This is a genomic window from Ketobacter alkanivorans, from assembly GCF_002863865.1.
Classification (GTDB): domain Bacteria; phylum Pseudomonadota; class Gammaproteobacteria; order Pseudomonadales; family Ketobacteraceae; genus Ketobacter; species Ketobacter alkanivorans.
Window position 1 is genome coordinate 922,744 of the sequence record NZ_CP022684.1, and the last position, 57,671, is coordinate 980,414.

Genomic DNA, 57,671 nt, shown 5'->3' on the forward strand with positions numbered 1-57,671 from the left:
TCACCAAATCTCTGCATATCGAAGGCGAGCAAGATGACTTCGAAAGCTTCCACAGCAATGCCAGCGATCCCGACCAACAGACTTACATCACAGCATTATCACAGGCCATACAGCGCATGGGGCTGACACCGGATCAGGTGCGCACCGCAACCCTGTTCACCGTAAGGGATCGGAACGAAGTATTGAACCCGATCCGTGATCTGGTCACCAGAACCTTTGACGCTGAACACCCGGTGCGCAACATTGAAGTCCACTACAAAAGCTTCTTCAGTCGCAAAGCTGCCCTGATAACCGGCGAACTGCTGACCCACAACTACCGCCGCGAAAACGGCATCGGGCTGGTGGATTTCGAAGGCGATTATCAGGAACAATGGATTCCCTTCCGCCTTACCCTGCCCAAAGCGGCCCGCAATTCAGGCGCGGTTCCCATCGCTTTTTACGCCCATGGCCTTGGGGCCAACAAGGAAAGCGATCTACTCATGGGTGACCTGAACGCCGGGCTCGGTATCGCCACCTTCAGCGTAGATTTCCCGAATCATGGTGCCCGCGCCGAAGCCGATGGCGGCGGCGTATTCGAAAACCTGATCATCGACAAAGTAACCCGTGAAATCGGTATGATGACCCAGAACAACATCGACTTCGCCGCAGCCCACAAAGCACTGATCGGCATGTCGGATCTGGATGTAGTGGGAAGATGGCGCTGGGGCAGCTGCTGGCAGTGTGCTGACGGCATTGCCGATCTGGATACCCGTCGCGTGTTCATGCAAGGCACATCTCTGGGTGGCGTGCTGGGATCAGCCTACGCAGCATTGTCCCCGGATCTGGACGGCGCGGTGTTTCAAGTCAGCGGCGTCGGGGTAACCAGCATTCTGGCGGGCTCTTTACTGTGGGATCTGCGCTTCTCCCGCCTCGAACCACCCGCGGCAGACGGTGCCGAAGCACTGTTACTGAAAGGCGCCATCCAACAACTATTGGATTACGGTGACCCCATCAACTATATCGACCTGATGCGATTTCCCGATGACGGACGCCCCATCCGGCCGCTGTATGTTATGACCGGCTCCGGCGACAGCATCGTGCCCAACGACAGCTCCATCGCCTTGGCCAGAATCGCAGGCTTACCCTTGGTGGGCGAAGCGCTGTATGAGATGCCCGGCGTGGAGCAGCAAGAGACAGTAGATGAGCTTGGCTTTGGAATCAGCCAACTGCCGCCCCTCATGGCAGATCTGGAGTTCCTGATTGGCCCCCTGCTTACGGACGCCTCCGGCCATATGTCGTTCCTGTGGACCAGTTCGGCCCAACAAAACAAAGCCTGGATCAGGGAATTCATTCTGCAACAATAAACAACACCGGCAATTACATCGTCGCGCCGGACTTACGCAGTCCGGCGATCTCTTCCTCACTGAAGCCAGCACCCAGCAGCACCTCATCGGTATGGGCACCCAGCTGGACACCGGTGAAGTCATAGCGTGGCGGGGTTGCCGAGAATTTAACCGGAGACGCCAGTTGGCGCTGTGAACCACCCCCTGCGGTCGGCACATCCACCAGCAGCTCGCGCTCAACAATATGAGGATGCTCACAAGCCTCACTGAAACTGAGCACCGGCTCCACACAGGCATCCAGCGGACTGAATACTTCCACCCACTCAGCCAACGTGCGGGTTTTCATCACCGCGGCAATATCCTGCTTAAGCGGCCCCTGAATATCCGGGTTCAAAGCCAAGCCCTTGCTCGACCACTCAGGATGGCCGATGGCCTGGCAAAACTGGGCAAAAAACTGCGGTTCAAGGCCCGCAACCGATAACCAGCGGCCATCCGAGGTCTCGTAACAATCGTAAAAACTGCCACCGTTAAGCTGCGTCTCTTCCAGCCTGGGCTCCACACCACCCACCAACGCAGGCGGCGCGGTCAAAGCATGCATAGAGAACGCAGCATCGGTCATACTGATATCCAGATGCTGCCCTTCACCGGTTTGCTGGCGATGAATCACCGCTGCCAGAATCGCCATCACCGAATGATAAGAACCACCCGCCACATCTGCAATTTGCACATTAACCGGAGCCGGGCCACCGTCTTTACGCCCGTTATAACCAGCAACCCCGGCGATGGACAGGTAGTTCAGATCATGGCCTGCGCGCTGCTTATACGGGCCGGTCTGGCCGTAGCCGGTAATCGAACAAAAAATCAAGCCGGGATTGGCCTCTTTCAGCACCTCATACCCCACCCCCAATCGATCCATCACGCCGGGGCGAAATTGCTCCACCACAATGTCATAATCCTTCACCAGACGCTTCACCACGGCCACCGCATCGGGCCGCTTCAGATCCAAAGCCAGTGACTTCTTGGAGCGATTCAAAAAGCCATGACAAGCCGACACACCATCGTCCATCGGCGGCAGCATGCGCACCATATCCGGCCGTGTAGGCGACTCTATGCGCACCACCTCCGCGCCCCAATCAGCCAAAATCATCGCACCAAAAGGCCCTGGCAGCAGTGTAGTGAAGTCCAAAACCTTAAGTGAAGAAAGTGATCCGCTCATGTCATATCCAGTATTGTGTCTATTATTACTGTTAGATGTTTGAATAACATACTAGGTTGCACCCCACACCGAAGACATGACCAGATAGCTCAAAAACCCTGTCTATTTGAGACATTTGTTTGCCATATGTCCTCCGCTGGGGCAACATTCCCACGCACTAACCTGAACTTATTAGCAAAGATGAAAACCAATACTGTATCAGTTCATTACGTCAACGCGTGTCTGGAGCGTGCCAAGCAGGCAGGGCTTGATATACAGCCGTTCATTACCCGACTGGATGTATCACCGGAGATCCTGCAGGATCCGACCGCCCGCATTCCCAGTGAAGAGTACGTGCGACTTGCTATACACCTGGTGATGGCCACCAATGACGAATTCCTGCTGTTGGGCGGCATACCCCGTACCCGCCCTGGCACCTTCGCCCTCATGGCTCACGCCACTATGCCCGCAGGCAACCTGCAGCGCGGCATCCTGCGCTGCTTCCAGTTCTACAACCTGCTGGTGGATGACATCCACTTCAAACTCAGCAAACGTAACGACGAAGCCATTATCAGCCTGCGCTTCGACAACCCCGAACTGGATTGGGATCACCAGACAGCAGACAGCGTCCTGGTACTGCTGCATCGTTTCTTCAGCTGGCTTATCGGCCAACGGCTGGAGCTGACCCAAGTCTCCTTAAGCGGAGAGCCCCCGGTACACCGCCAGGAATACCAACGCCTGTTCCGTACCCGCATTCTGTTTAACCAGCCACTCAACGCCCTGCACTTTAAACAGAAGCACCTCGACAACCCCATTACCCAGAACGAATCGACCCTCAAAGAATTCCTGCGGGATGCCCCTTACAACCTGGTGGTGATCCCCGACAACGATGACAGCCTGACCGCCAAAATCAGAGCCATCATCGGCAATGACTTTCGTCATGAGTTTCCCGACTTCGAATCAGTTGCCCGCTCACTCAACAGCACACCACAAACCCTGCGTCGCCACCTGAAACATGAAGGCACCTCTTATCAGGAAATCAAAGACACCATGCGTCGGGACGCCGCCATCTACTACCTGAACCGCTCTCAGCTCACCATCAATGAAATCGCCGAATTGATGGGGTTCTCCGAACCCAGCACCTTTCACCGTGCGTTCAAAAAGTGGACAGGCCTCACTCCCGGAGCCTATCGCCAAAACAGCGACCAGGAGCTGCTCTAACAGAGCTATACTGAATCAATGCGTTATGTGAGGAAACATGCAAAAACAAACCATTGATGTTGTTATGGGGTTCGGGGGCGTCCACCCGGCGGAGAACGACAAGGCATTAAAATGGGGCGGCTATCTGGAAGCCCCCATGCTGGTGGTTGCGCTGTGGATACTGATGGACTGGTACCTGATCAGCCGCGGCTTAATGAGCCTGAGTGAACGTGAAGTCTTCGACTGGATAGTCTGGATTTTCTTTGTTGTTGAAACCGGCCTGCTCACACTGTTGAGCACAGACAAACTACGCCATCTCAAACGAAACTGGGCCAATGTAGCGATTATCTGCCTGGCGTTTCCACTCTTGTTTTCCGTCAACGAACAATTCGGTGTATTCAGGCTGATCCGCCTCTTCTTTCTGGTAGGATTCTTCAGTCACAACATTCGCATCGTCATGAACGTACTGACCCAGAATCATCTGGGAAAAACATTAATGATCAGCGCACTCTTCATAACCGGTGCAGGCATCCTCATAGCAGGCATTGATCCCGCCATAGACACACCGGCCCAAGGCATTTGGTGGGCCTGGGTAACGGTAACCACAGTCGGCTACGGCGACGTCGTTCCGGTCAGTCTCGAAGGCCGCATCTTCGCCTCACTGTTAATACTGATGGGTATATGTCTTGTCTCCCTGATCACAGCCAACGTCTCCGCCTATCTTCTGTCTAAATCTGCACAAAAAGAACTCCGCTACGAACAACGAGAGCTGCGTAAACTTTTGGATGTAGAAGAGCGGATCGAAGGACTGGAAAAGAAAATTGACGCAATTTTGGAGGAATTGCGCACAAACAAAAAATAGCGCACAAGCATGTAAGAAATCTCTCACATAATTTGCCCCCCTCCTGTCTCTATAATTGCGGCGCGCCTGAGAAGCTTATTGGCCATAGGATGTGCCGCTTCTTTGAGTAGTCAGGACAAGGATGTGTAATGAGAGCAGTCAATACGGCCGAGTGCCAATATTTTTCCAGCAAAGAAAGTGATCACGAATACTTAAGTTCACTGCTGGCTGGCGTGAACAAACGCTTCTTTCAAAATGCCGTAACAGCAACCGCGCTCTGGCAAGTACCCAAAGGCACCGTCTCTCTATTCATAGGTGAGCAAGGCAGAAAGCTCACCACAGAGGACAAGCTCTACAATGTATTTGAACAGGCCAAAACACAGATCCAATCAGGCCAGCTAACCGCAGCCATTGCCAATCTGGAAACCTGCGCCGCTGCGAACCACCCTGATTCGAAACTACTGCTAAGCCACCTGCTAAAACGCCGAGGCGACTCGCGCTGGCAACATTTTGCACAAGAGTACAACCGACATTGTGCCACCGTTCGCGCAGTACCTGCCGCCTGTTACTACGCAGACAGCGCCACCATCGCCATACATCCGCACCTGCAGGAACTCAACACTCCGCAATTTGTACTTAAGTACCTGTTGTACCATGAGTGCTGTCATCAACTGGTTCACTGCACAGACGAAACCCCACACCCTGAAGAATTCATGGAGTGGGAACATAAAGCCCCAAACCGTGACCGGGCGCTGAGCTGGCTGGAGAAACAGGGATTTCCCACACTTCGCACAACCCATGCTCCATAACTTACGAACACTGCGGTATGCGTTGCTGATTGCATTATGCGTTGTATCAGCAACAGCCAATAGCACCACATGCGATCAGCAACCCAGCGTTGCCTGTCTTGTGCAGCACATCAACACACAGATAGAAACACTGGAAACTCAAGGCAAGCAACTCAATCCGACAACCCGCACTCACTGGGCCTATGAATCGCATCAACTAAACAATAGCCCTACACCCAAGACTAACAACCTGATCGCAACGTTGATGCTAGAGGACGAATTTATTCAGAGCCTGCGCCAACGCAACAACAACTCATTACAACAACCACACTCACAACAGCTTGCAGAGCGCTTCCATGATCTACTGGCCCCCAACGCAAACAGCCTGTTGATCGAATACCTGACACTGCAACTGCAAGACGCACAAGCCGAAGCACTAAAACGTAAGCAACTTGAACACGTAATCGTAATTGGCACCACGCCAAACGCAACACTGCTCCAGATCGCACGCTCTGAAATACTCGGCGGCGCCCCCAACAAGGGCTTATCAACCCTCAACAACACCCAAATAGATGAATTCAGCGACATTCACCTGTTCACCGAAAAACACAACCTAATGGAATTGGGCACCGCAGCAAAAACGTTATTTTTAGACCCTGAATCGGCCACGAAAAACTGTAAACAGGACAGCCGCCACGCAATCAGCAGCGTGACGCATTACTTCAGTGAACCACATCAAACGCTACTGGAAGCATTATGGAATACACCAGACATTAACCTGGCCTGGAAAAACCAACTGAACGCAGCCATCCTGTATCAAAATGCCGGCAGCTGCTCGCTCTTCATCAATCTTCATGTGCATCACCTGATTCAATCTGCAACAAACTACCACGCAGAAACCGATTCAAACATACTGAACCTGATCTACCTGTTACGAGCTATCCGGCGCTACATCCTATAAGGCCGCCACACTGCGCAAGTTTTTGCACACACTTTCCAAGCGCACATCCATTAGAAAGACACCTGCACCACAAATTTTTCCTATGAAAATAAAATGAATTTTTCACTTTTGTGTATGGTTCTTGTAACTGCAACAAAAACCAAGCAGCCGCTCATTTTTAATCAAAACTTAATCACACTTTCGTGTAAGAAATTGCTCAATTTGATGCAATCCTATTGTCTTCAAAAAAACCCATTGCTAACCTAGCCGCCGTTCCAAGTCGACATTTCACTTGGGCAGGCAGAACCATGTAAGCGGGGGCTTATTCAATACAGGTTCTGACCTTTTTTCTATGGATGGGAGTTACTATGAACGAGAGCATTTCACGATTCCGCAATCTTGCAGAATGGCCTGAAGATGAATGGCACGCACTCAACATTCATTTATTTATCGCAGCTAACTTTAATCGCTACTGTTCCGGCCTTATCAAAAAAATTGGCTTGCAGTATTTGCCCAGTGACGCAACCGATTCAATGATGAGCCTGTTCTGCGACATTGCCTATCGTCCGCTGCAAACGGTTCACGAAAAAAACCTGGATGCAACAGGTAATCGACGCAATCAAATCATGCTGGGCACCCTGAAGATGATCACGAATACCCGGATGGTAGACGCGCTCATCAAAGAGTACCCATCCTACGTGGCACTGGAACAACTGGTGGAATTCCGGGATGAAGACAACAGCCTGGACGCTCCGTTTGCCCATGATGAATACCGCTCCGTGATACCCGACGTTCTGCTAAATGAGTCAGCATTTTTTGCTGCAGAAACCTGCGATGTCGATCTGGAAGAAGTCGATCTGGAAGAGGAAATGGAAAAGGATCGCATTACCGTCATGCTGGAAATGCTCCGCTCTTATCTAACCCCAGTACAATATCGGCACATTCGCTATGCCGTGTGCGAAGGTTTAACCTCACAAGAGATAGCACACCGAACGGGTCATTCTGTCACCAATGTGCGCATAATGCTGTTAAACGCACGTAAGAAAATGCTGGATCTGGTGCCCCCTCACCTCACCGAATCCATGCAAGAATTTTTACATAGAAAATAAGCGAACCTGACCGCGCGCATGCAAATATACAGGGAGCATGAACTTGCACCGGCTCTTTCCGATGAACTCCAACAGTCATCGGATTGTTCATTGTTTGCCATCATTGATGGTACCGGTGCACCAGATGCCCTATATCATTTTTTTCGCTATGCTCCAGAGGCAGACTACCATCCTCTGTTTCTGGGAACGGATCTCGAACATTGCCTGCCCCACTCGCCTTACCTTGCCCACATCTCCCTGAGCCAAGTGGAATACATGGAGCTGGCCAGCCAAACCAGGCAAGGGGTTCTATGGTTCACATCACCGCTCACTCTGCATCAGCAAATCGATTTCTGGAAATGCCGACTCTACGTTCACACAGATAATGTCGACACCCGCCTGTTTCGATACTGGAGTGGCCCCATCACCCACCGTTATCTGGCCGCGCTCAAACCCGAACAGCAACAGCAGTTCCTTCCTCCCGTTGCTTCAATTGCAACCCCGGATGCTGATTCACGCCAGTGGACGCTACGAACCATCCAACCAAGTAACAAGATCCATTTGCCCCTCCCTCTGGATACGTGGACGATACCCGAACACCATCTTGATATTTTTAATGATCGTTTTGAACAAATACAGATAAGCGAAATAGAAGCCGCGTTATGGTCCCGGATACCGGAAACATTGGATCAAACCTACCCTGCATTCATTCCACAACGGATTGCAGCAGGCATCAATCAAGCCCGGCAATTAGAACTGCATAGCGACTATGCGCTGGAAAAGTTTATAGAGTGTCAGTTTCGGTGGGGAAATGATTTCTGGAGACATCCAGACTTTGCGGAACTTTGGGAGGCGAGTAATACCGAGCAAGGCTTCCTCAACAGAATCGAAAACGCCATTTACTGAAAAGGCTTGGAAGGGCACGGGGGTAGTGTTCAGAATTCTGTGTCATTTCTTTATCATTAGACCAAAAGAGATGACCTATGACCAAACCTACTTTCGATATGGAAGCCGCCCTCAAAGCCCTGCGTGAAGGCCAAGACCTCACTGGCAAGGACGGCATCCTGACACCCCTGATCAAACAGCTCACTGAGGCCGCCATGAAGGCCGAGCTGGAAGAGCATCTGGCCAACGAGGAAGCCCCTAACCGTAAGAACGGCAAGTCTTCCAAGACCATAAAAGGCCCTACGGGCAGCTTTGAGCTGGATACCCCCAGAGACCGGTCTGGCACCTTCGAACCCCAGCTGGTCAAAAAGAACCAGACTCACCTCACCGATGAATTGGAACGCAAGATCCTGGCTCTGTTTGCCCTGGGTAACAGCTATCAGGACATCCGCGGCCATATTGCCGATCTCTACGGTGTCGAGCTTTCCAATGGTACCATCAATGCTGTCACCGACAAGCTTCTCCCAGAGCTTCAGGCATGGCGTGAGCGAGATCTGGAGGCTATCTATCCGATCGTCTGGCTGGATGCGATTCACTACAAGATCAAGGAAAACGGCCGCTATGTCAGCAAGGCTATCTACACCATTCTGGGCCTCAATATCGAAGGCAAGAAGGAGCTGCTGGGCCTGTATTTATCGGATCAGGAAGGTGCTCACCACTGGCTATCTGTGTTGACCGACCTGAACAACCGGGGCCTAAAAGATATTCTGATTGCCTGCGTGGATGGCCTGAAAGGCTTCCCTGAAGCCATTGAGACCATCTACCCCGACACCGAGATTCAGCACTGCATCATCCACCAGATCCGCAACTCCATGAAGTACGTTGCCTCCAAAAATCAGAAAGCCTTCATGAGTGACCTGAAGTGCGTTTACAAGGCTACCACCCTCAACGCCGCAGAAATTGCCTTGGACGACCTGGAAGCCAAATGGGGCGACAAATATCCAATGGTAATCCAGTCTTGGCGCAGTAAATGGCCGACGTTATCGACTTACTTTAAGTACCCGGATTACGTGCAGAAGGCGATCTACACGACAAACGCTGTCGAGGCTGTACACCGCCAGTTCCGCAAACTCACTAAGACGAAAGGCGGCTTCCCTAATGAAAACAGCTTACTGAAGCTGTTGTATGCCGGTATACTCAAAGCCACTGAGCGATGGACTCACCCGATACAGAACTGGAACCTGACGCTGTCACAGCTCACAATCCACTTCCCAGACCGGCTGGAGAAATACATCAGCTTATGACGCCGCTAGGCTGACACAGAATTTTGAACGCCCTCGGCACGGGCCCAACCAAGCCAACCTTGATTCAGCTGCCCATTTTAGACTGCAGGTAGTTCTTAATGCCGACCTTCTCAATCAGCTCCAGCTGGGTTTCCAGCCAATCTATGTGCTCTTCTTCAGATTCAAGAATATCCACGAACAGCTCTCTTGAAACGTAATCCTGCACTTTTTCACAATGGGCGATGGCCTCTTTCAAGTCCGGCACCGCATCCCATTCCACCTTAAGATCACACTCCAGCATTTCTTTAACATCTTCCCCTATCCGCAACTTACCCAGATGCTGATAGTTAGGAAGGCCTTCAAGCAGCAGAATTCTATCTGTCAGCTTGTCAGCATGCTTCATTTCATCGATGGATTCGTGATATTCGTGCTCTGCGAGCTCGTCAAGCCCCCAGTTTTTGTACATCTTGCTGTGCAGAAAATACTGATTGATAGCAACCAGTTCGTTACCCAAGACTTTGTTCAAGTATTCAATAACTTTTGCATCGCCCTTCATAATGATCTCCCTCTACATTCCCATCAACATACTGATTAACAGCAGTAATTGGTGTAAAGGTAAACCGATACAGGATCTATTGCAAAACTAAGTTTTATTGGGAAAGTGATTGCTGGCGAAGACAGCTTTTAGCATCGTTACCACACTTGCCACACTGAGATCCCACACCCGTGCGATCACGAAGCTCCTTATAGTCATTCACTCCTGACTTAACAGCTTGTTGGATATGTTTTTCGGTAACGGCCTTACAAATGCAGACATACATAATAGGTATCACCCTCAAAGTATGAGAGTAATAATATTGCGAATGACAATTATTGTCAATTAGGAAAAGATAGCATTCGACACGATATTACTTAGTATCGTCAGTAACAGGCGTTTGGCTCGCTGGCGCTTTCTCCTGCTCATCGTCCACTTCACTGACAAAATAGACGCCTGCGGAGCCGAATCTGGCGCGCCCTTCCTTGCACTCGTAATGCTCAAGCTTCTTTTTTATGTCATCCGGTGTAGCAAGAAGCTTATCGAGGGTTTTTTCGCCCGCTCTGATCTTTGTAAAGCGAGAAAAAAAAGACTTTTTCATAATAGGTTGTTGCTCGGGATTGAAGCTGCGAAAGTCCGCGTATTGTATCTATCTAGCTTATAAAATCGACAAATAAGACTTAAAAACCGGAAGTCTTAGACACTTTATTTACCCATCAGTGCCATTATGACCCCATGGTCCGAATCGTACAACCTTACCAAAACTGCGCCACCCGCCGGATGGGTGACGCAGGTATACAGTATGTAGCTATTTAAGTACCAGATAGAGCGCCGCATTGCCTCTGAGCAACCTCAACAGCAGCTGGTTTTTACTTTTGCTGACCGCGCTTTTCAGGTCATCCAGATCTTCTACCCTACGCTTGTTAACACTGGTTATCACATCTCCCTGACGCAACCCATAGGACTGAGCAGGAGAGCCCTGATCCAGCGCCTGAATCACAACACCTTTCGGTTCCTGATTATTGGCCAAGTGCGCCCCATCCAAAAACTTATGCAGGCTTTTCGAGGCCAGCAAGTTACCCTGAGACTCACCCACTTTGGCAGACAGGGTTTTCTCCTTGCCATCTCTGATGACTTTGATCTTCACTTTATCTCCGACACGGTGCACTCCAACCGCATTGCGCAACTGAGCGGCAGACTTCATGGGCTTCCCGTCAAACTCCACAATCACGTCGCCCTGCTCAATACCGGCATCCTCTGCTGCAGAGTCCTTCTGCACTTCGGAAACCACCACACCTTGCTGATCACCAAGCTCAAAGGCTTCCGCCAGATCCGGAGTAAGATCTTGGATGATCACGCCCAATTGGCCGCGCTTAACTTCGCCGTGTTCAAGAATCTGTTCAAGACTGTGGCGAGCCATATTGGTGGGAATAGCAAAACCAATACCCACATTACCTCCGGCCGGTGCAATAATTGCGGTATTGATTCCGACCAGTTCACCATTCAAATTCACCAGCGCCCCCCCTGAATTACCGGGGTTGATTGATGCATCAGTCTGGATGAAGTTTTCATAGCCCTCTATCCCCAAACCAGACCGACCGATCGCACTTACTACACCGGTGGTAACGGTCTGCCCCAGGCCAAAAGGATTACCAATAGCCACTACGAAATCCCCAACCCGGGTTCTCTCTGAGTCGGCCATTTTCACTTCACTTAAATCACTGCCATCTATATCCAGTATCGCAATATCCACATCGGGATCGGCCCCCACCAACTTAGCGTCAAAAGTCCGCCCGTCGTTCAACGAGACTTTTATTTCATCCGCCCCATCAATAACGTGAAAGTTGGTAATCACCGTACCCTCGGATGCATTCACAATTACCCCCGAGCCCGCACTCTGTGAGCGCCTCATTTGTGGTGATCTCTGATGGGGGCCAAAAAAGTGCCGAAAGAAAGGGTCATTCATCAACGGATTCGCTTCCTGACGAGTGGCGAAGGTTGATATGTTCACTACAGCAGGGTTCACCTTTTCTAGCATGGGTGCTAAAGAAGGCAGTTGTTTACCATCGCCATCCGCAATAGGCCATACGGCCATGGCAGGGGTGCCCACCACTGCCAATAAAACCAGTACCAAAATGCGTTGTGTTAACTGCATCGGAAACTCCTTGTGCAACAGTATTAAGTTCGAGGTTCCGAATTTCGACCCAGGCTGCGCAGGTTAGTTCCGGCTTGAAAAAGGCCAAATTTCGCCCAATTGAATCAGCCACCGAACCCCGGCATTGGCATAACGGTTTGATTCACTTGCCCGATACGGCCCTGTTCATCATACAAAGACGAAATCACCTGGCCCACTCCGGTTGTTTCCATAAGCGTGATGCACTCCAAGCCTATCCATTCTCCCACAGGCAGACGGGATAGTTGCAGAACGATGTCCGCGTTAATCGTACCAACCCCATCACCCAGGCTGAGCTGACCGACCCCATTGCCAAAATCAGAAACCAGTGCAGCCAACATGAATGGTGAGTTTTGCTCACCAGCAATGATGTCTGCTGGGAGTCTAATCCAGGCGCGGCCAGTCCCGGTTTCATTCAGTAATGATGCAGGACGCAAGCGCACCGTAGTATGCAACCCAAGGGGCATATCTTCAGATTTGGCAAACAATACGTCTCGAAAAGAGACTTCATCCAATTGATCCGGTGAGGGTAAACCGCCCTTTGGCTTTGGTGCATAGTCTGGCAAATTCAAAGGTGTACTTTTTATAAACAAGGCAGATGCCAGGGCCACCAGCGTGCCACCGGCAGACAAACTGGCTTCCAGCAGTAGAATTCGTTTGCCCTCCCGCAATGGCCGAACTTCAACTCGAAGCGGGGCATTCGGAACCGGTCGCAACAGATCAATGGAAAGCCGGGCTGGCTGCAAACCGCTGCTACCGGCCTCCTGCCCCAAACAGAACGCCAACAACCCCGCCGGAGCCCCACCATGCAACAAACTGGAATGCCAAGGGCTACCGGCCAACCCGGTGGGCACAAACTCATTACCAACCCTATTAAATAGCGCTTCTTTCACTTCCCACTCCTGCCCTGAAACGTTACAACAAATACAAAGCGACAAATTCCATTAAGGTGACGCACATAAACCCAAACAGCACTGGCCACAACCTTAAATCGCTTAAGCTGCCACTAACACGAGCAAAGCCAGCGAAGAAAGCCACCATTACGTGGATGAATAAGGTTAAGCCCAACAAGCCATTGCTATGCACATCAAAAAACAGAACGCCCCAGACCATGAAAGCCGGTACGACGCAAACAATCGCATCCCGCACGTTTCGCACATCTGCCAGGTTAGCCAGATAAATTACCGAAAGAGATGCGCTCAAGGCCGCAAAAAACATTGTACCGGGCACCGGTAACAACCAAACACCCAGCACGGCCAATACAGCACCCAGTGCGGCTTTAGAGCTGACATCCACCACGATGGATACGTTTTCGCTGAATGCAGACAGCAGCATGTTACGGCTAACAGCACAGTTATTCATTTCAAGGGTAGTTAAATCCCCTGCATGACCGATGGAACCAGTTGTAGTCGCCATAATGCGCCCTCCTCTAGGTTACGCTCAGTTATAGCCTGAATGTAGATTAGCGCTTGACGGATCGCTGCAAAAGTGGCATTTATGACAACATAAATGCTTTATTTGCCACCAAGGAGACCTCACAATGACTACAAAGCTGGCAATATTCGCATATGATGGATGTTTATCGACTTCTGTAACTGGCCCTACGGATGTATTCCATATTGCCAACATTCATCAGCGAGTAAGAAAAGAAGATCCAGGTAGCCCACTGTTTTCATGGAAAATTTATTCGCCCGATGGCAAGCCGGTGAACACCTCTACCGGAATAACCATCGCTGTAGACGGTCGTTATGAGCAGGCTGGCAATCCTGACATCTGCCTGATCCCGGGTATTGACCATGCATTTGGCTACGAGGTCACACAAAAAACCGAGGAAATGCGCGGCCTGTTAGGAAAGCTGATTAAAACCCATCATGCCAATGGTGCGGCAATAGCTTCTAACTGCAGTGGTTCGTTTCTGCTTGCTGACACAGGGCTGCTCGATGGCTTCGAGGCAACCACCAGCTGGTGGCTGGCGCATCACTTCACCCACTCCTTTCCAAAAGTTCACCTCAGGCTCGAAAAGATGGTGACCGAAGACAATAACGTGTTTTGCTCTGGAGCGGTTACCGCGTATATGCACTTGTGCATTCGTCTAATCGAGAAATTCGCTGGCCCCAACATCGCAAAATGTTGCGCCAAAACCGTGATGCTGCAAAATAAAGAATGCACGCAAGCACCCTACATCCCCGTGCCTCATCATTTTAAACAACAGGACGAACTGGTCAAAAACGCGGTTAGCTGGATGCTGGAAAACCTGGATCAGGAGTTCCATCTCGACTCTCTGGCAAGCCAGCTGGCAGTAAGCCCAAGAACATTCATCCGTCGCTTCAATCAGGCAACCGGTAAGCCACCCAAGCAATATTTTCAGAAGTTGCGCATAGATGAAGCCAAACGCCTGCTGGAATCCACAGCTCTGAGCGTAGATGACATTACAGAGAAAGTTGGCTATGTGGATGTGAGTTCGTTTCGTCGTTTATTCAAGCGGGAAGTCGCGCTATCGCCAACGGAGTATCGCAAACGATTCGCCCGTTAACGCTACTGCTACTAACTGACTTGAATCCCTTGATCCCGGTACTGCAGTAAATAATCATCCAGCTGCGACCGGGTCATGGCAGGGGCCATATAGCTGCCCTGTAGATAGTCACACCAATAGCGCTCCAAATACTGATAGTGCATCCGTGTTTCCACACCATTGGCCAATACTTTTAAATTCAATTGATGAGCCAAGGCAATAATGGCCGAGGTTACAGCAGCGTCATTTTTATCTGTTATCACCTCCTCCACCAGCCCATGATCAATTTTCAAAAGATCCACTTTGAAACGGCTCAGGAAGCGTAACGAAGCTCCCCCCATACCAAACTGGTCAATGACAATGGATGCTCCCTTGCTTCTAAGATCATGCAGAATGCTCACTGTGTTATTGAATTCGTTGCTGAAGGCAGTTTCGGGCACCTCAAACTGGAGCAAAGAGCAATCTGCACCTGACTTCAGCAAACAGCGTTCAAGACACTGTTTAAAATCATCCCGGTTCCGCAACATAAGCCCTGGCAACCGAATTGCCAAACGAAACTGAACACCAAAGGTTCCCATCGCACTTACGCTGTCTTGGCAGGCCTGCATCAATTGCCACTCGAAAACGTCAGCCAGCATACCAGCCCGTTCCAGGTTCAAATACAACTCATCCTGACTCAACCCATAATGCTCCGATCCCGCCCAATACAGCATCGCCTCCAGCGCACGCAAAGAGCCATCCATTCCATCAATCTGAGGCTGATAGCGCAGCTGGAATGCACCCTGGCTTAACGCGCAGTGCAACTCGGTTTCCAACGCCAACTGCACCTCAGCCTTTTGGTTCAGGCTCTCGGTAAAAAACTGAAAATTGTTGCGCCCTTTGGATTTGGCATAATACATCGCCATGTCGGCGTGTCGACACAAATCGATGGTATTGTCTCCATCGGTAGGATAATGAGCAATACCAATACTGGTGGTTACAACCACTTCTCGGCTATCTATTTGAATTGGATCCTGCAAGGCTCTGATAATATTGGCGGTAACCCGCGAGCAGTCCTGCGGAGTCTTCACATCCGTGATAATTAACGTGAACTCGTCACCGCCCAAACGCGCCAACGTGTCTTTGGTTCTGATTTGATTGCGAATGCGACTGGAGACTGTCTTCAACAATTGGTCCCCTGCCTCGTGCCCCAGTGTATCATTCACATTCTTAAAGCCATCGAGATCCAGAAAACACACAGCAAAGCACAACTTATCGCGACTTGCTCTGTGGATTTCCTGCTGTAGACGATCATTGAACAACCTTCTGTTGGGCAGACCCGTCAGCTCGTCGTAATACGCCATTTTTTCGATTGTTTCATGGGCTTCGTGAAGCTCGGTATGATCCACCAACGTACAGACATAGTGGGTGACAACATTACGATTATCCGTTATTGGCGACACCTGTTGGTAAATCCATATGGATTCACCTTGCCGTGTCATGATGCGCGACTCACCATGCCACTGCTGCCCGGCTGCCAACTGCGCGCGCATGTCCTGCACGACGGCCCGATCAAAGTCAGGCGGTATAAATTCAGTAAAACTGATACCTAGTACTTCGTAGGTATCATAACCGGTTAATTCAGAAAAATGAGGATTCACATACTGGATAAAGCCGCGCTCATCGCTCACCAGAACTGCTGTAGCGCTGCTCTCAACCGCAAGATGCAACTGTTTAAGCTGCAACTCCATATCCAGACGACGGGCAAAATCATCCAGTTTTTCCAAAGCGCCACTAATATCTTCTTCAAATTCCGAGAGACTGAAGCTGTATAAATCAGAAAAATCGTCCTGCCGGGAAGAACACAGGGCAAACACACCCACAATTTTCTGCTTGAACCGTATGGGCACTACCGCAACAGCCTGCAAACGTAACCTGGAGATCAAATTCTGCCAAAACTCCGGCAGTATCAAATCTTTTGAAACATTAAGAACGCTGAATGAATTGTCTAAAATCGAACGCACCACAGGATCAGACTGTTGATCTGAAGGGCCGCAGTTCAGTTGCGGTACGCGCTGCTGATCATCACCAAACTGAGCCACCGGGACAATGCGGTCTCCATGCTGGATGCCAACCCACGCCAGGCGATAGCCCCCCTGCTCCACCGCCAAGCGGCAGAGTAATTCGAACAGATCCGTTCGCGTTTCACAGTGCACCGACTGCTTATTAAATTCCCTTAAAAAACGATGTATCTGAATGAGGCGCTTTAAGGCCCCCTGCATACCTATCATCCGACCCAGTCTTTTATGGATAATATGTAATTTTAGGCCAAAGGGAGCCAACAGAAATTTGAAGACAACCAACTGAACCAGGCTATCCCAACTTTCATATTTAAATTCAAGCTATTGCTTGTGGAATTATTTTTACGTCAGGAAAGCGCCAAAGTTTCGCCAATTTTCATCACCCTACGGGGCAACTCACTATTAACGGCCAAAAACCGGTCTCGAGGCTCAAGCATCGGTTCGGTAGTGAGACGAATAGTGCCCCAGTGCATGCCTACCAACTGCCTTGCGTTGATGTCCGCGCCGATCTGAACGGCCTCTTCTGGGGTAGTGTGAACTGAGGACATGAGCGTACGGGGCTGATACGCACCAATGGGAACCAGCCCCAGGTCAAAAGGCTTACAGCGGGCGCCTACCTCGCGAAACACCGGTCCGTATGCCGTGTCTCCCGCAAAGAATACTCTGTAATCGCCACACTCAATGGCAAAACCACACCAAAGGGTTTTATTCATATCCAGCAATCCTCGCCTGGACATATGTATTGCAGGCAAGCCTGTAATGGAATACTGGTTGCCCAGCCATTGCTCATACCAATCCATTTCAACTACATTACGAAAACCTTGCCCCCGCAACAAAGGAATAAGCCCCAGCGGCACACACACCTGGGCATCAGGAAATCGTCGGGCCAACAACTTAAGCGCTTTGGTATCCAAGTGATCGTAATGATTGTGGGACACCAATATGCAATCCACTTGCGGCAGCTTTTCAATGGAGATTGCCGAAGGAAACAAACGTTTGGTGCCCGGTGTTGGTACAGGGGAGGCGTAATCAGTAAGATATGGGTCGGTAAGAAAGGTTATTCCATCAAGCTGTATCAGGAAGCTGGCGTGCCCAAGCCAAAGCAGCTTGTTATTCCCCTGCTTTTCGTAACAGCCCAAAGCATCGATTTCAGATAACGCGTGATCTTCAGGAAAAGGGTTGTTACCCGCCAGTCGCAGCAACTCCCCCATAAAATGCGCAGCTTCCCGGGCCACCTCAGCAGTGATTGCTGCTCGCTTAGGGCTGCCCGGTGGATTACGAAACCCAGTCCGAGTATGGTGAGACTTATCAGGGTCGAACCAAGGATTACGCGGCATCGTTTCCGTCTGGCTTCGCCTTCAATTTGATCAAGACATCTGCAAATTTTCTGAACACATCATTATGGGTCAATATCCCTGCAAGCTTTTCGTTCTTGGTTACCAAAGCAGAGCCTAAATGTTTGTCGGCCATGATTTTCAGAACATTGTCCAACGAGGTGTGAATGTCCACCACGTAGGTGCGGGAACTGTAGATATCCTTAACGTACAACTCGTCCTCCAACGAGGCGCTACTGAAGGGGGACGCAACAAATTTGATATCCCGATCCGTCAACACCCCCACCAGCTTACCATCCTCCGTTACGGGAAGGTGATGAAAGCCCTGCTTTTCCATCATATCAATCGCATCTTTCAACGGCTCGTTGATATCGATACTGTAGGGGAACGGCGTCATAGTGGTCGCCAGTGTGGGTATGGATTTCATGCACTGCCTCCGATGTCTTTCGACTGATCTTTCTTCTTGAAGAAACGTTGCCACAGATAGCCAGAAGCTTCGTCCTGTCCGCTGATTACGTACCTTAGCACATTGGTATTGCAAACCGTCCATAGCATCTGATTCAGCACTCGGCTTTGCCCGCAAAATAGTATTTCATCGCCTATGCGAAGACAAAAGTCCTGTTCCGGCAACAAATGCACCTCCCCTGCCCGCATCACCATTAACGCCATAGCAGGAAGCTGTACGCCCCTGCTCTGCGGATGCGTTGAGAGATTCTGTATCTTGACCGGAACACCAAATCGCAGTGTCTCGTATATGGCGGGCGTGGTTTCTCTGTCGATACGAATAGACCAGCTGTCTAAAGGATGATCGCGTACCAGCACATCAAAATGACATACCAGCTTTTCACACCAGTCTTCATCATGCTGTTTAATTTCTTCCAGAAAGCGCATCAACAAAGGCGTTTTGATTAACACCATAATGCGCTGCGCGATAATCATGTTAGGGTCCATGATCATATTAATATTGGCCGCTTTAAACACATCTACGTTGTGATGATGGTTCTGACGCGCCACGATCATCAGGCTCTTTTTCAGTTCTCGGGCTGTTAGCACAATAGACAGGTTATTGGCGTCGTCGGCCGTTCCGGCAATAATGCCCACCGCATTGTGGATCCCCGCTTCAATCAAGGTGGTTGCTTCGGTGCCCAACCCCTTAACCACGCGGTAATCATCTTTCAGTTTTCGACCTTCGGGATCAGGTTCAATGATCACTGTTTCCAGGCCATGCTGTTCGAACCTTTTTTGTATCGCTTGCCCTAAACGACCAAAACCACAGATTATCCAACGCCCCTTTTGCGGTTTGACCACGGAGCTAAGAGAACGATGCTGCGGGCTTATCAACCAATTGTAGGCTAACTGTCTATAGGGAGAAAACACTGCATTGGTGAGGTAATCAGCAAAGGTTTCAAATGGATCAACCACGTGATCCGTACCAAAGGATTTTAGATTTCCGGCATATTCTCGAGTGGCCACACGACTTAACACCATCCGCTCCGGTGACAGTAATTTGCTGGCCAGCGCGATATACAGATTTACATGGTCATTATCTGTCAGGCACAGGGTACCAATGCAGTTTTTCATCGCAACACCGGCATCCTTCACGACATCCGGCTCACTGGCATCAGCACACAGGCTGGGGATATCAAAAGGCAGGTTATCCAGCTCCATCGCATCAATGCGGCTTTGCTTTAACTCAACCACTACGCTCTGGATACCACGACGCGACAGATCCGCCACCACGGCACTTCCAGTGAGCCCGTATCCACACACTAGATAAAATGGTTGCTTGAGATTCTCTACCCGGTTGCGAAACCGGTGGCGCTGAATCAAATTAATGAAGGTTTGATCCCGAAGAGTAGCAATTACAGCACCTATGCTGTAAATCCAACCCACCACGGTTCCATAGATACAGAACAGGGTCCAAAACCGTTGCGGCGCGGTGAATTCGTACGGTAACTCACCGAAGCCGATGGTGGACCCCATAAAGCTGACAAAATAGAAGGCCTCAAAGAAATTCATATGATGAAGGTTACCTTCATCATCGACCCCGGGGATCAACACATACCCCAGTATTGATACAGAATAGATCACGATCAATGCGATCAACGGCGCCCGCAAACGCCGCAGTATCAAATAGGCGACATAATTCATAATGAGCTAGCGACGCACAGTGATAGTTTCTACCACCAACAACACGACAGAAATGACATTGGCCAGCAATGCGCCTCCTGACATGGATACCACGCTGGCAATCAACTCTTCGGTTAGCCCCGCTTCGCTGATATTGGATGCGTAAGCCCAGAGCAGAGCCGCCACAATGAGCTGGAGATCTGCCACCAGGCTGGTGGCCAACAGCACTGCACCCAAGTGAGTGCGATCACCGAGCTTCATCACTGTTGCTATCAGACTGATCACTAATGCAGCGAACAGTTCGAACACGTTGTGATGATCAACGTCGTGAATCTCTCCCAGAAAAAACCCGAAGTTGAGGGTTGCGGCTAGAATTATAAAAAATGCAAATATGACTTTTTCGGTATTCATTCAGGTTCCCCATCATCCTTAAAGGTGGTGATCCTTATCTGAAAATCAGCACCCATCCGCCTATGAGTATAAAGCCTATTCCCGCAATCATCGACAGGGCTTTTTCACTGATATACTGAGACACCACACTGCCTGCCAACACGCCAATCGCAGCAGCCACCACCAGCGCCGAAGCAGAGGCCAAAAATACGGTCCATTTGCTCACCTCTTTATCTGATGCAAACAGCATGGTGGCAAGCTGAGTTTTATCACCCAACTCGGCAATGAATACGCTGACAAATACGGTGAGAAAAACGCGCCAATCCATCATTTACCCCTGTCATGTATGGTCGAAATGGTTGTGGGTTTCGCGAAACACCACAGATTTTAGGTTCTTACGACGCGCCCATTGCAAGCGCTCCAGCTCTGGCTGACTGTAAAATTCGTCCACATAACCCAGGCACAGGTAGCCCACCAGCTCTCGATCAGAAGGCACGCCAAGAATACGCTTGACCTGCTCTGGATCCAGTATGCTCACCCAGCCCATTCCAATGTTTAGGCTGCGCGCCATCAACCACATGTTCTGGATTGCACACACCACACTGTAGCGCCCCACTTCGTCCATACTGGTCTGGCCTAACACGGGTTCGTTATGGGGGCGATAAAATACCGCTATATTAAGCGGGGATTCCACAATACCATCCAACTTTAAGCGCTGGTATTGCGCCGCTTTTGCACCCTCAAAAAGCTCAACTGCTTTACTATTTTCACGATCAAAACAAGCTCTGATGGCCTCTCGGCGCTGCGCAGAGGTTACCACCACGAACTCCCAAGGTTGCGAAAACCCTACCGACGGCGCACAACTCGCTGCCTCCAGGATCATCTGCAGCGAATGCTCGGGGATGGGGTCACTGTGGAAACGGTTACCCCGCACGTCTCGCCGGTGCAGCAGGATTTCCTGCAACAGGCTGGCTTCATCTGGGGAAAATCGGCGCCCTTTCATGGAAAAGCGGATCTCTAAGTGGTGAAAAGACGGGCAATTATAGAGACTTTACGCCAGTGCGGGAACGGACAACGTGAAATTGCAAAAAAATGCGAGGTAGCAGTGGAAAAACAAACGCCGGATACCCACATAAAGTGAGTATCCGGCGTTTACCCTGTACGGTGAGCTTACCCGATAACGACGCGTTTAAACGCGCTCGATCACCGTGGCAATACCCTGACCCAAACCGATACACATGGTGGCCAGACCGATGTTGCCGTCTTTCCACTCCATTACGTTCAGCAAGGTGCCAACGATACGTGCGCCGGAGCAGCCCAGAGGGTGGCCCAGAGCGATAGCACCGCCATTCAGGTTTACTTTATCGTCAACCTTGTCAATCAGCTTGAGATCTTTAGCGCAGGGCAGACTCTGCGCCGCAAAGGCCTCATTCAGCTCTACGTAATCGATATCGTCCATGGTCAAGCCAGCACGCTTAAGGGCTTTCTGTGTCGCAGGAACCGGGCCGTAACCCATGATCGCCGCATCACAGCCAGCAACGGCCATAGAGCGGATCTTGGCACGAGGCTTCAAGCCCAGGGCCTGAGCACGCTCAGCGGACATCACCAGAATGGACGAGGCACCGTCAGACAGAGCAGATGAAGTACCAGCCGTTACCTGACCGTTTCTAGGATCAAATACCGGGCGCAGTCCCGCCAAACCTTCAACGGTAGTTTCCGGGCGAATAACCTCATCGATCTCACACAGCACTTTGAAACCATCGGCATTGTGGCCTTCTACAGGCACAATTTCGTTGTTCCAGCGGCCTTCCTGGGTCGCTTCCCAAGCCAAACGATGAGAACGGGCACCGAACTCATCCATAGCCTGGCGAGATATCCCATGCATACGGCCCAGCATTTCAGCGGTAAGACCCATCATGTTGGAGGCCTTCGCTACGTACTTGGATGCTTCTGGGTTCAGATCCACACCGTGGGTCATTTCAACGTGACCCATATGCTCCACACCGCCGATCACAAACACATCACCGTTACCGGTCATGATGGATTGCGCAGCGGTATGCAATGCCTGCATGGACGAACCACACAGACGGTTTACGGTTTGGCCAGCCACGGTACGGGGCAACTCCGCCATAATGGCGATGTTGCGAGCAACGTTCATGCCCTGTTCCAGAGTCTGGTTAACACAGCCCCAGATCACGTCTTCGGTTTCAGCTGGGTTCCAGTTGGGATTACGCTTCTGCAACGCGCGAATCAATTCAGCAGACAGCTTTTCTGCACGCACGTTACGGAATTGTCCGTTACGGGACTTGCCCATGGGGGTACGGACAGCATCGACAATTACTACGTCTCTTGGATTCAAACTCATTTCTATGTCTCCTTGGCTATCCGCTTATTGGTAGAAAGATTCGCCGTTGGCGGCCATTTCACGCAGTTTTGCAGTGGGTTCGTACAGACCACCAAGATCCTTGTACTTATCGCACAGCTCAACAAACGCTTTCACACCAATGGAATCAATGTATTTCAGCGCACCACCACGGAATGGAGGGAAGCCGATACCCATAATCAAAGCCATATCGGCGTCTGGTACGGAAGACACAATGTTCTCTTCCAGACAACGCACCAACTCCAGACACATTGGAATCATCAGACGATCAATGATTTCCTGATCTTCGAAGTCCTTACTGGCACCAACATGAGGTTTAATCAGCTCATAGGTCGCTTCATCAACCACTTTCTTGGGTTTGCCCTTCTTGTCAGTTTCGTATTTATAGAAACCGATGCCGTTCTTTTGGCCGAAGCGCTTGTTCTCAAACATTACTTCAGACGCATCTTTGTAATCATGCTTCATTCGGTCAGGGAAGCCCTCAGCCATAACTTCAGCCGCATGCACACCCGTATCGATGCCAACAACATCCATCAGGTAAGCAGGCCCCATCGGCCAGCCGAAACGTTCCATAACCTTATCGATTTTCTGGAAATCAGCGCCGTCCCGCAGCATCATGCCGAAGCCACCGAAGTATGGGAACAACACGCGATTCACCAGGAAGCCTGGGCAGTCATTCACAACAACGGGGGTTTTACCCATCTTTTTGGCATAGGCTACCGTGGTAGCAACCGCTTCTTCAGAAGATTTCTCGCCACGAATAACTTCAACCAACGGCATCATGTGTACTGGGTTGAAGAAGTGCATACCGACGAAATTTTCTGGTTTTTCCAGCGCTTCTGCCAGCTTAGTGATCGAGATGGTAGAAGTGTTGGACGCCAGGATAGTGCCGTCTTTCACGTTCTTCTCAACATCAGCCAGCACGCTTTGCTTGATCTTCACATTCTCAACGACGGCCTCTACTACGATGTCCACACCTTGGAAATCACCGTAGTTCAGGGTTGGGCGTATGGATGAAAGAACCTGACCCATTTTAGCGGGCTGCATTTTCTTGCGATCAACACGCTTGGCCAACAACTTGGTCGCTTCGGACATACCCAGCTCCAAAGCTGGCTCGTTGATGTCCTTCATGATGATGGGCGTTCCTTTAGAGGCAGACTGGAACGCGATACCGCCGCCCATAATGCCTGCACCCAGCACCGCAGCCAGATTCACCGGCTTGGCTTGCTTTTCCCACTTGCTAGCAACTTTCTTGAGGATCTGATCGTTCATGAACAAACCGATCAGCGAGCTGGCAACCGGGGTGGTCGCGACTTTAGCGAAGCCTTTAGCTTCCACTTCCAGCGCCTTGTCACGGGTCATGCCAGCATGCTGCTGCATGGTTTGAACCGCTGCCATTGGTGCAGGATAGTTACGGCCAGCTTGCTGCATAACCATTGCGGAGCAAGTCTGGAACGCCATCATGTTTTCCATGGGTGGCAGACGCAGAGGATCCAGTTTCTCCTGGCGCTTGGCTTTGTAATCGATCTTGCCAGCGATACAGTCCTTAACCAGAGACAACGCTGCATCGCGCAGTTTCTCAGGAGCAACAACGGCATCCACAACACCGTCTTTCAATGCTTTCTCAGGCTTATGCTGACCACCGGCGGCAATCCACTCAACGGCGTTATCAACACCGATAACCCGAGGCATGCGCACAGTGCCACCAAAACCTGGATACAAACCCAGTTTCACTTCTGGCAGGCCACATTGAGCCTCAGTGGACATAACACGAAAATCGGTAGCCAGACACATTTCCAGACCACCACCCAAAGCGATACCGTTCATGGCGGTGACCGTTGGGAAAGGCAGGTCTTCAATGGCGTTGAAGGCTTGGTTTGACTTAATACACCAGCCGGCGATTTCTTCTTCCGAGAGGGTAAACAATGCACCAAATTCGGTGATGTCCGCACCCACGATAAATACAGACTTCGCACTGGTAACAATCATACCTTTAATAGAGCTGTCCGCTTTCATTGCTTCAGCAGCAGCACCCAACTCTTCGACTGTCTGGCGATTAAATTTGTTAACCGACTCGCCTTCCAGATCGAAATTTAATTCTACGATGCCGTCTTCTAACGATTTGACCGTTACGGCTTTTCCTTCATATATCATCAACGTTTCTCCCGCACTGGGTTAACGACTAGAGACTCAATTTATTGTTTGATTTCAAACGATAGTTTGAAAGTGCAAGGCATGTTGCCGACTCCTACTGTTTTTGGCAAGTTTTTTAGGGGTCTTATAAGAAAACTGTCACTCCAAAGCAGGTATTCGTCCTTTTCCGCATACTGACTTGGCAGTCATATCAGAAACCGGTTAGCCTACTCTGCTTCAATCTCAGTTTCAGGCCAAGCTATGACAGAACTATGTCCCTGCGGCAGTGGCGATAGCTACCAACAATGCTGCGGCAGTTATCATCAAGGGAATGCCACCCCCACCACAGCAGAACAGCTTATGCGTTCTCGCTACAGCGCCTTCGCCAGAAAACTCCCTGTATACCTTTTGGAGACCCTGCATCCATCAAAGCGCGCCCCGGATGAACTTGCCAAACTAGAGCAGTCTGTAGCACAGGGGCGCTGGCTTGGGCTGAAGATCATTAGCTGCAGAGACGGCTTAGCAGATCAAGACACAGGCTACGTTGCATTCAAAGCAAGCCACGAAGATGCCAGTCAGCAGACCGTTCTGGAGGAAAACTCTCGATTTATAAAAGAAAACAACCGCTGGTATTACGTGGATGGTGTACTCGCCCCCCATAAGCCCCCCGGCCGAAACGATGCATGTTGGTGCGGTAGCGGTAAGAAATATAAGAAATGCCACGGTTAATGCGTCGGATACGATATGTCACCTCGTTATAACCCCACTTTTCATATAAAAAAGGATCACTACACGGACGCTGAAATTAGGTGGATAGTAGATAGGGCCCTGTCATAAATGGAATAGTGGGAGACCTGATCATGAAACGACTTTATTACCTATTTAAGGGAACCCAGTTTGCTCGCGCAATTAGCAATGATCTAAAGGATGCAGGTATCGATGAAGGCCAGCTACACTTCCTGAGCAATGATCAAGCTGGGCTGCAAACCGCCCATGTACATAAAGCAGACATCTTCGAAGAGCGTGACATTCCCCATCGTGGCACTTGGGGTGCCATTATCGGCCTCGGCGCGGGCATCCTGTTCGCAGCGTATTTGTTGACGTCCGAACTAGGCCCACACCTTACCTTCTCGATCTTTGTATTGGTGTGTTTATTGTTCATGTTGCTAGGTGCCTGGGCAGGTGGTTTCATCGGAATATCCAGTAAAAACCATCATATTTCACGGTTTGAAAGTGCATTGGAAGAAGGCGACACATTGCTTATGCTGGATGCCTACAATGATACTGAGGAAACCGCGCTTAAACAGCTGATGCACACCAGGCATATGGAAGCCAGTTACGAAGGGGAAGACGACAACTATAGAGTCTTTTTTTGAACGGCGCAGCAAGCCTTGCTCACCCGAACAATCTACAGGCTGTTATTGAGTAGCAAGGTTACGGTAGAGAACTCCTCACTCAGGCTGGCAAGTACCTCTTCCGCGCCAGCCATCTTTCCATCTTTACCCATCATCTCAAGCTGGCGGGCAAATTCGGAAAGACGAAACGCGCATACGTTTGAGGATGACCCTTTCAAACTGTGAGCGACTTTGCGCAATTCATCGCAGTCTTGTTGTGCGATGATGTCGGCTAGCTGTTCAACCTTGCTCAAGGAATCCGCAACAAAGGTATTCACCAGCGTTTCGAATTCACTCTCCATAATCTCTTTTAGATCCTGTAAAGCGCCGATATCCAGATGTTCTTCAGGGTTACTCATAATCGCTTTATCCTGTTCTTATACATCCACATGCCAATCAAACACCACCTCTACCTGATTACCCTTACCAAGATAACGCACAGAGCGGCACATGGTATTGATCAAAGGGATACCGCGGCCACTATAGCCTTCTGTTTTATGGTTGGCATCTTCTTTCGCCTGATAGTCGAAGCCAGGGCCGGTATCCTCCACTACGATGGTCAGTACACCACCATCTTTCACCGGTTTATGATCGATATGAAAGCGGATACAGCCCTCATCCAGGCTATCCAGTTTTTGAGTCCGCTCAGCGTAGTAGCGAGCAAATCCATCCGCTGAGGCTTTTAAGTCTGAATGCAGGTTCAGCATGCCATGCTCCAACGCATTGGAATACAACTCGGACAGAATGGTATAAATCTTACCGCTGTGGGGGCGCAACCCAGGTACTTCCATTAACAAATGAGTAATCAAGGGAAGCGGATTAAATTCCTTCAGTGTCATCGGGCGCAATTCGTAGGTCATACTCCAGTCTTTGGGCCCGCCAGCCATGTATGACTTACCACCCTCCCCGAAATAATCACCCATATCCTCTTCGCTCACCATAGTCACTTCCACCATGGTGTAATCATCATCCTGCTCATCTCGCCCGGTGTGCTTCTCTACCGCCCGCTCGATATTTTCAAAGATATTGGCAGGATCGTCGGTACCGAGAATGACCTCCATCACCCGATCCTCACCAAACATCTCGCCTTCGGCGTTACCGGCTTCAATAATGCCATCAGACCAGAGCATGATACGATCACCTTTATCCAACTGGATAATGGTTGAATCTGTATTGAATCGATCTGTGTCCACCACACCCAGCGGCAGGTGCGTAGACTTGATGTTCTCGACCTCTCGACTGCCTCTACGATAAACCAGTACATCAGGGATGCCACCCACCCAAACTTCGGCCGAATGTTTACGAAAGCTGAGGTCAATCATACTGGCACAGCAGAACACACCCACAGGCAGTATACGTTTTAGCTTCTTGTTGATTTCACGCAGTATGTCTTGCAGCGAAAACCCTTTCAGAGCCATCCCGTAGAAAATCTCTGACACCGGCATCGCCCCAATGGCTGCGGGCAGACCATGACCGGTAAAATCGCCCAGAAACACAAACATACCACCGGATGGCTTACGTGAAGCCAGCACCAGATCACCATTAAAGACAGCCATCGGGGAGAGCAGATACTTTATGTTAGGGGCATCAATACAACCCGGATGGGCTATATTGTCGAACACTTGCTTGGCGACTTCCTGTTCATGAATCAGTCGATCATTATGCAACGAGATCTCATCGCGCTGCTGCTGCACTGTTTCATGTAAACGCCGCATGCTTGCAAACGCTTTGATCTTGGCTTGCAGAATAATACGATTGTAAGGCTTACTTAAGAAATCAAGCCCGCCTGCGGCAAGGCAATCCGCCAGCGAGGTCGCGTCTCTGAGTGAAGTAAGAAAGATGATGGGGACAAGGTTATCGCCAGCCAGCTGTTTGATCGTTCTAGCTGCCTCAAACCCGTCCACATTAGGCATCAGGGCATCAAGCAACACAATATCAGGGGATTGCTCCTTGAAGATATCGATGGCTTCCTGCCCGTCCTTCGCAGTATATACCGTATGACCTTCCTTACGGACAATCGTCTGAAGAATGAGCCGGTCGGAGTCATTATCATCAGCGATCAGTATTCGCAGATGTTCATTCTCCACCACGCTGTTCTCCAACTCTTGAGCTTGGTTATCCATAAGTTCACACAACACCCAGCATAGCGCGGATGTACTACATCCGAACTAACGAATGGTAAACAACTGCTCAAAATTGGATATGGTGAGAATTTTCTTCACATCCGGATTGCAGTTCACGATTTCAATACTGGAGTTATCACCCCCGGCATGATCTCTCAACAGAAGGAGCATTCCCAGCGCCGAGCTATCGAGATAAGTGGTCTCTTTCATGTCCACTATGTAGCCTTTAGGATCATCTGATACCTTTTCGTAGGCGTCTCGAAACTCCTGGTGAGCACTGAAATCGAAACGACCTTGGATCTTGATAGTCAGTTCACCAGAGGATGCTTCAGTAGACCATATAGCCATTATCTACACCTCAAGAAGCAAGTCATATTAAAAGTTAAAAACCCAACAGAGGGCTATAAAAACCTTCCATTAATTAAGAGCATAGACCATTTTTACTATGCAAACGAAAATAAAGACATAAATTTTCATTCCGTCGCCTCTCTTTGGGGCCCAGAATCAATTTGATCTTTAATTTCAATCAGTTGATCCCCAGTTAGTGTGCCAGATAACGCCAATAAACGCATGTCCGAAATAACATCGATGAGACGCAACTCAAACTGATAAAGTACATTAATCACATCATTGAGCAATCTTCGAACGGCATCACCAAGCTGAAGCCAGCGCACATCTGATTTACTGTTTCTCTGATAACGCTCTGCTATGATCCGCAGCTGTTCTTGTCCGCTCTGGATACAGGCTACCGTCTCTGCAAGCTCCGCTATCGGGCTGGAGGCAGGCTCACCCACATAATCCAACAACGGTACGTCCAGCAGTCGCCTGGCTTGAGACAGCCTCACTTCGGTAACCGCAATCACATCTTTCATTTTGGCAAGATCCTGTCCAGACTGGTCACTGATTGATACCAGATCCTTGGACACCGTCACAAAACCTCGCCCCACCTCACCCGTATTGGTTGCCGCAATCATGGAATTTACCGCTAACATTCCCGTACTTTTGGCAGCATCAATGGCATCAACCAGGGCATGATGAACATTCCTTAAGTTACCTCGAGCCTGATCCAAATCTGAGTCACAGAGTAGCCAGTTTTTATTCAAACTGGCAAGCAAGCGCGCAAAGTAGTGTAGGTGCGGTGCCTCGGTTTGGGTACCGGAAGATTCAGGCAACGAACTGCCCTCTGAAACTTGATGGGAATCGCCGCTCAACTTGTAGGAGCCATACCAAAGAAAGCAGCTGGCAACGGCCAGCAGTGCCACATAGATAGGTACGCTTTCTACCCTCAGTAGAAGCAGCAGCGTTATGCTGGAAAGCCAAGCCAGCATATAAACTATGCGCTTGAGGATCAGTCTGGTTTGCCAATGATTCTGTTTCAAATATCTATCAATTCTTGTTAGTGAGTTGCAAGAGACGACCTGCGATAGACTCCAGTGGCTTCACTTCCTTATGAGCGCCCAATTGATACGCTGCGCCAGGCATTCCCCAAACGACAGAGGTAGCTTCATCCTGGATAATGGTATGGCTTCCCATCTCTTTCATTCTTAGCAGCGCTTGGGCTCCATCAGCCCCCATTCCGGTCAACAGAACAGCTACGGTCTTTTTCAACCCCAGCTCTGTAATCGAGTCAAACATCACCTCAACGGATGGGCGATGCCGGTTTACCTTCTCCGTATCCAACAGCTGCGTAACCAGCCCCCCACCAGACCGTCTAAGGATCAAATGCTGGTCACCGGGAGCAATATAGGCATTGCCCGGCAGAAGCTTTTGATTGGATGTGGCTTCATGTACATTCATAGCACAGGTGTTATCCATCCGCATGGCATAAGATGCGCTGAACTGAGGAGGAATATGCTGAGTGATCACGACAGGCGGACAGTTTGCAGGCAGACCCAACAGCACCTCTTTGATTGCCTCGGTGCCCCCGGTTGAGGCACCAATGGCAATGATGTAATCGGATTTAGGAGCGTAAGAGGCAATTTTAGGCCGCTCTTGCTCGGCATCGGATTTGGAACGAAGAGAATTTAACTCGAGGCGCTGGACATTTGCCACCGCTGCAGCCCGAATCTTTTCTACGATCTGTTGCTCGTATTCAAACAAACCCTTGCCTAAGTTCTCCTTAGGCTTTGGCAAGTAATCGAAGGCCCCAATTTGGAGTGCCTCTAAAGTTATGCCAGCTCCAGCCTCAGTAAGCGTGGATATCATGATGACGGGCATAGGCCGCAGCCTCATCAGATTCTTGAGGAACGTGATGCCATCCATCCTTGGCATCTCCACATCCAATGTCATAACATCCGGAGATAATTGCTTTATTTTATCACGAGCAATGTATGGATCGGCCGCAGTTCCCACAACCTCCATATCATCGTGATTAGATATTATTTGGCTCAGAATCTGACGAATCACTGCTGAATCATCAACGATCAGAACTTTTATTTTTTTTGATTCATTCATCAACAATCTCAGTCGAATAATTCGATATCGCCCTGTGCAGGCTTGGTGTTAATAACGCGCTCATAAGTTCGTTCACGCTCAAACACAACATCATTGCGGATTGTTTTAAGTTTTCGCACCTTAACTGATCCGGTATCAGGAAAATAAAGCACCTTTCTAGGATACAAACCACCGACATCCTCAGCTATCAATTGCAGCGACTCATTTTCGATAAACTGATGTACGAAGTCGATATTTTTCTTGCCGATATCAATCTTATTCATGCTTTCCAATACTTTGCCACCACCAAACACCTTAACCTCAAGATTTCGTTTCTCTCCACCATTCTTAAGGACTTCATTAATCAGGTACTCCATGGCCCAGTTACCGTATCGGGCGGACTCGCTGAGCGCAGAAAGCGCTCCCATCTCCATGTTCTCGCGCTGAACCGGTAACATAAAATGATTCATGCCGCCAACGCCTTTATATTTATCACGGACACATGCAGAGATACAGGACCCCAACACAGTAACGATCATTTCACCGCCAGTACTAATATAGAACTCTCCAGGCAGGATCTTCGCCGCATAAACACCCTGCTGCTTATCCCAGTAGCGATTTATATGAGCAAATCCTTTAGGTGCAGGAGGTTGAAGATGTGTTGGCTGGAATTGAGTCCTGATGCTGTGGCTCATCACGCCACCTTCCTGTATATGGTTCTGCCCACCGACTCAAATCTTTTGGTTACTCCATGAAGACTTTCAGAGTGGCCGATGAACAAATATCCATTCGGCTCGAGAATATTGGCATAGCGATCGAACAACTCACGCTGAGTATCCTTGCTGAAGTAAATTACGACATTTCTACAAAATATTACGTCGAACTTTCCCTTCATAGGCCAATCACCGAGCAGATTCAGACTATTAAATGTAATCAACTGCTTTATAGAGTCTTTCGCCTCCATCGTTTCTCCAGATGCATTTCGATCTCCAATGCCGGTAAAGTATTTCTTAACCAGATCTGGATTCATATTACCGATTCGTTCCGCAGAGTACACGCCAGCCCGACCATGGGCCAACACATTGGTATCCAAATCCGTTGCCAGTATCTTGGCATTCCAGCGATCTTTGTTCAGACCTTTGTGCAACGTCATCGCAATGGAGTAAGGTTCCTCACCCGTAGAGCAGCCTGCCGACCATATTCTGATTCGGTTGGAGCCCTTTTTCTTTTTTATCAGCTCAGGAATCACCGTCGATTCTAAAAAATCAAAATGATGGGATTCACGAAAAAATGAAGTTAGGTTCGTAGTGATAGAATTAATGAAATTGGTCAGTTCCGCTTCAGGGCTCTCATCAAGATACTGCAAATAACGTCGAAAGTCGCTCATACCCAAAGCGCGAATACGGCGAACAATTCGACTATAAATCATCTCCTTTTTATGTTCGCCCAGCTCAATTCCCGTACGTTGTTTTGCCAGAATCTTTATCGTCTCAAAATCCTGGTCCGTCATAGGAAATTCGCGCAGGGCAAATGACTTCGCAGATTTTCCAGTTTCTTTAATTGCATTCATCGTTTGCATGCATGCAGCTCTTCATCCAATGAAGTGGTATACGTAGCAACACGGCTAGTGGCTGTTCAACGTGCGTCTTTTAGCTCTTTAATAGCACTGATGGATACTTCCGGTATGGAGTCCGAACCAAGCAACTCGTTTATATCCAGAAGAATAACCATTTTGTTATTAACATTTACCAGGCCTTTAATGTAGAGCGTATTAACGTGATCGCCTAGGTCAGGAGCAGACTTCATTTCCTCTGCTGATAAGCTGTAAACATCGCTTACCGCATCAACAACAATACCCATAATTCTGGAACCCTTTGCGGTAGCAACCTTCAAAACAATAACGACTGTTAGAGGCCCATATTCGACGTTCTTAAGCCCAAACCGTTGCCTAAGATCGACTATTGGCACAATGGTTCCGCGCAGATTGATTACGCCCTTAACATGAGGAGGCGAATTGGGAATAGGGGTAACACTCTCCCAACCTCGAATCTCCTGGACACTCAATATATCTACACCGTATTCCTCACTGGCCATAATAAATGTGAGATATTGGTCGGTCTGATCATTATCCTTTGACGTTATCTCAACATCGTTACTGTCATAAATACGTTCTTCTGCCGCGCCCATAATTCAGCCTCCTGTAGAGCCGTTACTGCTTACGCTGCCCGAATTTTGCTTGAAACCAATTTCAAGCCATTCTTAGACTGCTGTCTTACACCAGCCATATGAATAAGATCGGTAATATCTAGTATCAGTGATACTGTTCCATCACCAAGAATGGTAGCACCGGAAATCCCATCCACTTTTTTATAGTTGGATTCCATGCTCTTAATCACCACCTGTTGCTGGCCAAGCAAATCGTCAACAACCAGCGCAACTTTCGAATTTCCAACTTCAACCACCACCAGTAAGCTTTCAGACAGATTATCGCTAATGGGATCAACACCAAAAACTTCGCATAATTTGATGATAGGTATGTACTCATCACGCAGACGAAACACATCACAACCACCGGCAACGTGATTAACCAGCTCCATATTTGGCTGCAATGACTCCACAATAGAAACCAATGGAATGATGTAAGTTTGGTTGCCAATATTGATAAGCTGGCCATCCAAAATTGCCAAAGTCAGCGGCAAACGTATAGTAAAAGTGCTTCCCTTTCCCGCTACCGATCGCACTTCGATACTGCCATTTAACTCAAGTATATTACGTCGCACCACATCCATTCCTACTCCGCGACCGGATACATCCGTCACCTTTTCCGCAGTAGAAAATCCTGGCTGAAATATCAGCTCCTGGATTTGTTCATCAGTAAGAATTTCGCTCTCACCAATCACCCCATTCGCTCTGGCTTTTGCAAGAATTCTCTCACTATTAAGGCCCTTACCATCATCAATTATCTCAATTATGATGTTGCCGCCCTGATGAAATGCGTTGAGAGTAATCGTGCCTGTCTCCGATTTACCAGCCGCACGACGTTCTTCCGGCAACTCAAGACCATGATCAAGCGCATTACGCACCAAATGAACCAGTGGATCGCCAATTTTTTCCATGACTGTTTTGTCAAGTTCGGTGCTTTCGCCTAATAATTTGAGATCGATTTTCTTACCCAACTGCTTGGAAAGATCGCGCACCATGCGAGGAAAGCGACTGAACGTGAAGCTAATGGGAAGCATGCGTATACGCATAACACTTTCCTGAAGCTCACGAGTATTATGCTCTAGCTGAGCAAGCCCCTCCTGAAGCTTCTGAAGCTTATCCATATCAAATTCATTGCCCAGCTGCCCCAGCATGGACTGAGTTATGACCAGCTCCCCAACGAGGTTTACCAGACTGTCGATCTTTTCGATCGACACACGGATCGACGTAGACTCTGAGCTTTTCCCTGAATCCTTTTGCGCAGCAGCCTTTTGGGTTGGCGCTTTTATGTCCTTCTTGGGCAATTTTTCTGATTCAGGTTGCTCAACAGCCTGCTCTGCCGGAACGCCGCCGGGCAGGGCTCCTGCATCAAGGTCAACAACTGATGATTGACTAGGTAGTTCACCAAACAACCCCGCTGTTGCTAAGATGGTAATATCAGACTCATCTACAACCCATTCGAATATTTCTTCAATATCCGACTTGGGTTTTACTGTAGTTAAATACATCTCCCAGCTTAGATGACATTCTTCCGGGTTCAAGACTGGAATATCGGGCAATTTGGATAGGTTTGCCTTAACATCCAGCTCACCCAGTTCTGCCAGTTCCCTAAACATTCGCAGCGGTTCATTGCCAGTTCTCAATAGATTCCCATCTGGCACGAACTTTATATTCCAGGTTACTTCCTCAGCCGACTCTGCCTCTAGTGTGGGTGCCATTTGTGACGTAGCAACGTCGGCGGCACCCGCAGCAGAAGCATCAGTTGAGGACGTCGGTTCACGCCCTTCAAGAATATCATTGAACGCCTGAATCAAAACCTTCGACTGCTCTGTATCCACCGCCTCTTTTGCCTGCAGCGCAGTCAACATACTGTGCAAACAATCTACTGACTGCAGCAACAGATCAACATGGTCAGGAAGCAACTGGCGCGAACCCTCACGCACTTGATCAAGTAGCGTCTCAAGAACGTGAGTAAACTCTGCAACCTCCGTAAACCCAAACGTGCTGCTACTGCCTTTGATGGAATGAGCCGCACGAAAAATACTATTAATCGTCTCTGAATCAACGTTCTCGCAATCAAGATCCAGCAGGCTTGACTCCATCACCTGCAAGCCTTCGAAACTTTCCTCAAAGAATACCTGGTGGAACTGACTCAGATCGATACTCATAGTGCTATCCCAGTACTTTTTTGATGGTGTTCAACAGCTGATCTGGATTAAACGGCTTCACAATCCACCCTGTCGCCCCCGCCGCCTTGCCCTCACTTTTTTTATCAGCCGCAGACTCAGTGGTTAACATCAGGATGGGCGTAAATTTGTAATTGGGAAGTGTCCTTAGGTTTTTTATAAGGGCTATTCCGTCCATAACCGGCATATTCACATCAGACAGAACCAAATCGACACCACCCTGCTTGGCCTTGTTGAATGCATCCTGCCCATCGCAGGCTTCAACCACCTCATAGCCCGCCCCCTGCAAAGTAAAGCTGACCATTTGACGCATGGAAGCGCTATCATCGACAGCTAGTATCTTAGTCATTTCAGATCTCCGTTTAATACTCGTTTAATGCTGTAATTTTAAAAATTCTGACACACCCAGCAATGAGGCCGCCTTTACAAAAGGTTCAGAGGGATTGCTGATTGAGTACTGCATATGCTGCTTTTCCATAGTTGCAAACAGGGAAAGCAAGATCTGCATAGCGCTGGTGTCAATGCGCTCAACTTGAGATGCATCAATGGAGACATTTACACCATCATTAAGGTAAGACTCCAACTTCTCATGCAAACTTTCAGCTTTGCTGATGTCGGAAAATTTTTCTAGCTGGTAGGTAATCGACTCTGCCATATGCGTGGTCATCCATTCATTGCCAAACACGGAACTCGGCCTTGTAAATTTATGGCTTCCTTAGAAAAAGAATAGACTCCTTATGGAGTTACGCTAGAGCTTCGGCTAAAAAACTGCCGGCTGGTCGGTTCTTATGAATATTGGGAATGGCTTTTGCGGGTTTTATACAATTTCAAGAGAAAATGAATGAACATACAACTTCGAGGAAAATCTTAATTCTTTGTTTTTAATAGAATTAAAACCCATTACCCCCTCTAAAAGGGCGGTCATCCAGGATTTTCTGTTCTCGTTTGGATTCCTCCAATTCCTCGTGTCTACGGGCGCTGTCAATTAGCTGATCCATGGTTTTAAGGCTCGCACTGGCCTTTATCCACTTCTGGGTTTGCGCTTGAACAGCAATCTGACGCTGCTGAATAAGCTCCCCTTGACGATTGATTGCATGTTGTAAACGGGAGATGAACGCTTGATACAGCCCAAGTTGTGATGCTTGGGTCACTTTGTTTTGCTGACCCTGTATAGTTTCAAAGTACTCTTTTAGATAACCTTCAAGCTCGCCCAGCTGGTGACGAGCCGCCTGCAATTCGCGCTGCAAATCCGCCAGTTTTCTCGCCTCCTCGCGCTCGGCTTGATGCTTCAATTGACGCACAGGAAGTAAACGCTTTGATTTTTTCATCTACTCTCAGCCTTTATTAAAAAGCTGATCAAGCTGTTTCAACGACTGCTTGAAGTTTACCTGCTCAGTCATGCCCTGCCCAAGATAGGATCGGATCGGCCCGATCTTACTGATAGCAAGGTCGGTTTCCGGGTCACTGCCTTTGACATAAGCCCCAACACTGATCAGATCTCTACTTTGCTGATATCGTGCATATAATCGCTTCAACACCTGAGCCTTCTGGAGGTGAATTTCCTCTACCACTTGAGGCATTGCTCGACTGATGGATGCTTCAATATCGATTGCGGGGTATTGCCCCTCCTCCGCCAAACGGCGCGACAACACCACGTGACCATCCAGGATCGCCCGAGCCGAATCCGCCACGGGATCCTGCACGTCATCACCTTCTGTCAACACGGTATAAAATGCGGTTATGGATCCACCACCCTCCTTACCGTTACCTGCACGCTCCACTAACTGCGGCAATTTTGCAAACACTGAGGGTGGATAACCTTTGGTGGCAGGTGGCTCTCCTACGGCCAACGCGATTTCACGTTGCGCCTGCGCATAACGCGTCAAAGAGTCCATCAAAAGCAACACATTCTTCCCCTCATCACGAAAATGCTCGGCGATGGCAGTGGCAAGCATCGCCCCATGCATACGCATAAGGGGAGAATCATCAGCTGGCGAAGCAACCACCACTGAGCGCTTTAAACCCTCTTCACCCAAGCTGTGCTCGATAAATTCCTTAACTTCTCTGCCCCGCTCCCCGATCAGACCAACGACGGTAATATCCGCGGTAGTGAACCTTGTCATCATTCCTAACAGCACGCTTTTACCAACACCGCTACCGGCAAACAAACCCATACGTTGACCACGACCAACCGTTAGCAAACTGTTGATGGCACGTACGCCTACATCCAGCGGCTCATCAATAGGTTTACGCTCCAACGGGTTGATAGGTTCACGATGAAGATCCACATAAGCATCCGCTTTGATCGGACCTTTGTTGTCCAGTGGTTTGCCTCGCCCATCCAGCACTCGCCCCAACAACCCAGGGCCAACTGGAACGCGCGACACTTGATGGTTGGGTATCACCCGTGCGCCAGGCTGTAACCCCGCAGCGGGCTCGATTGGCATAAGGTACATTTTCTGATCTGAAAAACCGACAACCTCGGTTTCGACGTCCACATGATGTTGTCCGCGAATGGTACAATGACTGCCAACTGGTGCTTTACAGCCGACCGCTTCAAGGGTTAACCCCACCATCCGCAACAGTCGCCCTTCCACCAAATATTCAGGTTTAGCCTGAGTATAAGGTAGATAACCTCTGATTCTATTGGCAATACTAAGACGCTGATTCAGATCCATCTTCACGTACCGTCGGGTCATCAATATCGGATTCGGGCGTATCAACAGGCTCTATATCTTGCTCTGCATCCCCGGTGAACGTGCCAATTTCTTCCAGCAGTTGATCAACGTGACCATGCTGCTGGCCACGGGCTTGCAACGCCTGCTGCTGACGCTCATAGACCTGCTGTATGACAGATGCCAGGCGGCGCTCTCCTCTGGCATCAATCATACTGGTATCGGTTTCAATGATGCAGCCTCCTGGTGTAATGGTGGGATGGGCAATGATGCGCCAACTATCCTCCCATTCACCTATTTCCTTTAAATGCTGCGAAACCAGATCCAGATCCTGCTTATTTAGATGTATCCGTAAACGCTGTGATCCGGGGTTAAGGCAATCTATTGCTTCCTGTACCACTTTCAAGATTGCCGAAGATTCGATACTCAACTCACGATGAACAACCCGCACGCAGATCTTCTCGACCATTTGAAGCAGAGCTTGCTCCAATTCAAGATCCTGTTGCGGAATTGGCTCCAAAAGAGTTCTGGCGATCTGCGATAAGCGGGTAACGCTTGCCTTAACATCGCCTGCACCACTGAGATAGCCCGCATCATAACCCTCGGCGCGCCCAACCTCTCGCCCCTGCTCTAAGCCATCCTCATAGGCAGCCTGCCGGATAGATTCCAGATCCTCAGCTGTAAGGGGCTTTACTTCCGGCTCTTCAGGTTCGACAACGCTATGTGGGGGGGGGTGCTTCTTACCGGGGATATTATACGCATTGGTTTTAATCGGCTGATCGGCTTCCATATTGGGAAGCTGCCAACGCGCCCATGCGCTAAGCTCATCGGCACTTGCGGTGTCCGACGAAAGAATATCTGTCTTTTTTTTGTCAGACATGACCGCCTCTCACCAGCAGCCACATCAAATCATCTCCTCGCCACCTTTACCACCCAGTGCGATTTCGCCTGCTTCGGCCATACGACGGGCAATGGCTAGAATTTCTTTCTGTGCTGCCTCTACTTCACTGAGTTTCACAGGCCCTTTGGCCTCTAGGTCGTCACGCAACAATTCCGCCGCTCGCTTGGACATGTTGCCAAAGATTTTCTCTTTCACCACCTCATCTGCACCTTTCAGCGCAAAGATTAAAGACTCCGAAGAGACTTCTCTGAGCAATGCCTGGATACCCCTGTCATCCACGTCTGCCAGGTTATCAAATACAAACATTAGATCCTGAATTTCCTGCGCCAGGTCTTCATCTACCTCTTTAATTGCTTCCATCAACTGCGATTCAGTATTGGTATCCAGAAAGTTCATGATGTCTGCAGCACACTTGCTGCCGCCAAGATCAGTTGTTGCTGAACCGGTCTGTTTGGCGAACTGCTTCTCAAGAATATCGTTAAGTTCTTTCATGGCATGAGGCTGCACGGATTCCAAGGATGCAATCCGCATAACGATGTCAAGCCGCACACGCTCATCGAAATACTTTAGTGCCTCACCGGCCTGATCCGGGTCCAAATAGGCGATAACAATAGCTTGAATTTGCGGGTGCTCAAACCGAATCATGTCGGCAACAGACCGAGCATCCATCCAACGCAGAGTGTCCAGCCCTGTGGTATTGCCACCGGTTAGAATGCGGTCAACCAGAGTACCCGCTTTGTCCTCACCTAAAGCGTTCACCAGCATTTTGCGAATATAGCCATCCGCTCCAACACCTAACGCTGTCTGATTGGAGATGACGGACATGAAATCCGCCATCACGGCTTCTACCTGATCCTTTTGCACATTCTGCAGCTTAGCCATGGATAGGCCAATCTTCTGGACCTCCTTCGGCCCCATGTGCCGCAACACTTCCGCTGCGTTTTCTTCACCCAACGACATCAACAGAATCGCTGCCTTCTCAATGGCAGGCAGCGATTCTACTGTAGCTTTTGGTTTAGTATTCTGATCAGTCATTCGATATCCAGGTCTTTACTACCTGGGCCACCCGTCTAGGATCATCAGCCACCATGGATTTAACCGCATCCAAATGCTGATCGTAGGATGCGTCCGGCCCTGGCAGCAGAGGATTGGAAGTACCCGTAAGGGTAACATCCGGAGCTTCGCCACCGACCCCACCAGCACCGGCCAGAAGGCCTTCACCTAACTGGGATTCAAGCGCGGCCATTGTGTCGTCTCTTCCAGAGTCTGCCAGCTTCTTAAGTATAGGACGTAATACTCCAAAAATCAGGAAGATAACTAACAAGAACCCTGAGCCACGCTTGGCCAGATCCCAGAACCAGGGCTGCTCCCAAATAGGTGGCGGTGGAATATCTTCAATAATCTCAGGAGCGTATTTTCTGAAAGGCTGATTAACCACAGTAACGCTGTCACCGCGAGCTGCGTTAAAACCTATAGCATCTCTCACCAATATGCGAATTCGCTCTAATTCCGCATCGGTCAGCGATACTCGCTGCGGCTCTTTGGACGCTGCTCCCTCAGCCGGAGGTGCCAATATGTCATCCAACACCACGGCCACTGTCAATCGCTTGACGACGCCAACCTGATGCTTTGTGTGACTGATGGTACGATCCAGTTCAAAATTACGGGTAGCCTGCTTGCGAACATTACCTGAGGTCGCACCAGCCGCCTCCCCTGCTGCCCCACCTGCCTGCTCAGGCACCGTTACGGCACCCGGCGGTTGATTGGACAGTGCACCAGGCACCCCTGCGGTTTCACCACCTGCACCCACCACCTCACTCAATGTCTGCTCGCTGCGGACTGCCGGCAGGTCGGGACTAAAGTATTCTGAAGTTTGCTCGGTCTGGCTGAAATCCAGATCAGCACTTACCTGAACTTTGAAGCCTTCACGCCCCACCAATGGATCAAGCATGTTAGTGATACGATCGATGTACTTCTGCTCCAGTATTTTCGCATAATCTAGCTGCTTGGCCGCCATGGCGATGTCTTCATCCGCATCCGTTTCCGAAAGCAGCTGACCTCGCTGATCAACAACAGTAACGTGCTTATCCTCCAATTCAGGGATGCTCGACGCAACCAAATGTACGATCGAGGCTACTTGCATACGCTCCATAGACTGATTGGGATACAGCTCCACAAATACAGATGCACTGGGTTTACGATTGTCGTTCACAAACACAGAACGCTTGGGAATGGCAAGATGCACGCGCGCCCCGCGCACCCGATTCATACTGGAAATAGTGCGCGCCAGTTCACCCTCAATGCTGCGGTAATATCGAGTCTTTTCCATAAACTGACTGGTTCCAAACCCCTGCTCCTTATCCAGCAGCTCGTAACCCATTGTGTTGCCCGAAGGGAATCCCTCGGCCGCCAACTTCATTCTTGCCTGATGAATTTTTTCGGATTCAACCAGGATCATGCCTGAGGATGTATCAACTTTATAGCGTATATTTTCGCGTTGCAGAAGATCGGCTACCTGACCTGCCTCAAGATGAGATATGTCGGTATAAAGTGGTCGAAAGTCCGGCTCCTGGGACATCAACACCACCCACATTCCTAATGAAATGCTGAGGGCCAGACCAACCATAAGGCCTATCTGCTTGATGACTGTGAGGCCTCCCAGCCCTTCTAGCACCGCAAACCCGCCGCTGTCTTTTGTAGTTTCACCCGCCATGATCTGTGCTCCGTACTACTGGTGAATTACACCGGCATATTCATAATGTCTTTATAGGATTCAACCAGCTTATTACGCACCTGAACTACGGCCTGAAAAGCAATGCTGGATTTCTGGGACGCGACCATCACCCGAGTTATATCGACATTACTGTCGCCACGAATATACGCTTGCTGCAATGCACCTGATGTTGATTGCAGCTCACTGACCTTATCCAGAGCATCTTTGAACATGGAAGAAAACTGGGGATCGGATTGATTCGGAATATCAATGCCCTGGCTTTTGGGGGCTTCCATGTTAGCTATACTGCGCATCTCGCGCATTTGTGCCAACAAAGAATTCATTTCCACTGACCCTGACATAATCTATACCTCAGCTGATGTTATTTTGACGAATCAAACGTTATGCATACACCCTTTCAACATCTATGCCATATTCACGCATGCGCGCCAGCTTGTAGCGTAATGTACGCGGACTAATTCCCAACTTTTCCGCCGTTTGCTTTTTGCTACCGCCGACATTGCGCAAAGTGTCGATAATCAGCTCGAACTCACGCTTCTTAAGATCCTCACCAAGGGCACTACCCAGATCTGCATCAGAGTCCATTACCAGTTCAGACGCATTATTCATTGCTGCATCTGGGATAAATATATCGTCAGCCGTAATCACATCATTGCTACAAAGTATTAGAGCCCGCTGAATAACATTATCCAGCTCACGAATATTTCCTGGCCACTCATGCTGAATCAGTGCCAGCTCTGCAGTCGCGTCGAGCTGCACCATCCCTTGAGCCTGCTTCATAGCTATCATGCGCCTTGCCAGAGGGATAATGTCATCCCGACGCTCTCGCAAGGGTTTCCACATAAGAGGAAACACACATAATCTGTAATATAAATCTTCGCGAAACTTACCTGCCTCGACCTGGGCCCGTAAATTGCGGTTGGTGGTGGCCAGAACCCGAACATCTAACTGAATCGCCTTCTTGCCGCCAATTCGCTCCACTTCCTTTTCCTGAAGAACACGTAGCAACTTGGCCTGCAGGTTGATATCCATCTCGGATATTTCGTCCAGCAACAATGTGCCACCATTAGCCTGTTCAAACTTACCGGCACTGCTCTGGTAGGCTCCGGTGAAAGCGCCCTTTTCATGGCCAAACAAGGTCGCCTCCAGCATGTTTTCTGGAATGGCCGCGCAATTTATGGCAACAAAAGGTTTACCGCAACGAGGTGAATGTTTATGGATATATCGAGCCAGAACCTCTTTACCCGTCCCACTCTCACCCATGATCATGACGCTGGAATCGGTTTGGGCCACTTTATTGGCAAGCTGGAATACTTTTTTGGTTTCGATGTCTTCAGCGACAGGTTCCTGATCATCGATCTCAACTCGCACATAGCGCTCCACAACTGAAACTAATTTTTCCGTCGTAAAAGGCTTCTCTAGATAGTCCACCGCACCATTGCGAATCGCTTCCACCGCATTTGAAATGCTGCCATAGGCGGTCATAATGAGAACTGGAAGCTGAGGCCAATCTGTCGCGATTTCACGCATCAACTGATAACCGCTGATGCCCGGCATATTGACATCGGAGATAACCAACTGACATTGATCCTTACGCAACCATTCCAGGGCGGCCTCACCATTACCAACGCCATCAACTGAAAATCCGGAAACATCAAGCGTGTCCATAATTGCTTCACGCAGATCAGAATCGTCCTCTACTACCAATACATTTAATGTGTTCATCCTATGCCTCCACAGAATCGGCTGGCTTATCTTGAAACAAGGGTAATAAAATAGAGGCTACCGCCCCTCCGTGCGCACCATTGCCGACCGAGAACTGCCCGCCATGTGACTCAATTACAGCCTTTACCACCGCTAACCCAAGACCGGTTCCGGTAGACTTTGTGGTATAAAATGGTTCAAGCACCTTGTCTTCATGACCTGGTGGAATACCCGGCCCATTATCCAAGATAGAAAACTCAATAAAACTGGCCTTTGCCCGAATAGACTCGATCCGAACCTTGGGAGTAGTGCCCATAGCGGTACAGGCTTCAATGGCGTTATCGATTAAATTGGCGAACACGCTGGCGAGAAGATCGCTGTTACAACGCACGCACCCGGCGGGCACATCACGCCCAAATTCAATCACAGCTCGACGGGTGTTCTGGCAGTCTTCCGCACGGGTTTTGAAAATGCCTGTCAAGTGCTCGATGGTAAGAACTGAATCGAGCACCACGCCCCCTCTTGAGAATATAAGCATGTCACGAACTTGTTGTTCGAGCTGCATAAGACGGCTCTTAAGCTTGGCCGCATAGCGAAGACGGCGTTCTTCAGATAAAGATTCAGAGGATAAGTGATCCGCATAAAGTATCGCTGTAGACAGCGGCGTACGAACCTGGTGCGCTAAGGAAGCAGTCATCTTCCCCATCTCCGACAACTTGCGATGATGATTAAGTTTATGTTGCAGCTGACGCGTTTCGGTTTGATCGTTGAGAACAATTATCTGTCCTGGCTCACCATTCAAAGACTGAGTGGCGATACTTACCAACTTACCATTATTAAGGGTCACTTCATGACCATCAGCAGGACGGGGTGAAAAATGCGTACGTATAATATCAAGCCACCGTTGACCGGTAACAGTATCGCCGAACAACTCATCTGCCATTGCATTGGACTTTGCCACCACGCCACGCCCGTCCAACAAAATCACAGAGACCGGCATTGCATTAATAACCACATCCAGACGCTCTGCCAGCACTTCTCGAGCGGTATGCTCACGAACCCGGGCCATGTCGGTCTGAGCCAGTTCCAACTGCAGTTCATCCACCCTTTGCTCCAACTCCTGATAAGAGTTGGTCAACTGACTGGATATATTTGAAAATGCGCTGAACGCTGTCTGCAACCGGAGTTGCAGATCATGGCGAGGGTGATTGGATATATCAGCCCCTTTGTTGACCTTGGTATCGAAAGCTACAGCACTCATTAGGAACTCCATTTTTGACGCTATTGGAACATCAAAAGCAAAGCCCGTGCCCATTCTGTATTCTTGTTATATTTCTTATAGTTAGGTTACGATCTACGCACCTCGGCCACCCCAACGCCATAGAATTGGCACAATATGAGCGGCTAATTTCCTGTGGCGCTCAAAAATTCAAAGCCGTGAGTTGCAAAAATTACTAAAGACTACCTAAACTGGTTATAAATAAAGAGAATAAGAGAACCTATAAAGATGAGCAAAACCACATTGGTTATACCTTCAGGTAGCCCTGTTACGATATCTCACGCAAAGCGGACACCTGCCAACGAAATTGAGAATGTGGATGTGTGCATCGTGTCCTATCCTAAATGCGGCCGCACTTGGTTACGCTCAATATTAGGAAAGTATCTAGTACTAAAATACAAGCTAGATGAAGAAATCATGCTGGAGACCGAGCTCGCCTCAACAGCAAGCCGCCTTAAATCTACCAAATTCACCCACGATGGGGCCGCCATGCTGGATAAATTATCCTACCTGGAGCTCTACTATTCTCGAGAGATCTACAGAAACAAAAGTGTAATCATCTTAGGCCGAGACCTTAAAGATACGATGGTGTCTGCTTATTTTCAGGCTACCAAACGCATGGAGGTCTTTGAAGGCCCCATCTCGGAGTTCATTAAAACAGACCTGTTTGGTATTCGTAAGTTGCTAGCGTTCTATGATGTATGGATGAAAAGCAAGTCCATCCCTGAGAGATATTTGTACATCACTTACGAAGATCTGCATGCCACACCCAACGATACTGTGAAGAAAATTCTTGAATTCATGGGTGAAACGGAGGTAGATGATACTATTTTGCAGGAAAGCCTGGATTTCAATAGTTTTGAAAATCAAAAGAAAAGAGAAAAGGAAGATGCGTCTTCTACCCCAATTACCAAAGCTCGCGATGTGGACGATCCCGAAAGTTACAAAGCACGCAAAGGAAAAGTCGGCGGGTATACAGAGTACCTTACCCAGAAAGACGAGCAGTTTATTGACGAATGGGTTAATCAGTTTCAGTTTGATTTCGATAATCTGAAGCTATAAACCATTGAGCGTTACGCCTTTCTTTACTAGCTTATTTACCACCGGCCGAAACTGATCCGGAGGAATAACTGAATATTCACTATTGTTGAACTTGATCTGTGAGCTGGCGACAATTGTATGTTTACCATTCTCAGGGTCAGGATTCTGTAATGGTTCAACCATGAATTCAGAAAATTTTCTTTCCGCAATTGACCTTGCCTTCTCGTAAAAAATGGCGTCATATCGATTGAAATTTTCTGCTTCTTCCTTTATCAAATTTTCTTGAGCTTTTGATAGCTTAACACGTGATGTTTGTTCTTCCCCTAAGAACGCATTAGGCGCATCTAGATAGCCGAGCAACGCCGACGTAAAAACATTAAATGTATCGGAGAACCCAACTAGAAAATAGCGCTCCTCCAGGTTCTGTAATGCTCGCTCCAATACTGCATCATCAACCTTATCGTGCGGTGAAGTTATCCCGGCAAGCATACGAACCTGAACGTCAGAAACAAGCCCGCCTTTGCGTAACACCTCTGATAGCGGTTCATTGGCCTGCCAACCACCACGCCCCACACCCATCTTGAAATGAGATAGCATTCTGGATACAGGATCACGCAGCAGCGTCACGTACTTTACATCCCGAGGCATTTTCTCATGAGCGCCAAAGGGTACGTGGCCTGTCATAATTCTAACATCGCTCTTAACGGAATCAGGCCATGACAGAAAATCATCTAATGACTCACCCTTGCCTTTTCCCAAAAACTGATAATAAACCGTACCGAACGCCCGATTCCAAGGTAAGTTTTTAATAAGCCCTACCCCCTTCAAGAGACGATCCAGGGTTGTACCTGCTGCCTTGGGAATATGGGTAAACACCAAGCACTCGTCCTTGATGACCGACGATATGCCAGTCGCTGAGGGGATAAATGTTAGACTCGATTTCATTTTCTACGCTTCACCACAAGTTCATCCACTGCGTCTTCTACAAACAACATTCGATCTTTCATCTCAAGCCAGTCATCGGCGTACTCACACCCAGCATATTCCCGAAAGTATGGCCCGCCCTCTGTAAAGTGAACATTCAGTGCATCTTTATTGTACTTATCATAGCCAACCAGATGATTCCATTCATGTGGTATCTCACCAATAAGATCATCGTTTTCCAGCCATTTAAATTGATGCAACTGCAATCCGCTCGCATCGTTAACATACTCTGGCGTAAGCGCCTTACATTTGGCGCAATTCATCAACATTACACTGGACCAGTTTTTCTTTTCATACTTGGTCTGAGGCTGGTTAAGAAACTTAATATCATTGCTGGGTCGATGATCATGCTTCACGACCTGCACCGCATATCGATCATCTCTTAGTTCCCACAGTTTGCTCATATCACCGCGTACAAGCATGTCGCAGTCCATAAACAGGGCCCAGCCCTCGTAGTTACACAAAAATGGAACCAAAAACCGGGTGAACGAGAACTCAGTAGAGGAAAGATTGTTTCTCGGCCTGGTATGAATCGCGGATAAGTGATTAAGCATGACCGGTGTCACTGCAACCGGCTGGGTTGAATTAACTTCAATGCTATAAGACAGTACATTATACGCGACCGTTTCTTTAGGATCGTATCCGATAAACACCCTAATCATCACTCTCTCCGGAAAGTTGCTCGTTAAAACCAGATACCAGTTGATTCAACTCACCCGCTACCCGTTCAAATACAGGATCCCAACTCTCAAGCTGCTCCTGCCTGTATAGTCGTAATGAGTCATACCAGACTGTATCTTCGCCACTATCAAACCAATGCCACAGAGTCCTCTGATTTAGTAGCACCCAGGTAGGCACATTAAGCTGCCCAGAAAAATGCACCGATGCATTTGATACAGATACAATCATATCCAAGGCTGCAATTTGCGCTACTGCCTTTTCGACATCGACAAAGGGATCAAAGTCATCTACAAATAGCTCGATACCTGTCTCTGCTTTCAGTTCATCCAGATCAGCCTGGATCTCTCCATATTGGATGTTGATGAACTGCGCGCCGGGTATGGATAATATGTCTTTCCATTGAGTAAGCTTGGTAGACTTAAGATCACCTACCGATTTACTTGAACTTTTCCAAGAGATGCCGATCTTGAGCTTGTCACCAAATTGCTTATATTTTTCAACAAAATGATTCAGCAATGCTGGCTCAGGCGTCAGGAAATAGAACGGCTCCTTAAACTGGTTAAGCGCTCCGCGTAAATATTTCCCCAAATCCAATAGTTCAGCCTTATAGTCCATTTGATCACGGACATGTTGGGGGATACCTTCATTAGCCGGGTAAAACGTGGCCTGGGGAATGGAGCGAGCCATCATTTCAACGATTTTTGGCGTGCACGTCATGTGTATCTCCATGCCCGCTTCGATCAATTCTCGCAGCATCTGAGCGTGCAGCATTTGGTCGCCAATACCCTGCTCGGAGGCTACGAGTATCTTCTTGCCACTCTCCAGCTCTCCTTGCCAAGGTGGAGCCGGACACTTCTCAATATCAACAATATTAATGCCATACAGTTCAGCACCATGGGTTTTTCGATGGCTAATCTCTTCCCAACCTTCTTTAAGGTTCCCTTGGCGCAGCTTTAGAACCGCTGCTGAGGTACGCGAACCGGCAAACCCCGGTTGAAGTTGATTTAGCCTGTCATAGTGCTCTAATGCGAGATCGTCCTCCCCAATCATCGCCAAGCCTTCTGCCATAATATGGTGGCCACGCCAACTATTTTTATATAGTTTAAGGATCATGCTACCTGCTTTTATGATTGGCTCAGCGTGCCGAACATCCATATAAGCCTTTTTATAGTTTTCCTTGATCATGGTCTTAGCCATGGTCCAGAGCGCAATTTCGTTAGTCGGATCCAATTCCAGCGCCCGCTTCGACAACCCTCGCGCATCCTCATATCGTTTTAGCCCGAACATGATCTCTGCCAGCATTACATATGAATCAACCCGCTCCGTTAATTCTGCATCACGCCTATAGGCATCGAACGCCTGCTCTTTATACTTATCACCATCCCACTCCAGATAAGCCTTACCCTTCATATAGAACGCTCGATCATGATCAGGGTTCATGTCAGTGGCCTGGTTGTACCATTTCACTGCATTTTCATAATCGCGCAAATGGTAATAGGCTAACGCTAAGTTGTAGGGTAAATCCGCATCCTTCTTATTTTTAGCACAAGCATGTTTCAGGTAATCCAGCGCTTCTTTGTAATGCTTAGTCTGTAAACATACGCCACCAATAAGAGCAAGAAGCGTCACATTACCTGGGTGCTTTCGTAGGAGTTTTTCGTATGATTGCTTCGCGGCCTCAAGCTTCCCGTCACGATGCAGTTTCTTCGCTTGCGATATCTGTATATTCAGCTGATTGCTTTTAGATGGAACTGCAGCCATGTATTCACCCTGAGCATGAGCGTCTGATAGTTGACGCTTTTATCCGTTTTTTGCTAGATATGCCATTTTCTGCAAGAGCTATGCCTATTCAGCTGCAGACGCTAAATACGATTTAAATCGTACTTTCGCATTTTCTCAACGAGAGTAGTTCGCCGGATCTTTAGCTTTTCCGCTGCGCGTGCCACCACGCCATTACAGTCATCCAACGCTTGCTTAATCAGATTGCATTCAAGATTGGATAAATATTCCTTTAAATCAATACCATTTACCGGCAGCAATGCGGGTGTATCCATGCTTACATATCCAGGCATGCCCATAATGGTTTCGGCCGTTTCTTCTGGTAGCTCTCTGTCTTCATCGGTATCGTCAACGTGACGGAACCGCTTAGGCAAGTCCGAAACGCCCACTACGCCATAAGGGTGTGTAATTACCAAGCGCTCAACAAGATTAGCCAGCTCCCTAACGTTTCCTGGCCACTCATGACGACATAACGCCATGATCGAGGCTGAGTTGAAGCGGATCGAGCCTCTTTTCTCATTCTCGATTCTTGCTACCAATTCGTTCAACAGCAGGGGGATATCTTCGGTGCGCTCTCGCAAAGGAGGCATTTCAATGGGAAACACGTTGATGCGGTAATACAGATCTTCGCGAAACTTTCCTTCTTTGATGTGCTCTTCCAGGTTTTGATGGGTTGCAGCAATCACTCTGACGTCAGCTGTATAGGTTTTAGATCCACCTACCCGCTCAAACGTACGTTCCTGCAAAACCCGCAGCAACTTAACCTGCATGTGCAGGGGCATGTCGCCTATTTCGTCCAAGAAAATGGTACCACCCTGAGCCAGCTCAAAGCGCCCCGCCCGACTGGTTATCGCTCCGGTAAACGCGCCTTTCTCATGCCCGAACAGCTCACTCTCCAGCAGCTCTTGAGGGATTGCTCCGCAGTTAACAGGGACAAATGGTTGGTGACGCCGATGAGAATTGTAATGAAGGTTGCGGGCAACCACTTCCTTACCGGTTCCGGACTCACCTGTGATCAAGACATTCACATCTTTATCAGCAACTTGAGCCATGAGCTCGCGGACATTCACCACTGATCGGCTGGTTCCCACAAGGCTTCGAAACAACTGAGCTTCGCGCCTTTGCGCTCGCACCGGATCGGCAGACAGGTGCTCCTTGTACACTTGTGCACGATGCAAGGTATCCATCATTTTGGTGTAGTTGGGTGGTGTCTCGACTCGGGCAATAACCGCCTTTTGAGTATCCTCGCATTCGATCTGTTCGGTATGGGCCTCATCTACCAATATCAAAGGCAATGCCGGATCCCAATCAATCAGCGCCTGAGACAGATCGGAAAGCCCCTTAACAGCACCAACGATGGCGCAGGTAAAGCTGCCCTGGCCATGCTGCTCCAGAACCTGCCCCCAATTGGATTCGTCGGCCTCAACGGTTTCTTCACCGACGAAATCCAAAATAACCTTTAAATCGTGCCGACGGGGTGACTGACTATCAATGAGTAATACTTTTATTTCTCGCCACATGGCTACAATACTTAATCCGTAAAAGTTGACGCAATTCTTATAGTTAACCTTCAGTAAAGGTTCTGAATGCTATTCAGTCAAATTCCTGACGCAACTTTTTTAAAAAAGAGAGGGTAATGTGAATGGATGCCTGATCAGGCACCCATATTTCGAGCTATATCAAGGTACTTATGCGTGCTGACACTATTGCGCCCCAGTGTTTGTAACTGACTGCCTGCCTCCACTTTGGCTTTCTCGACCAGCTCAATAGCCCGACGATAACTGACAAGCAGCAGATCCATATCGTCCGCAAGCTGAGCCAGATCTTCACCGTGTCGATCCGGCAACGGTAAGCTTTTTCGCAGAAAACGATCACAATCCTGACTGATCACCCGTATCGACTCCAAATCGCCATCATCCAGGGCCAGCTCTAATTCTTCAGTGTACTTTACAATTTGAGGGATCAACATACATCACCCGTTAACTGTCTGGTTCTGTTCAGAGAATATCTCTTGAGCTTGTTGGGCTATGCCATCCCACCCATCTTTAACTTCGCGCATCAGCTTTATGACCTCTTCAACCGGCTCTCTGGTCTTTTCCCTGGATGCATCGTACAAGCGCACGGTCATATACTCATAAAGGTTATCAAGGTTTTTTGAAATATCTCCGCCCTTCTCATGATCCAGAAAACTCTGTAATCCGCCAAGAATGGTGATCACTCGCCCCAAGTGACGGCCTCTGCCTTCAAAGTCCTTTCGGTCAATACAGCCCAGTGCCTGCTGCAAGCTGTCCAGAGCCCCTTGGTACAGCATACCGATCAACTGATGAGGGTTTGCACCTTCAATGCCGGTTTGCTTGTTCATTTGTGCGTACTGTTGCGCACCTTTCTTCATGTTCATAGCAACAACCCGTTATCTCAACCGTTTATTAGTCACGCGTCAGACCTTTCTTGATCACATCCAACTGCTGGGTAACAAAATCGCCTGTGCTTTGCAGCTGCCCCACCAGAATGTCAAGATTGGTATACTGAAGCCGAATTCTTTTTTCATAGGATTCAATACGCAGGTTAAGTTTCACCCTTTGCTCATCGATATCCTTTAATTGATTCTGAAAAGTTGCCGTTCTACTGGCCAGCACGCCTCCGCTGCTAAGAAAAGAATCCAGCCGATCATCAAGGCCTTTGAAAATGCCGCCATCTCCGGCCAATAACTCTGCTACATCATCAAAATTGGAATTCAAGGCACCTGTTAGTTTGTCGCTATTCAACGCCAAAGAGCCATCACGCTGCGTGGTAATACCGATGGAAGCGAGAGATGAGTAGCTGCTAGCGGCCCCTTCCAAGGCACTGCCTATTGCTCTACGTATCTGAGTCTCTATAGTTCTAGCGGCAAAATCACCGGTCAGCAAACCGGCTTCATTGGCCTGAACGTCATAATCAGTCAAGTAGTTCAGGGTATCGCTCAACAGATTGAATTCATCCACAAACTTCTGTAGACGTTCCGTGATCAGTGATTTATCCAGCGCAACAGTGAGAGTTTCGTCAACACCGGGATTGGCAGCATTGGCAGTAATCGTTACGCCCTGAATAGCGTCCTGAAATACATTTGTTGAGCTGGTGACCGAGTACTCTCCATCTATCAATATCTCGGCATCCAAGGCCTCACTTTTCTCGGTCATGTTGGCATTAATCAAACGGGACAGACCCACATTATCGGTATCCATTCCGTCAACATCATCAGTAACCGTGACGGTGATGCCATTTGCCGCACCAGTCTCATCAGAGGTCAAAACCAACTTTGAAACACTTCCACCCATGCCGTCGCTGATAGTTAGTATGCTGGCAGTAACACCTGGGTTGTCTGCCGCATCATTGATTGCATCACGGATATCACCCAGGGTGTTGTTGTCGCCGGCTACAATGTTGACGCTAAAACTATTGCCACCGACGGCTATGCTGAGCGTGCCCGCACCAACCGCCTCATCGAGGCCGGTGAAATCAGCATTACTAACCAGTTTGTGGTTAGATGCTAACTGCATTACCTGAATATTGGTGGAACCCACCGCTGCACCACTGCTGGCTGTGGCTGTAAAAGTCGCCTCATCTGATGAATTGGCAGATCGGGCGGCAAGTCCTTTCACAGTGGATAGGCCAGAAAGTGCCGATTGAAAATCTTTCAAAGAACTTTTGAGGGATCCATATGCGGAGATTTCTGCCTGGATTTCAATTTCACGGGTATCGAGCCGAGTCTGCGTCGGAATTCGCTCAGCATTAGTGAGTGTCTCGATAATGGTTTCTATGTCCAGGCCTGAGCCTGTACCCGCTGCAGTGATGGAAGCCATGCTAACCTCGTGTTGCGAGATGTGAAGTATGATCGCGATATGCGATTGGGATCTTTACTTGACTGAAGTCACGCAAAAACCATACCACCATGCTCACATATATACCTACTTGATCAGGTTATGTAACCCTACAAGTATAGTATCGGCTCGGCATCAATTCTCTTTAATACCCGATTGATATAGTTACCGGCTCAGGCTTTAGAATTAATTATTGAGCCCTCTCTAATGCCATCAGCACCCTGATCAATTGAGTTAGCCAGATCAAGCAAATCCTCTGGAGGTATCTGCCTGATTACCTTGTCGGTTTCCTTGTCGATCACCGTAACGATGATCCTGTTTTCCTCTTCAGCGACACGAAAATCAAGGCTGCGTTGATTTTTATTCATCAACTCCCGAACCTTAGGAATCGCCTGATTAACCTTTTCCTTAACTTCTTCGTTACGCGCCTTGGCAATAGCAGCTTCCGATACTGTATTCTTTTCGGCCTCTGGCGCCTTAACCTTAAGCGAGTCATCTTTTGGAGTCGGCACAGAATCCTGTTTCGGCTCCACAACCTCTTTACCTTTGGGATCTGGTGCTTTGGGCGAAGCGACCCCGCCCGCCGAACTAGTTCCCGGGTTGAGGTTAAGATTTACTGGTCTGTCGTTTATCATAAATACCACCTAAACAACAAATGCGGGCGCCCAAGGTTTTAACCTCGGGCCCCGCGCCAAGCTAATGACGTTGTTGCTCACCTGGCCTTGCTGGGGGTTACCCCAGCAAGGATAGCGCTTGCTGCGGTAAAGCATTAGCTTGCGCCAGCACCGAGATACCGGCTTGTTGCAACACCTGGTTTTTCGACAAGTTCGCCGTCTCTGCCGCAAAGTCCGCGTCTTTAATTCGACTATTTGCTGCAGCGAGCGACTCTGATACCGCCGACAAGTTACGTATGGTTGATTCAAATCGGTTCTGAATCGCACCTAACCCTGCCCGGAAGGAGTCGATCTGCCCAAGAGCACTATCCACTGTCTGAATCGTACGGTTAGCTGTTTCAACCGTTGTGATATCAGCATTGGCAAGAGTACCTGTAGCCTGAACGTTGCTCACATCTTCATCGGTCTGGAAGGTAGAACCACCAGCTGCGTCACCCAAGATAATCGAATCATTGGCAGTGATCGTTATAGATCCCACTTTCTGATCATCAGTAAGGGTCGCACCACCTAGGGAGCTTGCTCCTCCACCGTAGAATAACGTCTCGACATCATCCGCTTCGCCCACGTTAACCACGACATCTCGACCATCTTCGGCGGTCAGTATCAGCTCTCCATTGTCACCAATGCTGGCTTTTACGCCGGTAAGATCGGATTTCGCGTTGATCGCCTTGGTCAAAGATCCATCTGCGTCACGCTCCTGGAAGTTTACGGGTCCAATATCAACGCCGTTAATATTCAAACCGCCATTATCGAGGGAGCCTGCCCCAACGTACGCTTCGCTGGCATCGATACTTGCGCCAACTGCCGAGGCAGCATCTGAATAATCGTAGGTAGTCTTCGCTGTTGCGTAGATACCATCCATATTTTCAACGCCATCTTCACGCAGCGTGTTAATTCGCTCTGCCAGATCTTTCGCCTTACCGGAACCATAATCATCTAACGAGGTATCAGTTAGTGATGCAGCAGCGTAGCTCAACTGCAGATCTGGATAATCACCTACCGATGAACTCAGCACGCCTACTGATAAAGTGCCGCCGCCGACTGTTGTACCCAGAGTAATGGTAAAACCACTTGCAACTGTACCGCCAGCATCAACGCCCACACCAGAAATACTGGATGCAGTGGTCTGAACTACACCTGGCTGGCTACCCAATTGACTGGTTCTGGCATCAACACCGCTAACTTGTACAGTTTCGCCAGCATTAGCACCGATCTGGAAACTAAGTGACTTAATGGAGCCGTCAGCTACTTTGTTACCGTTAAAGGTAGTGGTTTCTGAAATACGATCTATTTCCGAAACCAGCTGATTTACTTCCTCTTGCAGCGATATACGGTCTTGCGCACTGTTTGTGGCGTTAGCAGACTGTACCGCCAGATCTCGAATACGCTGGAGAGAGGTTGTGATCTCATCCAAGGCACTTTCTGAGGTCTGTGCAAACGAAATACCGTCATTTGCGTTTCGAACCGCGATATTCAAACCGCGGATCTGAGTCGTAAAACGGTTGGAAATAGCCAATCCAGCAGCGTCGTCTTTGGCGCCGTTAATACGCAGACCAGAAGACAAACGTTGCAATGAAGTCTGCAATGAGCCCTGCGATTTGTTCAGATTTCGCTGCGCATTGATAGACGAAATGTTTGTATTAATGATTTGTGGCATTGTGTGTCTCCTGCTCTCTTATCAACACGACCCCATATTTAGGGGGTAGATTCTAGTTAGCCTCCATGAGGCCGTGCTACTTAATGCGTTCTCACCTAATTTATCGGCCATGATTCAAACAACTTAAGATAATTCTTTAAATCATATGGTTCCTAAATATCGATTTTTTATACCCTAACTACGGGCAAACACTATAGGGAACCCTGCCAACAAGGTATCTGTCGGCAGAAAACACAGCCACTTTAGGAAGAAAGCATGAATTGGAGGATAAATTACGGCGCGGAGGCCTAAGCAGAGAAAAAGGAGGAGATAAACCCGTTAACGATCATTTTGACTACATCAGGTTGAACGTGACGGCCGTCTTCAATGAAGGGATTCTTGATGGCATTGCATATATCATAACTTTGAAAATAATGGACATGGTTATGACGCCGACACACCTGAGCTGCTGCCGTGCGCAACAATGACTTGCTTTCCATATTGGCAACATAGACATCATTATCTGTAAACGTCCTCCCCAACGGCACCGGCGAGACTGTAAACACTATGTTTGCATTAGGATTTAACACCCCGATATGCTCAACTATGTGCTCAAGGTTACGCACATTCTCTTCAAAATCGCTGAGGTAAAACTCTGTCTCATCTAACCCTCCACCCTCGTTATATCCAGGCTCCATACAGGCTACCCTTTGATTATGTTTGATTTTCCAAACCTCTATAAGGCCAAGGGTAATGAGGAATCCGTCCGCTGCTTTCATGCCATTATGAACGACACTGTCCAGCAATCGAGTGGCATGTCGAACATCATCCAACGTCTTTCCGAAGACGCAACGCCGATAGGGATCTTGGAAGGCTTTGTCACCGCCCCACCAATTATCTTCAACTTGCCAGTAATCATCATCCTGCTGCTGCCATAAACCAACAGCACGGGCAAACTCCTGCTCGATACTGAATGTATTGTAATAGTTGAAATTCTCCCGATCTGGCAGGCCACCGATACGAAAACGATCAGTATTCAACTCCAATTCATCCAGCCTGGGAAACACCGAAAATCCGCGTTCTTTGAGAGCTTCTCGGATCTCAACTGCGAAGCAACTGCCCAATGTAAAAATATTGGAATTTCTATTAAAGATAGGGTTATGGGGAATGGTTTGTATAGACTTATCGTTAAAGCGACTCCAATATTTATTGACTGTTCTCTGATCTTTAACAATCAATCTGAACTCACTCATAGAATTTCCCTTTATCTTTAACACGCTGGAGTAGGTACAATATTCGCCTCCCGCCAACTATAGTCAAGATCAAACTGCCCAACCGCATCAAAGTCCCCCTCTCTATCTTTATCAGATTAAAGAGGGGGAAAGGTATTAGCCCTGTAATAATGAAAGTACCTGCTGAGGCAATCCGTTAGCCTGAGCTAGCACGGATATACCTGCTTGCTGCAGCACCTGGTTTTTAGACAGATTGGCCGTTTCTGCAGCAAAATCAGCATCCCTTATGCGGCTGTTGGCAGCTGACAAGCTCTCGGCTACTGCTGATAGGTTACGAATAGTGGACTCAAAGCGGTTCTGTATTGCACCAAGCTCTCCTCGGAACCCATCGATCTGGGCCAATGCGCTGTCCACTGAGTCCATGGTCAGATTCGCCCCATCTAGGCTGGTGATATCTGCGTTTGCAATGGTACCTACCGCTTGCACGTTGTCATCATCATCAGCCGTTTGATACGCGCCCAAGGCAATAGTATCTTTTGCTGAGATGGTTAAGGTTCCAGATTTAAAATCATCCGTAAAATCTGCAACCGTTGTACCTGAACCGCCGTTATAGAGTAAATCACCGGCGCCATTCTGTGTGGTAACAACCACATCGCGTCCATCAGTTGCCGAAAGTACCAGGCGGCCATTCTCATCCACACTGGCATGCACGCCGGTTATCGTGGATTTGGCGTTAATCGCCTGTGTTAACGCACCATCGCCATCGCGCTCAAGGAAAGTAACCGGGCCGATATCCACACCATTGATATTTATATCACCGTTGGCCAGTGAGCCAGTGCCAATATAGGCGTCGGCTGGCGCAGCAGAAGCCGCAGTATCCAGATAATCATAGGTGGTTCGTGCTGTTGCATAAACACCTTCCAGGCCTTCAACACCGTCTTCACGTAATTGGTTGATTCTGGCA

At 48.9% G+C, this 57,671-nt stretch carries 58 protein-coding genes and 1 pseudogene (2 of these 59 only partly in view); 12 read left to right on the forward strand and 47 right to left on the reverse strand.

Annotated elements, in window-relative coordinates; all coding sequences use genetic code 11:
- Positions 1-1,343, forward strand: the 3' portion of a protein-coding gene (locus Kalk_RS03775) for an alpha/beta hydrolase family protein (RefSeq protein ID WP_101892928.1). It extends 520 nt beyond the left edge of the window; only the last 1,343 of its 1,863 coding nucleotides appear in the window; the start codon falls outside the window, past its left edge; its stop codon occupies positions 1,341-1,343.
- Positions 1,344-1,356: 13 nt separating this feature from the next.
- On the opposite strand, the gene Kalk_RS03780 is transcribed toward Kalk_RS03775, so the two are convergent.
- Entirely contained in the window at positions 1,357-2,538 is a 1,182-nt protein-coding gene (locus Kalk_RS03780) for a CaiB/BaiF CoA transferase family protein (protein ID WP_101892929.1), read from the reverse strand.
- 180 nt (positions 2,539-2,718) lie between these two features.
- Here Kalk_RS03780 and Kalk_RS03785 point away from each other — a divergent pair, with 180 nt between their 5' ends.
- The 7 genes from Kalk_RS03785 (at position 2,719) to Kalk_RS03815 (ending at position 9,563) form a co-directional block, all read left to right on the forward strand.
- Positions 2,719-3,738 (forward strand): AraC family transcriptional regulator, encoded by a 1,020-nt coding sequence (locus tag Kalk_RS03785; RefSeq protein WP_158643290.1) that lies wholly within the window; start codon positions 2,719-2,721, stop codon positions 3,736-3,738.
- 37 nt (positions 3,739-3,775) lie between these two features.
- Positions 3,776-4,579, forward strand: a complete 804-nt coding sequence (locus tag Kalk_RS21435; protein ID WP_101892931.1) for a potassium channel family protein — start codon at positions 3,776-3,778, stop codon at positions 4,577-4,579.
- A 128-nt stretch (positions 4,580-4,707) separates the two neighbouring features.
- A complete protein-coding gene (locus tag Kalk_RS03795; RefSeq protein ID WP_101892932.1) occupies positions 4,708-5,367 on the forward strand; it encodes a hypothetical protein in 660 nt (219 codons plus the stop codon).
- Positions 5,357-6,307, forward strand: coding sequence for a hypothetical protein (locus Kalk_RS03800; protein ID WP_101892933.1), 951 nt, complete (start codon positions 5,357-5,359; stop codon positions 6,305-6,307). The genes Kalk_RS03795 and Kalk_RS03800 overlap by 11 nt, the downstream gene beginning before the upstream one ends.
- Before the next feature lie 347 nt (positions 6,308-6,654).
- On the forward strand, positions 6,655-7,395 hold the full coding sequence (locus Kalk_RS03805) for an RNA polymerase sigma factor sigma-70 region 4 domain-containing protein (RefSeq protein ID WP_101892934.1): 741 nt from the start codon (positions 6,655-6,657) through the stop codon (positions 7,393-7,395).
- Positions 7,396-7,413: 18 nt separating this feature from the next.
- Positions 7,414-8,280: a DUF4123 domain-containing protein gene (locus tag Kalk_RS03810; RefSeq protein WP_101892935.1), complete on the forward strand. Its 867-nt coding sequence runs from the start codon at positions 7,414-7,416 to the stop codon at positions 8,278-8,280.
- A 77-nt stretch (positions 8,281-8,357) separates the two neighbouring features.
- Entirely contained in the window at positions 8,358-9,563 is a 1,206-nt protein-coding gene (locus tag Kalk_RS03815) for an IS256 family transposase (protein WP_101892936.1), read from the forward strand.
- 64 nt (positions 9,564-9,627) lie between these two features.
- Here the strand turns inward: Kalk_RS03815 and bfr are convergent, their stop codons facing one another.
- From bfr to Kalk_RS03845, 6 genes are all read right to left on the reverse strand, one after another.
- The gene (gene bfr, locus Kalk_RS03820; protein WP_101892937.1) at positions 9,628-10,098 is read right to left on the reverse strand and encodes a bacterioferritin; all 471 of its coding nucleotides are present in this window, start codon (positions 10,096-10,098) and stop codon (positions 9,628-9,630) included.
- A 94-nt stretch (positions 10,099-10,192) separates the two neighbouring features.
- Positions 10,193-10,363: a (2Fe-2S)-binding protein gene (locus tag Kalk_RS03825; protein WP_101892938.1), complete on the reverse strand. Its 171-nt coding sequence runs from the start codon at positions 10,361-10,363 to the stop codon at positions 10,193-10,195.
- A gap of 87 nt (positions 10,364-10,450) precedes the next feature.
- Positions 10,451-10,678, reverse strand: coding sequence for a hypothetical protein (locus Kalk_RS03830; protein WP_101892939.1), 228 nt, complete (start codon positions 10,676-10,678; stop codon positions 10,451-10,453).
- 207 nt (positions 10,679-10,885) lie between these two features.
- Positions 10,886-12,232 carry a DegQ family serine endoprotease gene (locus Kalk_RS03835; protein ID WP_101892940.1) on the reverse strand — a complete coding sequence of 449 codons (1,347 nt, stop codon included), beginning with the start codon at positions 12,230-12,232 and terminating at the stop codon, positions 10,886-10,888.
- Between the two features lie 104 nt (positions 12,233-12,336).
- Positions 12,337-13,143 carry a thioesterase family protein gene (locus Kalk_RS03840; RefSeq protein ID WP_158643291.1) on the reverse strand — a complete coding sequence of 269 codons (807 nt, stop codon included), beginning with the start codon at positions 13,141-13,143 and terminating at the stop codon, positions 12,337-12,339.
- A 22-nt stretch (positions 13,144-13,165) separates the two neighbouring features.
- Positions 13,166-13,666 (reverse strand): hypothetical protein, encoded by a 501-nt coding sequence (locus Kalk_RS03845; protein WP_101892942.1) that lies wholly within the window; start codon positions 13,664-13,666, stop codon positions 13,166-13,168.
- A gap of 124 nt (positions 13,667-13,790) precedes the next feature.
- Here Kalk_RS03845 and Kalk_RS03850 point away from each other — a divergent pair, with 124 nt between their 5' ends.
- Positions 13,791-14,783 (forward strand): GlxA family transcriptional regulator, encoded by a 993-nt coding sequence (locus Kalk_RS03850; protein ID WP_101892943.1) that lies wholly within the window; start codon positions 13,791-13,793, stop codon positions 14,781-14,783.
- Between the two features lie 11 nt (positions 14,784-14,794).
- Here the strand turns inward: Kalk_RS03850 and Kalk_RS03855 are convergent, their stop codons facing one another.
- From Kalk_RS03855 to fadB, 9 genes are all read right to left on the reverse strand, one after another.
- On the reverse strand, positions 14,795-17,023 hold the full coding sequence (locus Kalk_RS03855; protein ID WP_158643292.1) for a bifunctional diguanylate cyclase/phosphodiesterase: 2,229 nt from the start codon (positions 17,021-17,023) through the stop codon (positions 14,795-14,797).
- Between the two features lie 146 nt (positions 17,024-17,169).
- On the reverse strand, positions 17,170-18,159 hold the full coding sequence (locus Kalk_RS03860) for an MBL fold metallo-hydrolase (protein WP_101892945.1): 990 nt from the start codon (positions 18,157-18,159) through the stop codon (positions 17,170-17,172).
- Positions 18,149-18,583 carry a CBS domain-containing protein gene (locus tag Kalk_RS03865; RefSeq protein ID WP_158643293.1) on the reverse strand — a complete coding sequence of 145 codons (435 nt, stop codon included), beginning with the start codon at positions 18,581-18,583 and terminating at the stop codon, positions 18,149-18,151. The genes Kalk_RS03860 and Kalk_RS03865 overlap by 11 nt, the downstream gene beginning before the upstream one ends.
- Entirely contained in the window at positions 18,580-20,307 is a 1,728-nt protein-coding gene (locus tag Kalk_RS03870) for a potassium channel family protein (protein WP_101892947.1), read from the reverse strand. The genes Kalk_RS03865 and Kalk_RS03870 overlap by 4 nt, the downstream gene beginning before the upstream one ends.
- A gap of 6 nt (positions 20,308-20,313) precedes the next feature.
- Positions 20,314-20,697: a DUF6394 family protein gene (locus tag Kalk_RS03875; RefSeq protein ID WP_101892948.1), complete on the reverse strand. Its 384-nt coding sequence runs from the start codon at positions 20,695-20,697 to the stop codon at positions 20,314-20,316.
- Positions 20,698-20,731: 34 nt separating this feature from the next.
- Entirely contained in the window at positions 20,732-21,004 is a 273-nt protein-coding gene (locus Kalk_RS03880; protein WP_101892949.1) for a TMEM165/GDT1 family protein, read from the reverse strand.
- A gap of 12 nt (positions 21,005-21,016) precedes the next feature.
- Positions 21,017-21,679 (reverse strand): 5,6-dimethylbenzimidazole synthase, encoded by a 663-nt coding sequence (gene bluB / locus Kalk_RS03885; RefSeq protein WP_101892950.1) that lies wholly within the window; start codon positions 21,677-21,679, stop codon positions 21,017-21,019.
- Between the two features lie 186 nt (positions 21,680-21,865).
- Positions 21,866-23,041, reverse strand: coding sequence for an acetyl-CoA C-acyltransferase FadA (gene fadA / locus Kalk_RS03890; RefSeq protein ID WP_101892951.1), 1,176 nt, complete (start codon positions 23,039-23,041; stop codon positions 21,866-21,868).
- A 24-nt stretch (positions 23,042-23,065) separates the two neighbouring features.
- A complete protein-coding gene (gene fadB, locus Kalk_RS03895) occupies positions 23,066-25,213 on the reverse strand; it encodes a fatty acid oxidation complex subunit alpha FadB (protein ID WP_101892952.1) in 2,148 nt (715 codons plus the stop codon).
- A 240-nt stretch (positions 25,214-25,453) separates the two neighbouring features.
- Here fadB and Kalk_RS03900 point away from each other — a divergent pair, with 240 nt between their 5' ends.
- Both Kalk_RS03900 and Kalk_RS03905 read left to right on the forward strand, forming a co-directional pair.
- Positions 25,454-25,921, forward strand: coding sequence for a YchJ family protein (locus Kalk_RS03900; RefSeq protein WP_101892953.1), 468 nt, complete (start codon positions 25,454-25,456; stop codon positions 25,919-25,921).
- A gap of 131 nt (positions 25,922-26,052) precedes the next feature.
- Positions 26,053-26,568, forward strand: a complete 516-nt coding sequence (locus tag Kalk_RS03905) for a hypothetical protein (RefSeq protein WP_101892954.1) — start codon at positions 26,053-26,055, stop codon at positions 26,566-26,568.
- A 32-nt stretch (positions 26,569-26,600) separates the two neighbouring features.
- On the opposite strand, the gene Kalk_RS03910 is transcribed toward Kalk_RS03905, so the two are convergent.
- From Kalk_RS03910 to Kalk_RS04000, 19 genes are all read right to left on the reverse strand, one after another.
- Complete coding sequence (locus Kalk_RS03910; protein WP_101892955.1) at positions 26,601-26,945, reverse strand: Hpt domain-containing protein; 345 nt, start codon at positions 26,943-26,945, stop codon at positions 26,601-26,603.
- Positions 26,946-26,963: 18 nt separating this feature from the next.
- Positions 26,964-28,709 (reverse strand): ATP-binding SpoIIE family protein phosphatase, encoded by a 1,746-nt coding sequence (locus tag Kalk_RS03915; protein WP_199768006.1) that lies wholly within the window; start codon positions 28,707-28,709, stop codon positions 26,964-26,966.
- Positions 28,710-28,754: 45 nt separating this feature from the next.
- Positions 28,755-29,057 (reverse strand): STAS domain-containing protein, encoded by a 303-nt coding sequence (locus Kalk_RS03920; RefSeq protein WP_101892956.1) that lies wholly within the window; start codon positions 29,055-29,057, stop codon positions 28,755-28,757.
- Positions 29,058-29,182: 125 nt separating this feature from the next.
- On the reverse strand, positions 29,183-30,088 hold the full coding sequence (locus Kalk_RS03925; RefSeq protein WP_101892957.1) for a hypothetical protein: 906 nt from the start codon (positions 30,086-30,088) through the stop codon (positions 29,183-29,185).
- A gap of 7 nt (positions 30,089-30,095) precedes the next feature.
- A complete protein-coding gene (locus Kalk_RS03930; protein ID WP_101892958.1) occupies positions 30,096-31,163 on the reverse strand; it encodes a protein-glutamate methylesterase/protein-glutamine glutaminase in 1,068 nt (355 codons plus the stop codon).
- 8 nt (positions 31,164-31,171) lie between these two features.
- A complete protein-coding gene (gene cheD, locus Kalk_RS03935; RefSeq protein WP_101892959.1) occupies positions 31,172-31,837 on the reverse strand; it encodes a chemoreceptor glutamine deamidase CheD in 666 nt (221 codons plus the stop codon).
- Complete coding sequence (locus tag Kalk_RS03940; RefSeq protein WP_233716809.1) at positions 31,837-32,721, reverse strand: CheR family methyltransferase; 885 nt, start codon at positions 32,719-32,721, stop codon at positions 31,837-31,839. The genes cheD and Kalk_RS03940 overlap by 1 nt, the downstream gene beginning before the upstream one ends.
- A 56-nt stretch (positions 32,722-32,777) precedes the next feature.
- Positions 32,778-33,329, reverse strand: coding sequence for a chemotaxis protein CheW (locus tag Kalk_RS03945; RefSeq protein WP_101892960.1), 552 nt, complete (start codon positions 33,327-33,329; stop codon positions 32,778-32,780).
- Between the two features lie 29 nt (positions 33,330-33,358).
- Positions 33,359-35,512 carry a chemotaxis protein CheA gene (locus Kalk_RS03950; RefSeq protein ID WP_101892961.1) on the reverse strand — a complete coding sequence of 718 codons (2,154 nt, stop codon included), beginning with the start codon at positions 35,510-35,512 and terminating at the stop codon, positions 33,359-33,361.
- Positions 35,513-35,516: 4 nt separating this feature from the next.
- Entirely contained in the window at positions 35,517-35,879 is a 363-nt protein-coding gene (locus tag Kalk_RS03955) for a response regulator (RefSeq protein ID WP_101892962.1), read from the reverse strand.
- A 24-nt stretch (positions 35,880-35,903) separates the two neighbouring features.
- Positions 35,904-36,197 (reverse strand): STAS domain-containing protein, encoded by a 294-nt coding sequence (locus Kalk_RS03960; RefSeq protein ID WP_158643294.1) that lies wholly within the window; start codon positions 36,195-36,197, stop codon positions 35,904-35,906.
- 223 nt (positions 36,198-36,420) lie between these two features.
- Complete coding sequence (fliJ, locus tag Kalk_RS03965) at positions 36,421-36,858, reverse strand: flagellar export protein FliJ (protein WP_101892964.1); 438 nt, start codon at positions 36,856-36,858, stop codon at positions 36,421-36,423.
- A 6-nt stretch (positions 36,859-36,864) separates the two neighbouring features.
- A complete protein-coding gene (fliI, locus tag Kalk_RS03970) occupies positions 36,865-38,208 on the reverse strand; it encodes a flagellar protein export ATPase FliI (RefSeq protein ID WP_101892965.1) in 1,344 nt (447 codons plus the stop codon).
- Positions 38,186-39,085: a flagellar assembly protein FliH gene (locus Kalk_RS03975; protein WP_101892966.1), complete on the reverse strand. Its 900-nt coding sequence runs from the start codon at positions 39,083-39,085 to the stop codon at positions 38,186-38,188. Before Kalk_RS03975 ends, fliI begins: the two co-directional genes overlap by 23 nt.
- Positions 39,086-39,109: 24 nt before the next feature.
- Positions 39,110-40,141 (reverse strand): flagellar motor switch protein FliG, encoded by a 1,032-nt coding sequence (gene fliG, locus Kalk_RS03980; protein ID WP_101892967.1) that lies wholly within the window; start codon positions 40,139-40,141, stop codon positions 39,110-39,112.
- A complete protein-coding gene (fliF, locus tag Kalk_RS03985; protein WP_101892968.1) occupies positions 40,134-41,819 on the reverse strand; it encodes a flagellar basal-body MS-ring/collar protein FliF in 1,686 nt (561 codons plus the stop codon). Before fliF ends, fliG begins: the two co-directional genes overlap by 8 nt.
- Before the next feature lie 26 nt (positions 41,820-41,845).
- A complete protein-coding gene (gene fliE / locus Kalk_RS03990; RefSeq protein WP_101892969.1) occupies positions 41,846-42,181 on the reverse strand; it encodes a flagellar hook-basal body complex protein FliE in 336 nt (111 codons plus the stop codon).
- Between the two features lie 40 nt (positions 42,182-42,221).
- A complete protein-coding gene (locus Kalk_RS03995; protein ID WP_101892970.1) occupies positions 42,222-43,565 on the reverse strand; it encodes a sigma-54-dependent transcriptional regulator in 1,344 nt (447 codons plus the stop codon).
- A 1-nt stretch (position 43,566) separates the two neighbouring features.
- Positions 43,567-44,805 (reverse strand): sensor histidine kinase, encoded by a 1,239-nt coding sequence (locus Kalk_RS04000; protein WP_158643295.1) that lies wholly within the window; start codon positions 44,803-44,805, stop codon positions 43,567-43,569.
- Positions 44,806-45,051: 246 nt separating this feature from the next.
- Between Kalk_RS04000 and Kalk_RS04005 the strand changes: the two genes are divergently transcribed.
- Entirely contained in the window at positions 45,052-45,885 is an 834-nt protein-coding gene (locus Kalk_RS04005; RefSeq protein ID WP_101892972.1) for a sulfotransferase domain-containing protein, read from the forward strand.
- Here Kalk_RS04005 and Kalk_RS04010 read toward each other — a convergent pair.
- The 12 genes and pseudogenes from Kalk_RS04010 to Kalk_RS04060 all read right to left on the reverse strand — a co-directional run.
- Entirely contained in the window at positions 45,880-46,809 is a 930-nt protein-coding gene (locus Kalk_RS04010) for a sulfotransferase family 2 domain-containing protein (protein ID WP_101892973.1), read from the reverse strand. The genes Kalk_RS04005 and Kalk_RS04010 overlap by 6 nt on opposite strands.
- Positions 46,806-47,510, reverse strand: a complete 705-nt coding sequence (locus Kalk_RS04015) for a glycosyltransferase (RefSeq protein WP_101892974.1) — start codon at positions 47,508-47,510, stop codon at positions 46,806-46,808. The genes Kalk_RS04010 and Kalk_RS04015 overlap by 4 nt, the downstream gene beginning before the upstream one ends.
- Positions 47,503-49,290 (reverse strand): tetratricopeptide repeat protein, encoded by a 1,788-nt coding sequence (locus tag Kalk_RS04020; RefSeq protein ID WP_101892975.1) that lies wholly within the window; start codon positions 49,288-49,290, stop codon positions 47,503-47,505. Before Kalk_RS04020 ends, Kalk_RS04015 begins: the two co-directional genes overlap by 8 nt.
- Positions 49,291-49,391: 101 nt before the next feature.
- On the reverse strand, positions 49,392-50,828 hold the full coding sequence (locus Kalk_RS04025; RefSeq protein ID WP_101892976.1) for a sigma-54 dependent transcriptional regulator: 1,437 nt from the start codon (positions 50,826-50,828) through the stop codon (positions 49,392-49,394).
- Positions 50,829-50,962: 134 nt separating this feature from the next.
- Positions 50,963-51,277, reverse strand: coding sequence for a hypothetical protein (locus Kalk_RS04030; RefSeq protein ID WP_101892977.1), 315 nt, complete (start codon positions 51,275-51,277; stop codon positions 50,963-50,965).
- Positions 51,278-51,280: 3 nt separating this feature from the next.
- Positions 51,281-51,706: a flagellar export chaperone FliS gene (gene fliS, locus Kalk_RS04035; RefSeq protein WP_101892978.1), complete on the reverse strand. Its 426-nt coding sequence runs from the start codon at positions 51,704-51,706 to the stop codon at positions 51,281-51,283.
- A gap of 28 nt (positions 51,707-51,734) precedes the next feature.
- Positions 51,735-53,147 carry a flagellar filament capping protein FliD gene (gene fliD, locus Kalk_RS04040; RefSeq protein ID WP_101892979.1) on the reverse strand — a complete coding sequence of 471 codons (1,413 nt, stop codon included), beginning with the start codon at positions 53,145-53,147 and terminating at the stop codon, positions 51,735-51,737.
- 191 nt (positions 53,148-53,338) lie between these two features.
- The gene (locus Kalk_RS04045; protein ID WP_101892980.1) at positions 53,339-53,800 is read right to left on the reverse strand and encodes a flagellar protein FlaG; all 462 of its coding nucleotides are present in this window, start codon (positions 53,798-53,800) and stop codon (positions 53,339-53,341) included.
- A gap of 97 nt (positions 53,801-53,897) precedes the next feature.
- Entirely contained in the window at positions 53,898-54,413 is a 516-nt protein-coding gene (locus Kalk_RS21745; protein ID WP_267892450.1) for a flagellin, read from the reverse strand.
- A gap of 27 nt (positions 54,414-54,440) precedes the next feature.
- Positions 54,441-55,496 (reverse strand): annotated as a pseudogene (locus Kalk_RS21650) (flagellin N-terminal helical domain-containing protein); the annotation flags it as partial.
- A gap of 287 nt (positions 55,497-55,783) precedes the next feature.
- Complete coding sequence (locus Kalk_RS04055) at positions 55,784-56,728, reverse strand: GSCFA domain-containing protein (RefSeq protein WP_101892982.1); 945 nt, start codon at positions 56,726-56,728, stop codon at positions 55,784-55,786.
- Between the two features lie 135 nt (positions 56,729-56,863).
- On the reverse strand, positions 56,864-57,671 hold the 3' portion of the coding sequence (locus tag Kalk_RS04060) for a flagellin (protein WP_101892983.1). 719 nt of this gene lie beyond the right edge of the window; 808 of the gene's 1,527 nt are visible here — the last part of the coding sequence; the start codon falls outside the window, past its right edge; the stop codon is at positions 56,864-56,866.

Bases quoted from the DNA above. Each gene is read 5' to 3' on its own strand.
- Kalk_RS03780 (WP_101892929.1), bottom strand. From the start codon at position 2,538: ATGAGCGGATCACTTTCTTCACTTAAGGTTTTGGACTTCACTACACTG.
- Kalk_RS03785 (WP_158643290.1), top strand. From the start codon at position 2,719: ATGAAAACCAATACTGTATCAGTTCATTACGTCAACGCGTGTCTGGAG.
- Kalk_RS21435 (WP_101892931.1), top strand. From the start codon at position 3,776: ATGCAAAAACAAACCATTGATGTTGTTATGGGGTTCGGGGGCGTCCAC.
- Kalk_RS03795 (WP_101892932.1), top strand. From the start codon at position 4,708: ATGAGAGCAGTCAATACGGCCGAGTGCCAATATTTTTCCAGCAAAGAA.
- Kalk_RS03800 (WP_101892933.1), top strand. From the start codon at position 5,357: ATGCTCCATAACTTACGAACACTGCGGTATGCGTTGCTGATTGCATTA.
- Kalk_RS03805 (WP_101892934.1), top strand. From the start codon at position 6,655: ATGAACGAGAGCATTTCACGATTCCGCAATCTTGCAGAATGGCCTGAA.
- Kalk_RS03810 (WP_101892935.1), top strand. From the start codon at position 7,414: ATGCAAATATACAGGGAGCATGAACTTGCACCGGCTCTTTCCGATGAA.
- Kalk_RS03815 (WP_101892936.1), top strand. From the start codon at position 8,358: ATGACCAAACCTACTTTCGATATGGAAGCCGCCCTCAAAGCCCTGCGT.
- bfr (WP_101892937.1), bottom strand. From the start codon at position 10,098: ATGAAGGGCGATGCAAAAGTTATTGAATACTTGAACAAAGTCTTGGGT.
- Kalk_RS03825 (WP_101892938.1), bottom strand. From the start codon at position 10,363: ATGTATGTCTGCATTTGTAAGGCCGTTACCGAAAAACATATCCAACAA.
- Kalk_RS03830 (WP_101892939.1), bottom strand. From the start codon at position 10,678: ATGAAAAAGTCTTTTTTTTCTCGCTTTACAAAGATCAGAGCGGGCGAA.
- Kalk_RS03835 (WP_101892940.1), bottom strand. From the start codon at position 12,232: ATGCAGTTAACACAACGCATTTTGGTACTGGTTTTATTGGCAGTGGTG.
- Kalk_RS03845 (WP_101892942.1), bottom strand. From the start codon at position 13,666: ATGGCGACTACAACTGGTTCCATCGGTCATGCAGGGGATTTAACTACC.
- Kalk_RS03850 (WP_101892943.1), top strand. From the start codon at position 13,791: ATGACTACAAAGCTGGCAATATTCGCATATGATGGATGTTTATCGACT.
- Kalk_RS03855 (WP_158643292.1), bottom strand. From the start codon at position 17,023: ATGCAGGGGGCCTTAAAGCGCCTCATTCAGATACATCGTTTTTTAAGG.
- Kalk_RS03860 (WP_101892945.1), bottom strand. From the start codon at position 18,159: ATGCCGCGTAATCCTTGGTTCGACCCTGATAAGTCTCACCATACTCGG.
- Kalk_RS03865 (WP_158643293.1), bottom strand. From the start codon at position 18,583: ATGAAATCCATACCCACACTGGCGACCACTATGACGCCGTTCCCCTAC.
- Kalk_RS03870 (WP_101892947.1), bottom strand. From the start codon at position 20,307: ATGAATTATGTCGCCTATTTGATACTGCGGCGTTTGCGGGCGCCGTTG.
- Kalk_RS03875 (WP_101892948.1), bottom strand. From the start codon at position 20,697: ATGAATACCGAAAAAGTCATATTTGCATTTTTTATAATTCTAGCCGCA.
- Kalk_RS03880 (WP_101892949.1), bottom strand. From the start codon at position 21,004: ATGGATTGGCGCGTTTTTCTCACCGTATTTGTCAGCGTATTCATTGCC.
- bluB (WP_101892950.1), bottom strand. From the start codon at position 21,679: ATGAAAGGGCGCCGATTTTCCCCAGATGAAGCCAGCCTGTTGCAGGAA.
- fadA (WP_101892951.1), bottom strand. From the start codon at position 23,041: ATGAGTTTGAATCCAAGAGACGTAGTAATTGTCGATGCTGTCCGTACC.
- fadB (WP_101892952.1), bottom strand. From the start codon at position 25,213: ATGATATATGAAGGAAAAGCCGTAACGGTCAAATCGTTAGAAGACGGC.
- Kalk_RS03900 (WP_101892953.1), top strand. From the start codon at position 25,454: ATGACAGAACTATGTCCCTGCGGCAGTGGCGATAGCTACCAACAATGC.
- Kalk_RS03905 (WP_101892954.1), top strand. From the start codon at position 26,053: ATGAAACGACTTTATTACCTATTTAAGGGAACCCAGTTTGCTCGCGCA.
- Kalk_RS03910 (WP_101892955.1), bottom strand. From the start codon at position 26,945: ATGAGTAACCCTGAAGAACATCTGGATATCGGCGCTTTACAGGATCTA.
- Kalk_RS03915 (WP_199768006.1), bottom strand. From the start codon at position 28,709: ATGGATAACCAAGCTCAAGAGTTGGAGAACAGCGTGGTGGAGAATGAA.
- Kalk_RS03920 (WP_101892956.1), bottom strand. From the start codon at position 29,057: ATGGCTATATGGTCTACTGAAGCATCCTCTGGTGAACTGACTATCAAG.
- Kalk_RS03930 (WP_101892958.1), bottom strand. From the start codon at position 31,163: ATGAATGAATCAAAAAAAATAAAAGTTCTGATCGTTGATGATTCAGCA.
- cheD (WP_101892959.1), bottom strand. From the start codon at position 31,837: ATGAGCCACAGCATCAGGACTCAATTCCAGCCAACACATCTTCAACCT.
- Kalk_RS03940 (WP_233716809.1), bottom strand. From the start codon at position 32,721: ATGCAAACGATGAATGCAATTAAAGAAACTGGAAAATCTGCGAAGTCA.
- Kalk_RS03945 (WP_101892960.1), bottom strand. From the start codon at position 33,329: ATGGGCGCGGCAGAAGAACGTATTTATGACAGTAACGATGTTGAGATA.
- Kalk_RS03950 (WP_101892961.1), bottom strand. From the start codon at position 35,512: ATGAGTATCGATCTGAGTCAGTTCCACCAGGTATTCTTTGAGGAAAGT.
- Kalk_RS03955 (WP_101892962.1), bottom strand. From the start codon at position 35,879: ATGACTAAGATACTAGCTGTCGATGATAGCGCTTCCATGCGTCAAATG.
- Kalk_RS03960 (WP_158643294.1), bottom strand. From the start codon at position 36,197: ATGACCACGCATATGGCAGAGTCGATTACCTACCAGCTAGAAAAATTT.
- fliJ (WP_101892964.1), bottom strand. From the start codon at position 36,858: ATGAAAAAATCAAAGCGTTTACTTCCTGTGCGTCAATTGAAGCATCAA.
- fliI (WP_101892965.1), bottom strand. From the start codon at position 38,208: ATGGATCTGAATCAGCGTCTTAGTATTGCCAATAGAATCAGAGGTTAT.
- Kalk_RS03975 (WP_101892966.1), bottom strand. From the start codon at position 39,085: ATGTCTGACAAAAAAAAGACAGATATTCTTTCGTCGGACACCGCAAGT.
- fliG (WP_101892967.1), bottom strand. From the start codon at position 40,141: ATGACTGATCAGAATACTAAACCAAAAGCTACAGTAGAATCGCTGCCT.
- fliF (WP_101892968.1), bottom strand. From the start codon at position 41,819: ATGGCGGGTGAAACTACAAAAGACAGCGGCGGGTTTGCGGTGCTAGAA.
- fliE (WP_101892969.1), bottom strand. From the start codon at position 42,181: ATGTCAGGGTCAGTGGAAATGAATTCTTTGTTGGCACAAATGCGCGAG.
- Kalk_RS03995 (WP_101892970.1), bottom strand. From the start codon at position 43,565: ATGAACACATTAAATGTATTGGTAGTAGAGGACGATTCTGATCTGCGT.
- Kalk_RS04000 (WP_158643295.1), bottom strand. From the start codon at position 44,805: ATGAGTGCTGTAGCTTTCGATACCAAGGTCAACAAAGGGGCTGATATA.
- Kalk_RS04005 (WP_101892972.1), top strand. From the start codon at position 45,052: ATGAGCAAAACCACATTGGTTATACCTTCAGGTAGCCCTGTTACGATA.
- Kalk_RS04010 (WP_101892973.1), bottom strand. From the start codon at position 46,809: ATGAAATCGAGTCTAACATTTATCCCCTCAGCGACTGGCATATCGTCG.
- Kalk_RS04015 (WP_101892974.1), bottom strand. From the start codon at position 47,510: ATGATTAGGGTGTTTATCGGATACGATCCTAAAGAAACGGTCGCGTAT.
- Kalk_RS04020 (WP_101892975.1), bottom strand. From the start codon at position 49,290: ATGGCTGCAGTTCCATCTAAAAGCAATCAGCTGAATATACAGATATCG.
- Kalk_RS04025 (WP_101892976.1), bottom strand. From the start codon at position 50,828: ATGTGGCGAGAAATAAAAGTATTACTCATTGATAGTCAGTCACCCCGT.
- Kalk_RS04030 (WP_101892977.1), bottom strand. From the start codon at position 51,277: ATGTTGATCCCTCAAATTGTAAAGTACACTGAAGAATTAGAGCTGGCC.
- fliS (WP_101892978.1), bottom strand. From the start codon at position 51,706: ATGAACATGAAGAAAGGTGCGCAACAGTACGCACAAATGAACAAGCAA.
- fliD (WP_101892979.1), bottom strand. From the start codon at position 53,147: ATGGCTTCCATCACTGCAGCGGGTACAGGCTCAGGCCTGGACATAGAA.
- Kalk_RS04045 (WP_101892980.1), bottom strand. From the start codon at position 53,800: ATGATAAACGACAGACCAGTAAATCTTAACCTCAACCCGGGAACTAGT.
- Kalk_RS04055 (WP_101892982.1), bottom strand. From the start codon at position 56,728: ATGAGTGAGTTCAGATTGATTGTTAAAGATCAGAGAACAGTCAATAAA.